The sequence below is a fragment of the Ruegeria lacuscaerulensis genome (assembly GCF_013033355.1).
Classification (GTDB): Bacteria; Pseudomonadota; Alphaproteobacteria; order Rhodobacterales; family Rhodobacteraceae; genus Ruegeria; species Ruegeria lacuscaerulensis_A.
Genome location: NZ_WQDY01000007.1, coordinates 1 through 57,261, shown reverse-complemented (window position 1 = coordinate 57,261; position 57,261 = coordinate 1). Strand labels below are relative to the sequence as shown.

Below are 57,261 nucleotides of genomic sequence, written 5' to 3'. Positions count from 1 at the left end.
CAGAAGCGCGGATCTTCGTCTTCTTCCTCGTCGCCGCCACCTTTGGGCAGGTTGAAGAAGCTATCGGCGTCGATGATCGGTTCATCGTCTTTTTCCTCGACCGGATCATCGGACAGCGAGAAGGTTTCGAGCCCCTCGATGGCCGTCGGGATTTTCGGTGCGGCGTCCATTTCCAGCGACTGCTCGGTCGAGACCAGCTTGCGGCGCTCATCATCGCTCATGACGCCACCTTCGGCGGCCTTCTTCGCGGCGGCTTTTTGGACAATCGCGTCCAGCTCGGACTGTTTGCACAGGCCCAGCGCAACCGGGTCGATCGGCTGCATGTTGGCGATGTTCCAATGGGTACGCTCACGGATCGACTGGATGGTGGGCTTGGTGGTGCCGACCAGCTTGGCGATCTGGCCGTCGCTGAGTTCCGGGTGAAATTTGACCAGCCACAGGATCGAGTTCGGACGGTCCTGACGCTTGGACAGAGGGGTATAGCGCGGGCCACGGCGCTTTTCCTCGCCTGCCGCAGCGGCGTTGAACTTGAGCTTCAGCTTGTGCAGCGGGTTGTTCTGCGCCGCGTCGATCTCATCCTGGGTCAGCTGGTTGTTGGCGATGGGGTCAAAGCCTTTGACGCCGGCGGCCACGTCACCGTCCGCGATACCCTGCACTTCAAGCTCGTGCATTCCTACGAAATCCGCGATCTGCTTGAAGCTGATCGTGGTGTTGTCCACCAGCCAAACGGCGGTTGCTTTGGCCATAAGCGGTTTTGCCATCAGCCCGTCTCCTGTAAATACATCTGTCCCGTCGCCGGAATTCGGCGGCCCCGTGATCTTGGGGCAGGTTTCCGTTGTCGGGGAACTTCGGGCCTATATAGTCGCGCAAAGGCAAGAAGGGAAGAGGCGAATGCGTCACGGGATTCTAGCGCTGGTCATGTGGGCGTTCAGCGGGCTGGTCGCACTGGCCGATGGAGAGAAGGCGGGCGTTTTCGACTATTACGTCCTGTCGCTGAGCTGGTCGCCCAACTGGTGTGCCCGCGAAGGTGATGCGCGCGGCTCTGATCAATGCGATGCGCGGCACGATCATGGGTGGATCCTGCACGGGCTTTGGCCGCAATATCATCAAGGCTGGCCGTCTTATTGCCCGACGGTCAAGGCGCCGCCGTCGCGCGCGATGACGCGCGAGATGGCGGATATTCAAGGCACCTCTGGGCTGGCGTGGCACCAGTGGAAGAAGCACGGAACCTGTTCGGGCCTGTCTGCGGCGGACTACTACGCTTTGTCGCGCGCGGCCTATGAGGGTGTCACCCGCCCGCCTGTGTTCCGCAAGCTGGACGGGGCGGTCAAACTGCCCGCCTCAGTGGTGGAAGAGGCGTTTCTAAAGGAAAACCCTGCGCTAGAGCGCGACATGATCACCGTCACCTGCAAACAGGGCTATATCGAAGAGGTACGCCTTTGCCTGTCGCGCGACCTGAAACCGGTGCCATGTGGCCGAGATGTGATCCGCGACTGCACGGCCAAGGATGCTCTGTTCGATCCGATTCGTTAAAGCTCGCGGTTCTGGCACTCCCGCGCATAGCCCAGCGCCTTGGCGGTGCCTTTCAGATCAATGGCCATCACGGTTTCACCTTGCGGGTTGTAGATGGTCAAGGTCTTGTTCTGTGCAATCGCATCAACGAATTTGGGGTCAGTGAAAAACACCGTTGCACCGGGCACATCGCGTTCGTTGAATCCGATTGCGGTGCCATCGTAGCTTTTGCCATCCAGTTCAAAACGGATCGGATAGCTCTCGCCCTGTTCGATCTCGCCCCAGGCCTTGTTGTAGACGGCGAAATAACCGCGTTTGTCCAACGCGTCATACCCGATACGCACGACCGAGAGATCCTGATAAATCGTCTGGATCAGGCACCCATTCCCAAGCGCAGGGTCCATCATGATGTTCCAACCCTCGACGAAACCCTTGTCGATGAGGTCTTGTGCAAACGCTGTTGTTGTTGTGACTACCGTTAACAAAAGAGCAAGAAGACGTGGCATTGGTTAAGCTCCTGAAATATGTCGAATAACGGACGCTCGCATTCGGAATCGAGTTGATACCAAAGTCCGGCGCATCTAAAGCGCCAAATGTGCCGAACGTTTCTATCAAATCTTGAGAAGCAGGCGCAATTGTTCCATTTTGTGCGCGATCGGGTAATGCCGGTGGTGGCCGTTGTTCGAGATTAGATGTTTTCACTATTCAGGATCACATGATGAACCGTCAACAGATACGTTTTCTTCGACGTACCTGCACCTCGGTGCAAATGCGGCTATCCGAGGAAAGCCCTCTTCGTGGAACGTTTGAGCGGGGGGACGAGATCTCGCTTCTGACCGATGGCTCGATCTTTCCTCATGTCGCGCAGCAGTACGAGTGGAATTTCAACGAAACACGCTTCATTGGTCAGGTTTGCGATGCAGCCTCTTACCATCTTATTGATGTCGGGGCGAATGTCGGGCTCTATACGCGGCAGGTGCTGCTCAATTACCAGAACGTGCATTCCGCTTCCTGTTTCGAACCCAGCCCGGACAATGTCGAGCATCTTGAGCGAAATATCGGCGGGATGCCAACTGCGACGGTCCATAACTTCGGTCTGGGAACGACAGATGGTGAGTTGACCTTTTTTACTGACGATGTGAACGGAGGAAATTTTTCGTTCAATGAGAATGCAGTAGCGGGCAGAAACCATCACGTGATCAAAGCCCCGATCCGCAAGATATCGGAGCAGTTGCTTGACGATTGCATGGGGGATGAGGCCCGAAAGCGACGGTTGATTTGGAAATCTGATACCCAAGGTTTGGATGAGGTGCTGATGAGCGAACTTCCACTCGGATTCTGGCAGCGCGTTGATTTGGCGGTGTTCGAAGGGTGGCGGATACCAAAGCCTGAATTCGACGCCCAGGCCTTTGCCGCGGTCCTGAAGGCGTTTGACTTTGTTTATATCATGGGTAGCAGGAACAAAAGACTGCAGCGGACAGACGCGGAACAATGCATGCATTATCTATCCGGTACAGACCGCAGATGGGCCGATGTTTTCCTGTCGAGGCGCGAGCTGTCCTGACCTCTTAACCTGCTATTTAGGTCTGGTATGGTTCGCTAGATCTCCTTGCGCGCCCGCAGCGCTGCCGTGATCGTTCCGTCATCCAGATAATCCAACTCGCCACCAATCGGCACACCCTGAGCGAGTGAGGTCAGGCGCACCTGACCCTCTAGCTGGTCGGCGATGTAATGGGCCGTAGTCTGGCCATCGACGGTGGCGTTCAGGGCGAGGATGACCTCGGTGATCCCTTCTGCAGTGACGCGATCTTTGAGGCGCGGGATGCGCAGTTCGTCCGGGCCGACGCCGTCCAGTGCCGAGAGTGTCCCACCCAGCACGTGATAGCGGCCTTTGAACACGCCTGCGCGTTCCATCGCCCAGAGGTCGGCGACGTCTTCTACTACGCACAGCTCTCCGGTGGCGCGGGCCTCGGCGTTGCAGATGTCACAGATGTCCGTGGTGCCCACGTTGCCGCAGTTCAAGCATTCGCGGGCGGTGATGGCGACCTGCTGCATGGCGTCCGACAGGGGTGTCAGCAGCAGCGCACGTTTGCGGATCAGGTGCAGCACCGCGCGACGGGCCGAGCGGGGCCCAAGCCCCGGCAGTTTGGCCATCAGGTCGATCAGATTGTCGATGTCGCTGTTCGAACTCAACGCGCGTACCCCTGCACAGGGGCCGGGCAGGGTGCCCGGCCTTTGGACCGTCAGGAGTGTCTATCAGAACGGCAGCTTGATGTCTGCGGGCAAACCCATGCTTTCGGTCAGCTTGGCCATCTCGGCCTGCGCGCGTTCGGCGGCTTTGGTCTGCGCGTCCTTGATAGCGGCGAGGATCAGGTCTTCGACGACCTCTTTGTCGTCGCCGTTGAAGATCGAGGGGTCGATGTCCAGACCTTTGAGTTCGCCCTTGGCGGTGGCAGTGGCTTTGACCAGTCCAGCTCCGGATTCGCCGACAACCATCAGATTGTTCAGTTCTTCCTGCATGCCGGTCATCTTGGTCTGCAGATCCTGCGCGGATTTCATCATCTTGGCCATATCGCCCAGACCGCCGAGTCCTTTAAGCATTACGTTTTCTCCTGCTAATCGGTTTGTCGCCTAGATACGGACAGCGCCCGTGCGGCACAAGGGGGCAGTGCCCTCCCGCCCGTCGTCGCGGTCTTTTGCAAGACCTCTCCTCCCGTTGGGCCCGGCAGAGCGCGGGCAACGCCCGCGCTCTGCCGGGCCCAAGGTCGCTCAGGGGTATCGGCGTCAGCCGATGGCCCGTGGCGGGCGCGGGAGGGTTAGTCCTCCTCGAACGGGTCCCATTCGTCTTCGACCTCGGGCAGGGCTTCGGTTTCGACCTTGGCGGCGCGTTCTTCGGGAGTTTCGATGCGTTTGATCTTGGCTTTGGGGAATTGAGCCAGCACCGCCTGTACCAGAGGGTGCTGTTCGGCCTCGGCCTTTAACGCCAGATCGGCGGCATCTCGGATTTCGGCGATGGTTGCCGCCTCGCCGTTGGCCACAATGGTCACCGCCCAGCGGTTGCCGGTCCAGCGTTGTAGTGCGGTACCCATGCGGGCGGCCAGATCGGTTGGGGCTGAGTCTGTTGGCGTGAACTCGATCCGACCGGGTTGGTAAGACACCAACCGGACGCCGTTTTCGACCTCAACCAGCAGTTTCACATCCCGGTTGGTGCGGATCAGTTCGACCACATGTTCAAAACTCGGGTAGCGGGCCAATGCCGTTTGCACATCCTGCGCCAGTGCGGCCGTGGGCGCTCCGGCCCCGCCGCGAATGGGCGGCGCATAAGTGGAGGCCACCGGGGCCTGCGCGGCGTGTGATTGTGCGGTCATTCCGCCGCCGGGCCCGCCGTTTGGCGGTGGGGGAGGCGCGTCTTGCAACCGTTTGATCAGTTCTTCTGGGCTGGGCAGGTCAGACACATGGGTCAGGCGGATCACGGCCATCTCGGCGGCCATCATGGCGTTGGGCGCGGCTGAGACTTCCTCGAGCGCTTTCAACAACATCTGCCACATGCGGGTCAGGACCCGCATCGGCAGGGCCTCGGCCATTTGCTGACCCCGCGCGCGTTCATCAGGGGAAACGGTCGGGTCTTCGGCGGCATCCGGCGTGATCTTTACCACCGACACCCAATGAGTGATCTCGGCCAGATCGCGCAGCACGGCCAGCGGGTCGGCGCCTTCGGCATATTGTGCGCCAAGTTCGGTCAGCGCCCCGGCGGCATCGCCACGCAGGATCATGTCCATCAGGTCCAGCACCCGGCCCCGGTCGGCCAGACCCAGCATCGCACGCACCTGATCGGCGCTGGTTTCCCCGGCGCCGTGTGAAATCGCCTGATCCAGTAGCGAGGTCGCATCCCGCGCCGAACCTTCGGCCGCGCGGGTGATTAGTGCCATCGCGTCTTCGGCGATCTGTGCGCCTTCGGCATCGGCGATCTTGCGCAGCAGGCCGATCATGTCCTCGGGCTCGATCCGTCGCAGGTCAAAGCGCTGACATCGGGACAGGACCGTCACCGGCACTTTGCGAATCTCGGTGGTGGCAAAGATAAACTTCACATGCTCGGGCGGTTCCTCAAGCGTCTTGAGCAGCGCGTTGAAGGCGCTGGTCGAGAGCATGTGGACCTCGTCGATGATGTAAATCTTGTAGCGGGCCGAGGCCGCGCGATAACGCACGCTGTCGATAATCTCGCGAATATCATTGACGCCTGTGCGACTGGCGGCGTCCATCTCCATCACGTCCACATGGCGGCCCTCCATAATGGCAACGCAATGTTCGCATTGGCCGCAGGGCTCGGTCGTGGGTTTGCCCTCGCCATCGGGGCCGATGCAGTTCATGCCCTTGGCGATGATCCTGGCCGTGGTGGTTTTGCCGGTGCCGCGAATGCCGGTCATGATAAAGGCTTGCGCGATCCGATCCGCCTCGAATGCGTTTTTCAGCGTGCGTACCATGGCGTCCTGACCGACCAGATCGGCGAAGGTTTCCGGGCGGTATTTGCGGGCAAGAACCTGATAGGCGGGGCTGGGCGTGTCGGTCATATCTGCTCTGTCGGATTCGGGTTCCTATGCAGCGTAGAGACCCCCGCCGCCCGCGTCCACCGCCGCCTTGGGGGAAATTCGGTTTGCAGGTCAGTTTGCACAGCATAGAAGCTATGTGAGAAGGAGGCCGGGGATGGAGCCATTTGCAATTCACGTGGTCGAGGTCGGGGCCGGTCACGTCGCGCTGTCGCCGTTGCCGGGGCGCGCGGGGGAGTATGCGCGGGATTTGGATGTTATCCGCCGCTGGCGGCCCGATCTTGTGATTTCGATGACCACAAGCTCCGAGATGGAGCAGGCCGGGGCGGGAAAACTGGGAGATGACCTGCACGCCGAGGGCATAACCTGGACGCACCTGCCGATTGAAGATTTTGGCGCGCCGTCGCCGGACACCGAGGCCGCGTGGCCGCAGATCAGCCAGTCCGCCGGGCATATTCTGGCGCGTGGAGGGCGGGTGCTGGTGCATTGCCGGGGCGGGTGCGGGCGGTCGGGGATGATCGTCCTGCGGCTGATGGTAGAACAAGGTATGGCACCCGACGCGGCGTTGCGTCGCTTGCGCGCCGTGCGGCCCTGTGCGGTTGAAACCGACGGGCAGATGCGCTGGGCCACCTGCGCTCCGGGCTGAGCTACAGGGCCAGATGCTGCTCGGGCTGCGCGGGGTGCGCCGGGGCCAGTTCTGACACTTCAAGCATGGCACAGGGCGGCGCTGGCAAAAGGCTGGCCGGACGGGCCGCAGCATCGAGGCCGAACACCATATCCGCATAACCATCCAACGCGTCGAGCGAGGCGTCCGTGCTGGTGCCGCAGAAGATGCGAATTTGATCTTTCTGGGCGCGGAATCGGGCGATGCAGCCCTGTGGGCAATGGCCCAGCTCTCCGCTGCCGTCCAACGCGAAGTCATCCGACGTGGCAGGCACTGCGGATTCCATCGCCTGCACAATAGCCCGTGCCATCTGCGCCAGAGCCGGGCAGGTCTTGCCGGTTTTCTGACATAGGGTTGCACTGAATTGGTGCGTTTTTGTCTTCCAGATCATAATGCGCCCTCCGCGCGGGGAACGGGGCATGGATCAGGTGTGACAGCGCGCTGACAATCCCGCCCGGACACCCCGCCCGAGTTACAGTTTTGCTTTGATGGCAGGTCTCCTGACTTGCGGGTCATCGCGTTGCCGACCTTCCCAGCCTTGCGGGCCAGTGGTATTTCGGCATTGCTCACCGCTTACAGTTGCGGGGGCAGTCGCGGCATTGGATCGTTCCGGCATGACCGGGCAGAACCGCACCGTGTTCCCTTTTCATCTTGTCCCGACACGGGACAAGAACCATCACGCCATCGCTAGCGGTTGAGCGGGCTTTGAGTCAAGCGGGCGCGCGCGCAAAGTGGACGTTTGGTCATCTTGATGCGCCCTTGACTCAGCCCGGCCAAAGAAGTGGGGATAAGGGGTGAACCGAACAGTTCAGATCAGGTGAGCAACGCTATGCTGGATGATACACCCCCCGTCCTGACCGAGGATTTTCGGTTTTCTGCCGGTTCGGCAATGCTGTCGGCGCGCCTGTACCGGCCCGTGACCGATCCCAAAGTCGCTGTGGTTGTACATGGTGCGACCGGTGTCCCGAGGGATTACTATCAGCATTTCGCGCATTGGCTGGCAGCGGATCAGGGGATCGCTTGCCTGACCTACGACTATCGTGACTTTGGCCACTCACTGACCGGACTACTGCAGGAATCGCGGGTAAAGATGGCGGATTGGGCGCTGACCGACATGCCTGCCGCCAGAGCCGAAATGCGCCAACGTTACCCACACGCAGAACACTGGAGCATAGGGCACTCGGTCGGAGGGATGTTGGGGCCAATACAACCTGATATCGACCATTTAGATCGCATGATCTGTGTGTGTTCGGGGCTGGTGACAATCAGTGATCACCCATGGCCTTATCGCGCGCTGGCGTCCTTGTTCTGGTATGGACATGTTCCGCTGGCGGTAAAAACTGTTGGATACCTGCCAGGAAAGGCAGTGGGATTTGGGGCCGACCTGCCTGCACTGGTTTACTGGCAGTGGCGCAAGTGGTGCACGGCGCCCCAAAACTATCTGCCTGAAATCGGAAAAACGCTACCAGCCGCAACCTGGGCAGAGAAAGGCAAACCGGTCGATCTGTTCACTTTCGAGGACGACCAGATGGTTCCGCCCGAAGCCGTTTGGCGGTTGGCAGATCTGTACGGCTCCAGCGCTCGGCGTCATGTACTGTCACCGCAGGAATTCGGACTGAAGGACATTGGCCATATCGGCGCGTTCGCGCGTCGCAACGCGTCCCTATGGCCGCGCTTGATCGCATAAGTGCTGCGTGTCTAAACCGGTCAAAACTGTCGGGGATGAAGTGAGAGGTTGGACATCGACCCAAGCGGGGCTCGTTGTGGCTGCTTCCTTCCGGACCTGACCAGGTTGGCGAGGCGCTCGCCCGCGCCAACCTCTCAACGGTGGATATAGGCATTTGGTTCATGCTTGGCAACCCGTCAGAGGGAGAGCTGAATACTCAGAAAACCTTTCGCATCCGGACCGATGACTTTGGCGCGGTAGCGTGCCAGTTCTTCCAGGTGTTGGTCAGCGGCCGCTCCGGTTTTCACAAGCGCATGGGCACCGGGTATGGGTGACAACCGAAAAGGCTGGAGTGCCTCTTCCAAAGGGTCCATCGGTAAGACGCCCGACAGGTAATCCCGTACAATATGTTGAATCGGAAGGACCGGCAGAGGAATTCGGGTCGCGTTTTCGGCAAACGGGAAATTCCCGCCTCCGTTGGCGCGATAGTTGTTCAACGCGACAACAAAGCGCTGATCTGCGTCGATAGGGCGGCCGTTGAATCGCAATTCGTGAACCCGATGGCTGTTGGGATGAAGTATTGCGCCAGCTGCGTCGAACCGCGCCGGAGATGCTAGATCTAGTGCGTAAGTTAGCCCGTGCAGCACGTCAAAATTATGTCCGGCGCGATTCGTATCCACAAGGTCCGATTGTTCACCCGGGCGCATCTGGTTCAGCACGCCAGCGGACATTTCCAGCCAATCCTTGATTTCAGTGCCTGAGACAATGACGGCCTGCATCTCGTTCGGAAACACGTTCAGGTCGGCAACATGGCGCGTACATATCTGCCCGGGTGGGATATCGGTGAAAAACCGAGGTCCTGCACGACCGCCGAATTTTGACGGTGCAACTGCCGACAAGACGGGTAGCCCTGCATAGGCAGTTCCCTGCATATGCTGCCGCAATGCTGCAGCTTGCGCGGCAGCCACAAGCGCCAGACCGCGATCCCAGGCGCAAAAGCTGAAATAGCTGTGCAGATGATGCGACGTGTGTCCAACGGGCGTGTTGCACTGCGCGCGAGTTTCGCGGTGCGCCTTGGCAAAAATCCGCGACAGTTCGGGGTCTTCCGGAACCTCAGCGCCAACAAAGCCGGGTGCGATTGCCTTCAGGTGTGAACGGTGCGTTTCTACCTGCCATTTTCCGTCGTCACCAAGTTTCATTGTCAGGTCAATCACACCAAGATGCGACCCAGCGCTGCCCGGCATGACAGCCGGCTTTCCGTGCACTTGACCTTTGGCACTGTCCACGAACGCAAACCCTTCATGCGACGCGCCCGGCAAAGTCAGATGTGAATGTCCCGCTATGATCGCATCGATCGGTCCGATGGCCGCAAGGGGAATCACGGCGTTTTCCAGATTCGGCTCCGGTTGCGCGGTGCCGATCCCGGAATGCGCAAGCGCGATCACAAGATCGCAGCCAGCGGCCTTCAGCTCTTGCGACACGTGTCGTGCCGTGGACAGGATATCGTCGATGCGGACCTTTTGCTCTAGCCGGTGCGCCTCCCAGTTCGCAGTTTGCGGCGGCAGGGCTGAAAAAACGCCGATTTTGATCGGATATTCGCGGCCTCCGGCTTTCATGGTTCGGCTTAGCACTGCCTGCCTGCTCCAAGCACCGGGGCGGTCCAACCGGTGCGCGTTGCTGCATAAGACAGGGCAGGGGGATTGGCGCAGGATACGGTCCAGAACCTGCAAGCCGAAGCCGAAATCATGGTTTCCCAGTCCGATGGCATCGTAATCCAGCGCTTCGAAAGCCTCCATCAGAGGATGACGGGTCTGGGTTTGTGTTACGGCCCATTCCCCAATAGGCGTTCCCTGCAGTGAATCCCCGTTATCCAGCAAGATGGTCAGGGCATCTTTGACCTCGGTTCGAGCTTGGCGGATCAGTGTGGCTGTGCGGGTAAACCCAATCATGGGTTCCGGCGCATCCCGATAATAGTCAAACCCGGTCACATTCATATGCAGATCCGAGGTTCCCAAAATCCTGATCGTTGCGCTTAGAGAGGAAGGGGGATGTTGCAATACTCTGCTTTTAGACGTTTTTGGTTAACCTATTTCAACAAAAAGAGTATTTGACGCAAGTTTCAAGGCAGAGTTTGAGTTGATCACATTATCTCCTCAATTTCCCACCAGGCAGAAATGTCGTTGCAACGATCCGGCGCTCGTGGCAGCCCTGTGCCGACAACCTGAAGGGATTGCAATGAAATACGCGGAAACCGTGACGTTTGGCGGGTCGGGACTGGATCGCGCAGCACATCTGCGCAACGATCCCGGGGGGCTTGCGCAAGTCGCAAACGACCCGGAGGCAAGATGCCTTATGTTGTGGCGCGGTAAGGTGCTGGTCGAGGGCGAAGCTCTGGATCGGCTGGCGTTGCTGCCGCTGACGCACGATCTGTTGCGCAATGGACCGGGCGGAATTGTTGAAGAACCAGTCTTTCTAGGTATTTCGGATCACGTTCCGCTGTTCGCTTTGGACATCTCGGGGTGGGACGCCGAGGGGCTGGACCTGTCCGAGGTTGGGGCATTCTTCGACCGTTCCGAGCAACAGCACCCCGCGTTGTCCACCGGGCATGTTTTTGTCGAATTGCGCCGGATCATGACCCGTCTGAACCCTCGGGATGCGGAGCTGGCGGCAACAGCCAAGGCGGTGATCGGCTGGCACGAGACGCACCGTTTCTGCGCCCGCTGCGGTGCCGCCAGTGATTTGGCGCAGGCGGGATGGCAGCGCAGCTGTCCGTCTTGCGGGGGTCAGCATTTCCCGCGCACGGACCCGGTTGTCATCATGTTGATCACGCATGGAGATTCGGTGCTGATGGGGCGGTCTCCGGGTTGGCCGGACGGGATGTATTCCCTGCTTGCGGGCTTTGTCGAACCCGGTGAAACGCTCGAAGCCGCCGTGCGCCGCGAAGTGATGGAAGAGGCCGGAGTACCCGTCGGAGCAGTCACTTATCTGTCCAGCCAACCCTGGCCCTTTCCCGCGTCGTTGATGTTTGGGTGTGCAGGTCTGGCGCTGTCACGCGATATTACAATCGACCCGATTGAAATCGAAGACGCCATCTGGGTCAGCAAGTCGGAAATGATGCAGGCCTTTGCTGGTGAACATCCGACATTGATGCCTGCGCGGAAGGGTGCCATCGCGCATTTTCTTTTGCAGCACTGGCTGGCGGATACGCTGGATTGACAGAATATTGGGGAATCAAAGGTAAGAGCCTCGGACACCATGCAATTCACAGCACATGAAGATATCGACGCACCCATCAACGCAGTGTTTGAAATGGTCGCTGATTTTGAACGTTTCGAGCGTATGGCAATGCGTCGCGGGATCGAAGTCAGACGCCTTTCGGGCCACATGGGTGTTGTGCCGGGTACCACATGGCAGGCGGATTTCAAGCTTCGGGGCAAGCCGCGTCGCGTCTCTATCGAGATGGCCGAGTGTGATCCGCCAGCAAGTATGCAGTTCAACGCGGCAGGAAAGGGCGTAAGTGGTACGACGACTGTTGATTTCCTGGCCTTATCGCAACGCCGAACCCGGTTGAGTGTGGACCTGAGCCTGGCTGCAAAATCATTGCCTGCACGCCTGTTCCTGCAGTCTATCAGACTGGGAAAGTCACGCTTCAAGCGTCGTTTCCAATCACGGCTCAGCGAGTTCTCGAGAGAGATAGAAGAACGATATCATCACGGCTGAAATACCGGCAACAAACGTTCATCTGCCTGACTAACCGCGCGGTTGCGCTGCCGGGTAAACGCCCAGAACTTCGACATTGGTGGTAAAGTGCTGCAGCTCGTCCATCGCCAGTTGCACGTTGCGGTCATCTGGGTGGCCAACGATATCAGCGTAGAACTGGGTCGCCGTAAAGGATCCGTCGACCATATAGCTTTCCAGTTTGGTCATGTTGATACCGTTGGTCGCAAATCCGCCCATCGCCTTGTAAAGCGCCGCCGGAATATTCCGGACCTGAAAGACGAAGCTGGTGATCATCCCATTTTCGCCGCGCCGAGCGTCGTCCGCTTCGCGTGACATCACCAGAAAACGAGTGGTGTTGTCGTCGTTATCCTCGATATGGCGGGCCAGAACGTCCAAGCCGTAGATCTCTCCGGCCAATTCGCTGGCCAACGCCGCCGAGTGAACCTCGCCCTGTTCGGACACTTCGCGCGCGGCGCGGGCATTGTCTGGGCTGACGCGGCCACGGATGCCGTGTTGTTTCAGGAAGCCCGCGCATTGTGGCAGCAAGACTAGATGGGAATGCGCCTCGGTAACATCCTCCAGCGTCGCACCCGGAACGGCCAACAAGTTGATATGCACCCGCACGAAGGCCTCGTCGATAATGTGCAGCCCGCTATGGGGCAGCAAGCGGTGAATATCGGCCACTCGGCCGTAGGTCGTATTCTCAACCGGCAACATCGCAAGTTCGGCTTCACCTGACCGAACCGATTCGATCACATCCTCGAAGGTACGGCAGGGCAGGGCCTCCATATCGGGGCGCGCGTTGCGGCAAGCCTCGTGGCTATAGGCGCCGGGTTCCCCCTGAAATGCGATACGTTTGGTCATTTGGTCGATTCCGTGCAACAAGTTCCAAGATTGGGCGTTTAGTCGCGGTGTCTATACCTTGCCTCTTGTCAGGGGAAGCCTTAGACACCCCCAAGACAGCTAAATGGACTCGCGATCAATGTTCGACACGATGACAGTTACCAAGGCCGCCGCAGGCCTGTTTGGCACCTTCCTGGTGCTGCTTCTGGCCAAATGGGCCGCCGAAGGCCTGTACCATGCCGATGGTCATGGCGAGACGGCCTCTTACATCATTGAAACCGAAAGCTCTGGTGAAAGCGCCAACGCCGAAGAAGTGGTGTTCGAAGACCTGCTGGCCGCCGCCGATCCGGAAAAAGGCGCACGCGTTTTCCGCAAATGCACCGCTTGCCACAAACTGGAAGACGGAGCCAACGGAACCGGACCCTACCTTTACGCCGTTGTTGACCGCCCTGTTGCATCGGCCAAGGGTTTCACCGGCTATTCGGCTTCGATGCAAGCGCATGGTGGCAACTGGACACCAGAAGCACTGGATGCATTCCTCGAGCGCCCAAGTGCTTACATCTCGGGCACTTCGATGAGCTTTGCTGGTTTGAAAAAACCGCAAGAGCGCGCTGACCTGATTGCCTATCTGCAGACAATCGGCAACTGATCCAGTCCTTGGATATTCCAAAAATTGAAAGCCGCTGCTTTGTGCAGCGGCTTTTTTTGTCTAAACAGAACTTCACAAAGCGCTCACGCATTCTAAACTTGAATCTGTCAGCGCTGGTCTTTTAGCCTTCGCGTACGAAAATAAAGACGACAACGATCCAGAGGATGAGCCACATGACACCCCTCCTGCCTGCACTGCGCGTTTCGAATATGCGACCTTGGGCGGCAGCATTGGGAATAGCGCTTGTTATGGGGGCAAGCAGCGCCGTCAGCGCCGCAGAAGAAAATGTGATGCGCAGCCATGGGTACTCTTATTTTGGTAATCTGGACTACCCGGCGGATTATCCGCATCTGGGTTATGTGAATCCCGAAGCCCCAAAGGGTGGCGAGCTGTCGCTGGCTGGATCAGGCACTTTCGACTCTCTGAACCCGTATTCGCGCAAAGGGCGTGCCGGTGCATTGACGACCCTGCAGTACGACTCGTTGATCGACAGCACCTCGGATAGTGTGGGTCAATACTATGGCCTGCTTGCGGAAAGCATGGAATATGACGAAGGCCGCAACTACGTGATCTTTCACATCCGGCCCGAAGCAACATTCTGGGACGGATCGCCAGTAACTGCCGAAGATGTGGTCTATAGCCACCGACTGTTTATCGAACAGGGTCTTCCATCTTATGCGCAGGCCGTTGGCCGGATGGTCACCGGTGCCGAAGCATTGGATGATCATACGGTCAAGTTTACGTTTAGTCCCGAAGTGACACGGCGTGGGTTGATCGAAACGGTTGGCTCGACACCGGTGTTTTCAAAAGCGTGGTTCGAGGCCGATGAGAGCCGCCGCCTGGACGAACCGCGGCTTGAAGTTGCAGTTGGGTCGGGGCCGTACAAGCTGGATAGCTATGACATTAACCGCCGCATCGTTTACAAGCGGCGCGACGATTATTGGGGGCAGGATTTGCCGATCAATGTCGGGCGCAACAACTATGATACCATTCGGGTCGAGTATTTCGCCGACCAGACCGCCGCGTTCGAAGGGTTCAAGGCCGGGGAATACACAATGCGCATTGAAAGCGACCCCAAGCTTTGGGCTTCGGGGTATGACTTTCCGAAGTTGACCCAAGGGTCGGTCGTTCGTGATGAGATTACGGATGGCAGCCCGCCGACGCCATCGGGTTTCGTGTTCAATCTGGGAAAGCCGCAGTTCGAGGATAAGAATGTCCGCAAAGCCATAGCGCTGGCCTTCAATTTCGAATGGGCCAATGAATCGCTGATGTTCGGTCTCAATTCACCGCGCAGCTCGTTTGTGCAGGGTACTCATCTCGAAGCGACAGGCGCACCAGAAGGGGCTGAGCTTGCCTTCCTCGAGGCGCTGGGCGATGTTGTGCCGGCCGAAGTCCTGAGCGAACCTGCCTTGGTGACTCATGAATCCAATTCGGCGCGCCTGAATGATCGTCGAAATCTGCGCAAGGCGTCGAAATTATTGGACGAGGCCGGTTGGCCGGTTGGTGACGGCAATCTGCGGCGCAACGCTGAAGGGCAGACGCTGAAGGTTAACATCCCTTACGCCTCAAGCATTCCCACATCAACGGCCACGATGATCGAGACTTTCGTTCAGAACCTGCAGGCGATTGGCGTGGATGCCTCGGCCGAGAAGGTTGATCCGTCACAGTTCACACTGCGCCGCCGTGAACGCGACTACGACATGGTTTATTCGAACCGGTATGGATCGTTTTTGTCGACGGGCGGCGGTCTTAGTCAGATGTACGGTTCGGAAGAAGCCGCCTTTAGCCTGTTCAACCCTGCGGGTTTGGCCAGCCCTTTGGTTGACGCGGTCATCGAATCCTCATTCGATACGACAAATCAGGAAGAACAAGACGCAGCGCTTATGGCATTGGACCGTGTCCTGAGGTATGAGTTCTTTATCATCCCTGACGGTTATGTCGCGGACTACTGGACGGCTTACTACGACATGTACGAATACCCTGAAAACCTGCCGCCTTTCACACTCGGTTATCTGGATCTTTGGTGGGTAAACCCTGAAAAAGAGGCTGGCCTGAAGGCAAAAGGCGCACTGCGTTAACATGGGCGCCTATATTCTAAGACGCCTGTTGCTGGTTATTCCGACCCTTCTGGGCATCATGATTGTCAATTTCACGCTGGTTCAGTTCGTGCCCGGTGGACCGATCGAACAGATCATTGCTCAAATCGAAGGGCAGGGTGACGTCTTTGCCGGTTTTGCAGGCAGTGGTGACGCCGGAGCGGCCGCTGAACCCGCCGGAGGGGCCTTTGACGACAAATACGTCGGCGCCCGCGGCCTTCCGCCTGAATTCATCGCCGAGCTTGAGAAAGAGTTTGGGTTCGACAAACCGCCGGTCGAGCGGTTTCTATCCATGATGGGCAACTACCTGACATTGGATTTTGGCGAGAGCTATTTCCGGTCGATCAGTGTGATCGATCTGGTGTTGGAAAAGATGCCCGTGTCGATCTCGCTGGGTCTTTGGTCGACCCTGATTGCCTATCTGGTCTCGATCCCGCTGGGCATTCGCAAGGCCGTCAAGGACGGATCGCGGTTTGATACCGTGACCAGCGGGGCGATTATTGTTGCCTATGCCATACCCGGTTTCCTGTTCGCGATCCTGTTGCTGGTGCTTTTTGCAGGTGGGTCCTACTGGCAGATATTCCCACTGCGGGGGCTGACCTCGGACAATTGGGACAGCCTTAGCCTGTTCGGCAAGATTACGGACTATTTCTGGCACATCGCTTTGCCGATCATAGCGCTTACGATTTCGGCTTTTGCGACGCTGACGCTGCTGACCAAGAACTCGTTTCTGGACGAGATCAAAAAGCAATACGTCATGACCGCCCGCGCCAAGGGACTGAGCGAGCGGAAGGTGCTGTATGGCCATGTGTTCCGCAACGCGATGCTGATCGTGATCGCCGGTTTTCCAGCCGTGTTCATCGGTGTGTTCTTTGGTGGCTCGATCATTATCGAGACGATCTTCTCGCTGGATGGTCTGGGCAGACTTGGCTTTGAGGCCGCCGTGGCGCGCGACTATCCGGTGATCTTTGGCACCCTGTTTATCTTTGGCCTGATGGGTCTGGTTGTGGGCATCATCAGTGACCTGATGTATGTGCTGGTCGACCCGCGCATCGACTTTGAAAAGCGCGAGGGGTAAATGGCTCTTTCTCCGCTCAATCAGCGCCGCTGGCGCAACTTCCGCCGCAATGGCCGGGCCTTCTGGTCACTGATCATCTTTTCGATCCTGTTCGGCCTGTCGCTGTTCGCCGAGTTCATCGCCAATGACAAACCGATCCTTTTGAAGTACCGAGGCGAATTCTACACGCCGATCTTCAATTTCTACGCCGAAACGGAGTTCGGAGGAGATTTCCAGACCGAGGCGATCTATCGCGACCCCGAGGTCATGTGCCTGATCGACAGCGGCGGGATTGAAGACTGTTTCGACGACCCCGAAGGCATCATCGAACAGATCGAGGCCGGCACCTATGAAGCTGACGGATTCGAACGCGGCTGGGCAATCTGGCCGCTGATCCCGTATTCCTTCAACACCAGCGTGGATCGCGCAGGTGCCGCGCCGCTGCCGCCCAATGGGCAGAACCTGCTGGGTACCGATGATACCAAGCGCGATGTGCTGGCGCGGGTGATCTATGGTTTCCGTTTGTCCATTCTGTTCACGCTGATGGTAACTGGCGCTGCCAGCATTGTTGGTATCTTTGCAGGGGCCATTCAGGGCTTCTTTGGCGGTTGGCTGGACCTGATATTTCAGCGTGTGATTGAGATCTGGTCAGCGACGCCCTCGCTCTATGTCATCATCATCATGTTTGCGGTGTTGGGGCGAAGTTTCTGGCTGCTGGTGATCCTGATGATCCTGTTCAGTTGGACGGGCTTGGTCGGTGTCGTCCGGGCTGAATTCCTGCGGGCGCGAAACCTTGAATACGTGCGCGCCGCACGGGCGTTGGGCGTGGGCAACATGACGATCATGTTCCGCCACATGCTGCCCAATGCCATGGTGGCGACGCTGACCTTCATGCCGTTCATCGTGACGGGTACAATTGGCGGTCTGGCCTCGCTGGATTTCCTTGGCTTCGGCCTGCCGTCCTCGGCCCCATCACTTGGTGAGCTGACCTTGCAGGCGAAACAGAACCTGCAGGCCCCGTGGTTGGCCTTTACCGCGTTTTTCACCTTTGCCATCATGCTGTCGCTTCTGGTCTTCATTTTCGAAGGCGTCCGCGATGCGTTTGATCCCAGAAAGACCTTCTCATGAGCCTTTTGGATGTGAACAACCTGAAGGTCTCGTTCAAGCAGGACGGTCAGGTCTCGGCGGCGGTCAAGGGCGTGTCCTTTACCGTTGATCGTGGGGAAACCGTGGCTTTGGTGGGCGAATCCGGGTCGGGCAAATCGGTGACGGCGCTGTCCACGGTGTCGTTGCTGGGCGACAGTGCGATCGTTGAAGGTTCGGTCAAGTATGACGGCGATGAAATGATCGGAGCGTCAGAGGACAAGTTGATGGATGTGCGTGGAAACGACATCAGCTTTATCTTCCAGGAACCGATGACCTCGCTGAACCCGCTGCATACGATTCAGAAACAGATGGCGGAATCGCTGGCGCTGCATCAGGGCGTTACTGGGGATGCTGCACGAGACCGGATTGTGGAACTGCTGACCAAGGTAGGCATCCGTGATCCGCGTGACCGGCTGGACAGCTATCCGCATCAGTTGTCAGGCGGACAGCGGCAACGTGTGATGATCGCCATGGCGCTGGCCAACAAGCCCGATATTCTGATCGCGGATGAACCCACAACGGCTCTGGACGTGACCATTCAGGCGCAAATCCTTGAACTGCTGGCCGAGCTGCAGAAATCCGAAGACATGGGGATGCTGTTCATCACCCATGACCTTGGCATCGTGCGCCGCATAGCGGACCGGGTTTGCGTGATGAAAGACGGTGAGATTGTCGAGACCGGCGTCACGACCGAGATTTTTGACAACCCCCAACACCCCTATACGCGCAAACTGCTGGGCGCCGAGCCCTCAGGCCAGCCTGATCCGGTGGCGTCGGATGCCGAAGAGGTTGCACGGACAGATCACCTGAAGGTCTGGTTCCCGATCCAGCGCGGATTTCTGAAACGCACCGTTGGGCATGTGAAGGCGGTTAATGACGCCACGCTCAGCGTACGCGCGGGTGAGACGCTGGGGATCGTCGGCGAAAGCGGCTCGGGTAAGACGACGCTGGCGCTGGCGATCATGCGGCTGATCGCGTCCGAGGGAGGGATCACCTTCCGCGATCAGGATGTGCGCCGCTGGTCCACGCGGGAATTGCGACGGCTGCGCAAGGATATGCAGATCGTGTTTCAAGACCCGTTCGGCAGCCTCAGCCCTCGGATGACCTGTATGCAGATCATTGCCGAGGGGCTGGCCATTCACAAGGTCGACCCGCACCGCGCCCCGCGCGATCTGGTGGCCGAGGTGATGACCGAAGTGGGCCTCGACCCCGCCGCAATGGACCGATATCCCCACGAATTCTCGGGCGGGCAGCGTCAACGGATCGCCATCGCGCGCGCTATGGTGCTGCGGCCCAAGCTGTTGGTTCTAGACGAACCGACCAGCGCGCTGGACATGACGGTTCAAGTTCAGATCGTTGATCTGTTGCGCGATCTGCAGCGGAAATACGGGCTGGCCTATCTTTTCATCAGCCACGACCTGAAGGTCGTACGCGCCATGTCCCACAACGTGATCGTCATGCGCAACGGCGATGTGGTCGAGATGGGCACGGCTAAGGATTTGTTCGAGAACGCGCAGACAGACTATACCCGCGAGCTGATTGCGGCGGCGGGCTGATCCCAGCCCGCTCCTTGTTTAAGCGCTGGCTTTCTCCTTGGCGGCTGGTTTTGGCACCGGGCCGCGCAGTTCCTCGTAGTGATCAAAGCTCAGCTTGACCCAGCCGGTGCCGCGCGTGGCGCTGGCCAGGGTGCGGTGCAGCTCATCCTGCGCTACGGCGGGAAGCTGGGCATTGAATATTTCCCAACCCGAGGCGTTTGGATTGCCCTCAAACCCAAGAACTTGCCCCTGTAGTGAACTGATTGTGGGCACCAGATCTCCCACGAAATCCGAGGGCAGGTGAATCTCCGCACTCAGGATCGGTTGCAGCACCACGGGCTTGGCTTGGGGCAGCGCCTCGCGCACTGCGTTCTTGCCTGCCGTGCGGAAGGCATAGTCGGAACTGTCGACGTTGTGGTGCTTGCCGTCGCTCAGCGTGACTTTGACATCAACCACGGGAAAGCCTTCGGGCCCCTGTTCCAGCGCGTCTTTGGCCCCATGTTCGACCGAGGGGATATAGTTACGCGGCACCGCGCCGCCTTTGACCACCTCTTCGAACTGGAACCCCGCCCCGCGTGGCATTGGCGCGACTGAGATCACCACGTCGGCAAACTGCCCCGCGCCGCCTGATTGCTTGCGGTGACGGTGGCGATGTTCGACGGGTGCGCGGATCGTCTCGCGATAGGCTGTTTCGACGGTGTCGGTGGCGATCTCGATCCCGAAATCCTCAGCCAGCTTCGCCGTCACGCGGCGCATATGCTGCGGACCTTGCGAGCCTAGAACGGCGTGGCCGCTCAGGTCGTCTTGTCCCAGATGCAGGCCGGGGTCGATCTCGACCAGACGCGACAGGGCGTTGGACAGGCGCACGTCGTCGCGCTCATGCGCGGGTGAGACGACCTGACGGTGCCCCGCCGGGTGTGACGAGGCCCATTCGGGCAGCGGTGTCGCGCCTTTGCTGTCATAGATGTTGCCGGGGTTCAGGTGATCGGATTTCACCGCCAGCCCGATTTGCCCGGCGGGCAAGTCAGTGATCTGGGTCTTGGCGTCCAGCGTGGTCAGATTGCCGACGGTCTCACCGCCCAATGCTTCATGCGCTTTGACGCCGTCACCCAGGCCCCGCAGGACTACAATCTTGCCGATATGCTTTTTCACATCCGCAAAGCCTGCGATGGCGCGTGCATTCTCGGCGGCCTCGTCCCGGTCGGCAGCGATGTCGAATTCGGGTGCTTCGTGCCGCAGGGCTTTCATCAGGCGGGTCAGCCCGTTGCCATGGCTGGCCGCGCCCAGACAGGCCGGGATCAGCTGGTGGTTCTGCAGGACCTGCGCGGCCAGATCGTAAATCTCACCGCTGGGGGGCTGTTTGTCTTCGATCAATTGTTCCAGCAGGTGATCGTCGAAATCCGACAGCGTTTCCAGCAGTTCAGTGCGGGCCTCTTGCTCGCGATCCTCAACCGATTGCGGCAGTTCGATCAGGGCCGAGGGCTGGCCCTCTTGGTATTTCCACGCCCGTTCCGAAATCAGATCGACCGCACCAACAATCGTGTCACCTTCGCGGATTGGCACCTGTCGCAAGGCGATGTGCTGGGTGCAATAGGTTTGCAGCGCCGAGATGATGTCGCGGATGCGGCCATTGGGGCTGTCCATGCGGTTGATGAACAGGAAACAGGGGATACCGGCCTCTTCCACCAAACGCAAATAGGGCGCACACAGGACGGCCGCGTTGGGATCAGGTGGAACGACCACGACCGCCGCGTCCGAGATCGCCATGGCTGGCCCAACATAGGCCAGGTTATCGCCGCCCCCGTCGACGTCGATGGCGCACCAGGGTTCATCCAGGTAAGAAAAACCGTGCAAATGCACGGTCCCGGACACGTCGAATGTGGTGGGCCGCCCGTCGAGGCGGCTGATGGCCTCGACCAGAGTGGTTTTGCCCGATTGGCTGGGGCCGAGGACGGTGAAAACGCGCATGGGTGCTGTCCCTCTTTCAGGTTGCAGATATACCTGCACGAAAAGGGCTGTCCGGCGCGGTTGCGTCGGTAAAAGCTGTCTGCGAATTCGCCTGCCTCGGGGTGCGATTGCACCCCTGAGTGTGGAGAAAACCAGAGGCCTGCGTCAAGCCCCTGTGCGGGTTGGGGGTCGGCAGACCGTGAACCCGGCCCGCCGGAAAGAGGTCAGATCGCCGAACTGTGGCCTGCCTTGCTCAGGTCATAGGCGTCAAAGCTGCGCGCGATCATGCGGGTCAGGGCGCGGGCCTCGTGCGGGATGAAAAGACCATCCTCGGTGATGCGCAGCAGCCCGTCAAAGGCGGTATTGGCATCCGCATACATGCCCTGCAATTCGGCGACAGTGATACCATGGTCACGCAGAATCTCGGCCGTGTTGACCTGAAAATCGCACATCAGCGCCTCGATCAAGCGCGCGCGCAGTACGTCCTGACCTTTGAACAGGTGTCCGCGCGAGGTTGAGAATCGCCCCTCTCGGACGGCCTTAGTATGAGCCGACGTGGCGGGCGCGTTCTGCGCATAGCCCTGCGGAAAGCGCGAGATCGAGCTGGCCCCGACACCAATCAGAACCTCGGCCTGATCGTCGGTATAGCCCTGGAAATTGCGCTTGAGCTTACCGGCGTTCAACGCGCGGGTCAGGCCGTCTTCCTGCGTGGCGAAGTGGTCGATGCCGATCTCGGCGTAATTGTCCCACATGAACAGACGGCGGGCGGTGTCGAACAGATCCAGACGCTGTTCCGGAGTAGGCAGCGCGTCCGAGGGGATCATCTGCTGCCGTTTGGCCATCCACGGCACATGCGCATAGCCGTACAGCGCCACGCGATCGGGGTTGAGCGACAGCAGTTTTTGCACGCTTTCCGTCATCCGGGTCTTGGTCTGATGCGGCAGACCATAGAGGATATCGGCGTTCAAGCTGGTGATGCCGCGTTCGCGGATCATGTCCACGGCCTTGCGCGTGGTGTCATAGCTTTGGATGCGGCCGATGGTCTTCTGTATCTCGTCGTCGAAATCCTGCACCCCGATTGAGGCGCGGTTCATCCCGGCCTCGGCCAAGGCATCCAAACGTGCCTCGTCAATCTCGTTGGGGTCGATCTCGACCGAGAATTCGGCGTTCGGCCCCAAAGGCACCACGTCCAGAATTCGCGCCGCCAGTTCGCGCATCAGATCCGCGTTCAGCAAGGTCGGCGTACCGCCGCCCCAATGCAGGCGAGACAGGGTCACGCCCTGGGGCAAGCGCGCAGCCAGCAGGTCCAGCTCGGCTTTGAGGACATCCACATAGGCGATGACCGGATTGTCCGTTTGGGTGCCTTGCGTCCGGCAGGCGCAGAACCAGCATAGCCTGCGGCAGAAAGGAACGTGGATATACAACGAGATCTCGCTGCCAGGTGTGATGCCGGAAATCCAGTCTCCAAAAAGCTCTGACCCTACGTCATTGCTGAAGTGGGGGGCGGTGGGATAGCTTGTGTAACGCGGGACTTTCGCGTCAAATAGTCCAAGCCGTGCCAGTTGTGGTTTTACTATCATAACGGTACGGTTAGAGGACGCCACGAACAGATGCTTTGATAGAGATCAAGTGGAAGCGCGCATGACACCCACATTCAAGATCGACCATACGAACTGTGCAGACTGCCCGATCCGACATCGGGCCGTTTGTGCCCATTGCGATGCTGATGAGCTGGAAGAGCTTGAAAGCATTAAGTATTATCGCAGTTTCGAGGCCGGTCAGACTGTCATATGGTCCGGCGATCAGATGAATTTTGTTGGCTCGGTCGTGTCGGGGATTGCGTCTTTGACGCAGACGATGGAAGACGGGCGCACTCAGATGGTCGGACTGTTGCTGCCAAGCGATTTCGTCGGGCGCCCGGGGCGCGAATCGGCGCCTTACGATGTGCAGGCGACCACAGATGTTGTCATGTGTTGCTTCCGGAAAAAGCCTTTCGAAGAACTGATGAACACCACGCCGCACATCGCGCATCGGTTGCTGCAGATGACGCTTGACGAACTGGACGCGGCCCGCGAATGGATGCTGGTGCTGGGGCGCAAGACCGCGCGCGAGAAGATCGCGAGCCTGCTGTCGATCATCGCGCGCCGCGATGCCTCAATCAACCAAAAAGGGGGGGCCATCGTCTTCGACCTGCCGCTGACCCGCGAGGCGATGGCCGATTACCTTGGCCTGACGCTGGAAACGGTCAGCCGTCAGATCTCGGCGCTCAAAAAAGATGAGGTCATCCTGTTGGAAGGCAAGCGCCACGTGACGATCCCCGATATGGGCCGCCTTATGGAAGAGGCGGGTGACGACTCGGATGGTGGCTTTCTGGTCTGAGGCCTTTCAGTGCGCCAGAAAGACCGGAACCGAGGATTGTTCCAACATGTTGCGAGTTGCGCCGCCAAGAATGGCTTCGCGGAAGCGCGAGTGGCCGTAAGCCCCCATGACGATCATGTCAGCCTGAGTATCCACAGCGTGACGGTTCAGGATATCTGATACCCGTGGCATGGTTTTGCTGAGAACATCGATTTCACACTTGACCCCATGGCGCGATAGCATCTGTGACAGCATCCCGCCGGGGTCCGAACGATCCGGGCCATGCCGAGGCGGGTCAATTACAACGATACGCACTTGGGTTGCCGCAATAAGGAAAGGCAAAGCCCGGCGAATGGCGCGCATGGCCTCGACACTTTCATTCCAGCCGATCAAAATGGTGCCGGGCTTGCTGAAGATTTTAGCCGAGTCCGGAACAATTAACACAGGGGTGTGCCCTTCGAACATCGCGGCTTCGACAATGGGTTCCGCTTCGACGCCGCGGTTTTCACCGTAGGGCTGCGGCAAAACGACAAGGTCGGAAAACCGGGCGCGATGCGCAACATGTCGCCCCAAATCGGCGATTTGCGCAACACCGGATTCGGCAGACCATCGCACTCCTGACTTGGTAAAGAAGTCTTTTGCGAATGCCAGAATCTCTTCGGCTTCAGCATTGGCTCGGTTTAGGGTTTCTTGAAGAATCAAAGCGTTAGCGCCCGCATAATAATACCCTGTCTGGCTGCGGTCGACGCCAAGACACAGTGCTTCAGCATGCGCGTCCTGAGCCCCCGCCAGCGCCACGACCTGTGCAAGTGCCGAGTCAGATTGCGTGGTTTCTGTCATAACAGTGAGGAGAGATTTGTAAGCCATGTTGACCTCGTGCTTACGGGCCGGTTCCCTGCGACGTTCCAGCCCATTCGTTTCCTCAGCATTGTCATAGTATGCGGAGCTCTGTCTTGACACAGATCAAAGCAATTTGAGCAGCTGTCGTAGAAAACAGCTGCCAGTCAAATGGGTCTCGCGACACCAAAGAATCGCGCGGGGCATGGCAAAGGGACGCAATATGTCAAATTATATCAAGCTGATCGTGCTTGGTGTGATTGCGGTATTCGCCGCGATCGCAACCAATTATGCACGCGATTTGGCGTATCAGGTGCATGCAATTCTGGTGATGTTGATCGCCGGTGGTTTGTTCATCTGGACGCTGAGAAACACGGATGAGCCAGAGACTTTCGTGGATCATTCCGGTGAGTACATGGATGGGGTCATCCGCTATGGCGTGATCGCAACCGCCTTTTGGGGGGTGATCGGTTTCGTCGCAGGAACCTTTATCGCGTTCCAGTTGGCCTTTCCGGCGCTGAACTTTGAATGGGCGCAGGGTTATCTGAACTTTGGCCGTTTGCGTCCGCTGCACACCTCGGCTGTGATTTTTGCATTTGGTGGTAACGCACTGATTGCGACCTCATTCTACGTGGTGCAACGCACCAGCGCCGCGCGCTTGTGGGGGGGCAATCTGGCGTGGTTCGTGTTCTGGGGCTATCAGCTGTTCATCGTTCTGGCTGCAACCGGCTATGTTCTGGGTGGCACGCAATCCAAAGAATATGCCGAACCCGAATGGTATGTTGACCTGTGGCTGACCATCGTCTGGGTCGCCTATCTGGCCGTGTATCTGGGCACCGTGATCAAGCGGAAAGAGCGGCATATCTACGTGGCCAACTGGTTCTACCTGGCCTTTATCGTGACCGTTGCAATGCTGCACGTGGTGAACAACATCACCATCCCGGTCAGCATCTGGGGTTCGAAATCGGTCATCGTCTGGTCGGGCGTGCAAGACGCCATGATCCAGTGGTGGTACGGTCACAACGCTGTGGGCTTCTTCCTGACTGCAGGTTTCCTGGGCATGATGTATTACTTCATCCCGAAACAGGCTGAGCGTCCGGTTTTCAGCTACAAGCTGTCGATCATCCACTTCTGGGCACTGATCTTCCTGTATATCTGGGCCGGTCCGCACCACCTGCACTATACCGCGCTGCCGGATTGGGCTTCGACGCTGGGCATGGTGTTCTCGGTCGTGCTGTGGATGCCGTCCTGGGGTGGTATGATCAACGGTCTGATGACCCTGTCGGGCGCATGGGACAAGCTGCGCACCGATCCAGTGATCCGTATGATGGTAATCTCGGTCGGCTTCTACGGCATGTCCACATTTGAGGGTCCGATGATGTCGATCCGCGCTGTGAACTCGCTGTCTCACTACACGGACTGGACCATTGGTCACGTGCACTCGGGCGCGCTGGGCTGGAACGGCATGATCACCTTTGGTGCGCTGTACTTCCTGGTTCCCGTCCTGTGGAAGCGCGAGCGTCTGTATTCACTGCAGATGGTCAGCTGGCACTTCTGGCTCGCCACGATCGGCATCGTTCTGTACGCCGCGTCGATGTGGGTCACTGGTATCATGGAAGGTCTGATGTGGCGCGAAGTGGATGCCAACGGCTTCCTGGTGAACTCGTTCGCTGACACCGTGGCCGCTAAGTTCCCGATGTATGTGGTGCGTGCTCTGGGTGGCGTGATGTTCGTCGCTGGTGCCGTGATCATGTGCTACAACCTGTGGATGACTGTGCGGAAAGCGCCGGCCAAAGAGGCCAGCCTGTCCGTCGCGGTCCCGGCTGAATAAGGAGGGCCGGAGCAATGGCAATTCTCGACAAACATAAGATCCTCGAGACCAACGCGACCCTCCTGCTGGTATTCAGCTTTTTGGTCGTGACCATCGGTGGCATCGTGCAGATCACCCCGCTGTTCTATCTTGAGAACACCATCGAGAAGGTGGAGGGCATGCGCCCTTACACCCCTCTCGAAATGGCAGGGCGTGAAATCTACATTCGCGAAGGCTGCTATGTCTGCCACAGCCAGATGATCCGCCCCATGCGGGACGAGGTCGAACGCTATGGCCACTACTCATTGGCGGCTGAATCGATGTATGATCACCCGTTCCAGTGGGGTTCCAAGCGGACCGGTCCTGATCTGGCCCGTGTGGGAGGCCGCTATTCGGACCAGTGGCATGTGGACCACCTGCGTGATCCGCAGTCGGTTGTGCCAGAATCGGTGATGCCGAAATACGGCTTCCTCGAAAACCGCAAGCTGGACGGCAAGTATATCGGTGACATCATGCAGGCGAACGCGGTTGTCGGCACGCCTTACACCGAAGACATGCTGGCCAATGCCGAGGCTGACTTCCGCGCGCAGGCCGATCCCGACAGCGACTATGACGGGCTGCTTGAGCGCTATGGCGACAAGGTCAGCGTGCGCAACTTCGACGGTCAGCCAGAACTGACCGAAGCGGATGCGTTGGTGGCTTATCTTCAGATGCTGGGCACGCTGGTCGATTTCTCGACCTTCACCCCGGACGCAAGCCGCTAAGGAGGGCGTTATGGAAGAATACACACTCCTCAGACAGTTCGCGGATAGCTGGATGCTGCTGCTGTTGTTCACTTTCTTCATTGGCATCGTGGTGTGGGTTTTCCGCCCCGGTTCCAGCAAGGAATACAACGACACCGCCAACATCCCCTTCCGGCATCAAGACAAACCCGCCGAATCCAAGGAGGCGCGGCCATGAGCAAGACACCTGATAAACAGCCGGGAGATCCGAATACCACGGGTCACAGCTGGGACGGTATCGAAGAATTCGACAATCCGATGCCTCGCTGGTGGCTGTGGACTTTTTACGCCTGTATCTTCTGGGGCGTGATCTACACCATCATGTATCCGGCATGGCCGCTGGTTCAATCGGCAACCGCTGGTGTTGTTGGCTGGTCCTCGCGCGGGGAAGTGCAGCAGGATATCGTGTCCTTCGAAGAAGCCAACGCGCCTTGGAATGCGCGGCTGGTGGAAACGCCGCTTGAGGAAATCTCGGCGGACGCCGAATTGCAGCAATACGCTGTGAACTCGGGTGGTGCCGTATTCCGCACCTGGTGTGCGCAGTGCCACGGCTCGGGCGCGCAGGGGGCCACCGGCTTCCCGAACCTTCTGGATGACGCCTGGCTTTGGGGCGGTTCGCTTGAGGATATCGAATATACCGTTGCCTATGGTATCCGGAATGAAGAAAGCGACGATGCGCGCTATTCCGAGATGCCGGCCTTTGGCGAGCTTCTTGAAAAGGATGAGATCACTCAGGTCGTTCAGTACGTGATGTCCCTGACCAACGCCCAGTCGGATGACGCAGCGGCTGAAGCCGGTAAGGTTGTCTTCGAAGACAATTGCGCAGCCTGCCACGGCGAAGACGGCAAAGGCGATGTCTTCCAGGGCGCGCCGAACCTGACCGACGCGATCTGGTTGTACGGTGGCAGTGAAGAGGCTTTGACCGAGACGGTCACCTACAGCCGCTTCGGCGTTATGCCTCCGTGGGAAAACCGCCTGACTCAGGCGCAGATCCGCGCCGTGACCGCTTATGTCCACCAGCTGGGTGGCGGTCAGTAAGGCGAAAAGAATACCTCCGGACGGTTCGCCGTCCGAAGGTTGAAGCACCGGCTGTTCCATCTGTTCGCGCGTTTCCAGAACAGCCGGTGCTGACTTTTTAGACTACAGACGAAAAAAGGTGTGGTCCAGACTCACCTTTTCGCGCGCATCGCTTTTTTGTTTCCACCAATGCGCGTCCGGCAGCCAATTCTGACGGTGTTGCTTTTCTTGCTGATTGCGGTCCACGCTTTGGGTCGCGGTCATGAAACTGCGCGCTAGGATCGAAAGCATTTTTGCACTCCTTTGCTGTTTGTAGCTTATTTGAGGATTGCCCTGTGGGCCCTAAAATGCGAATCAATTACCTTGTCAGTGTGTAAGTAAGGCTTACAGATGGATTGGATGAAGATGCCGCCCCTTGCGGCGCTCAGGGCTTTTTCTGCCTTTGCGGAAACGGGCAATGTCGTGCAGGCGGGTTCGATGTTGAATGTCAGCCACGCTGCAATCAGCCAGCAGCTGCGGGCGTTGGAAAAGCACTTAGGTACCAGCCTTCTGGACCGGTCGGGCAAGTCAATGGTTCTAACTCCCGAGGGTGAGCACCTGGCCCAAGCTTTACACCTTGGGTTTCGTGCAATTGGCGCGGCAGTGACCGATCTGGTGCAATCGGGCCTTGATCGACCGGTTCATGTTTCTCTAACCCCGTCTTTCGCTGCATCGTGGCTGATGCCAAGGCTGCCGGCTTTTCAGGCGGAACATCCGGATATTGATTTAGCGTTGGACCCTACCCCAAAGCTTGTGACTCTCGGGCCCGGCGGGGTGGATGTGGCTCTTCGTTATGGAGCGGGAGGTTGGCCCGGAGTGACATCCGAGCTTTTACTGCCAAGCCCGATTACCATAGTGGCCGCACCCTCATTGCTGGGGGACAAGACGGACTGGACTGCTGCCGAGTTAAGTCAGCTGCCTTGGCTGGAAGAGTTCGGGACCACTGAAGCAACGACATGGCTTGCTGGACAAGGAGTAGAGCACGGCCCCCGTGCCGGGCGAATTGCATTGCCCGGAAACCTGCTGCTTGACGGGCTCCGCGCGGGTCAGGGCGTCACGGTGACGGCGCGGCATTTTGTCGAATCCGATATCGCCGACGGACGGCTGGTCGAACTGTTCTGCCAGCCGGGCAACAGCGGATATCATATTGTAACCACTGAAAACTCTATGCGTCCGGCCGTCAGAACCTTCGTGTCCTGGCTGCGGCGGCAATCCGGTCGCATGTGACAAAAGGTGTCTGCACGATGCGCTTTTGACCCATGTCAAAGAGCTTATCTGTGTGATCTGGGACAAGACACAAAAAATAAAGCCAAATCTGGAGCCAGCTCGTGAGCGATTCCGACCCCGCCCCCAGCCTATATGCTGCAAGGGAGCCTATTTTCCCCCGTCGTGTATCCGGCCCGTTCAGAAATCTGAAATGGATCATCCTCGCGGTTACTCTGGGGATCTACTACGTCACTCCGTGGATCAGATGGGACCGTGGCCCCAGCCTGCCGGATCAGGCGGTGCTGCTGGATCTGGCAAACCGCCGGTTCTATTTCTTCTGGATTGAGATCTGGCCGCACGAGTTCTATTTCGTGGCCGGTCTGTTGATCATGGCCGGTTTGGGCCTTTTCCTTTTCACCTCGGCTTTAGGGCGCGTGTGGTGCGGTTATGCCTGTCCACAGACGGTGTGGACCGACCTCTACATTCTGGTCGAACGCTGGATCGAAGGCGACCGCAACGCGCGTCTGCGTCTGCACCGGCAGGAAAAGATGGATTTGCGCAAGGCGCGTCTGCGAGTCACGAAGTGGGCGGTTTGGCTCCTGATTGGTCTCGCGACCGGCGGGGCATGGGTGTTTTACTTTGCCGATGCGCCCACATTGCTGCGCGATCTGGTGACTGGGAATGCGCATCCCGTGGCCTATACGACCGTGTTGATTCTGACCGGCACCACCTTTTTGTTTGGCGGCTTCGCGCGCGAACAGATTTGTATCTATGCCTGCCCGTGGCCGCGCATTCAGGCCGCAATGATGGACGAGGATACTCTGGTCGTGGGCTACCGCGAATGGCGGGGCGAGCCGCGCGGCAAAGGCAAGCGCACGGCGGATTCCGAGCTTGGCGATTGCATCGACTGTATGGCCTGCGTCAATGTCTGCCCGGTGGGGATCGACATCCGTGATGGCCAGCAGTTGGAATGCATCACCTGCGCGCTTTGCATTGACGCCTGTGACGACATGATGGCCAAGATCGGCAAACCGCGCGGTCTGATCGATTATATGGCGCTGAGCGACGAGACCCGCGAACGCGCTGGTCAGCCGCCCAAGAACATCTGGAAGCACATTCTGCGCCCGCGAACCATCATGTATACGGCCATGTGGTCGGCGGTGGGCTTTGCGCTGCTGTTCGCGTTGTTCATCCGCTCGGAAATCGACCTGACCGTCGCGCCTGTGCGGAACCCGACCTTTGTGACCCTGTCCGACGGGACGATCCGCAACACCTACGACGTGCGGCTGCGCAATAAGCATGGCGAGGATCGCTTGTTCAAATTGTCGCTGACCGGCGATCCGGCCATGCGGATCGTGATTGAGGGTACGAATCTTGATACAGTGAATGTCACAGCCGATACTGCCCAGCTTGAGCGCGTCTATATCGTTGCGCGTAAAGAGACTGGTCCAGCGGCAGAGGATGTGACGCCTGTGCGCATATGGGTCGAAGACCTGCAAAGCGGCGAGCGCGCTTATAAAGACACGACCTTCAACGGACGAGGGCAGTAAGATGGCAGAACGTCAATTCACCGGAAAACACGCGCTGGCCGTGTTTGTTGGGGCCTTCAGCGTGATCATCGCCGTCAATCTGGTGCTGGCCTACAGTGCTGTGAAGACCTTTCCGGGGCTTGAGGTTAAAAACTCCTACGTGGCCAGTCAGGAGTTCAACGAACGCCTGCAGGAACAGCAGGCTCTGGGTTGGGAGATCCGGGCAGAGGTTTCCGGCGGATTGCTGATCCTGCATATCATCGACAAGACCGGTGCGCCGGTTCAGGTGGCCGAGCTGCAGGCCGTCGTGGGTCGGGCCACGCATGTCAAAGAGGATTTCGCTCCCGATTTCACCTTTGACGGCATCGCCTATGCAACGCCCGCGTCGCTGGGCAAGGGCAACTGGAACATCCGTCTGGTTGCCAAAGACCATAGCGGAGCGGAATTCGCGCAGCGCGTACCGCTCTATGTGAAGGGGTAGGGGACTGTGGCGCAGATGAGTTCCGGTACGGCGGCTTGTCCGGGTTGTGTCGCAGCCCCAGCAGAACCCGCACGGCCGATCCCTCAGGACGTACAGATTGCGCTGTCGTTGCCAGGTATCCATTGCTCGGCTTGTATCTCGACGGTCGAGCGCGCGCTGAACGCCACGCCCGGCGTCGAGGATGCGCGCGTCAACCTGACCCTGAAACGCGCCATGATCAAAGCCGCGCCCGATCTGCGTGCTGCCGATCTGATCCCGGTGCTGGAAAACGCGGGTTTTGAGGCGCATGAGCTGGACCCCGGCGCCCTGTCCGCCACGCAGGCTGACAAGGCGGGGCGTAATCTGCTTATGCGGCTGGCGGTGGCCGGGTTTGCCTCGATGAACGTGATGCTGCTGTCGGTCTCGGTCTGGTCCGGGGCAGCGGATGCAACGCGGGACATGTTCCACTGGATTTCGGCGGCGATTGCGCTGCCTGCGATTGCTTTCTCTGCGCAGCCCTTCTTTGCGAATGCGTGGTCGGCCTTGCGCGTGCGTCGTCTGAATATGGATGTGCCAATCGTACTGGCGATCCTGTTGGCGCTGGTCACATCGCTGTGGGAAACTGCGCTGAGCGGTGAACATGCCTATTTCGACGCCGCCCTGACGCTGACCTTCTTTTTGCTGGCCGGTCGCTATCTGGATTATCGCACTCGCGCTGCTGCTCGATCTGCGGCCGAGGAGCTGACCGCGCTGGAAGTCCCCCGCGCCATTCGGGTCGTGGATGGCATCGAGGAAGAGGTCGCCGTTGCCACGCTGAGCGTAGGCGACCTGATCTTGATCCGCCCCGGCGGGCGGATGCCCGTGGATGGCGAGATTGTCTCGGGTCAATCGGAGCTCGACCGGTCGCTGCTGACCGGAGAAACCCTGCCGGTCTTTGCCGAGGCAGGTACGACTGTCAGCGCCGGTGAGGTCAACCTGACCGGCCCTCTGACCATCCGCGCGACGGCGGTGGGTGAGGACACTTCTCTGCACCGTATGGCCGATCTGGTGGCCATCGCTGAATCGGGGCGCTCGCGCTATACTTCGCTGGCCGACAAGGCCGCCAAGCTTTATGCGCCGGGGGTTCATATCCTGTCGGCGCTCAGCTTTGTAGGGTGGTATATCTATTCCGGCGATATCCGCACCGCGCTGAACATCGCCGCCGCCGTGCTGATCATCACCTGCCCATGTGCGCTGGGGCTGGCGGTTCCTGCGGTGACCACGGCGGCCTCGGGGCGGTTGTTCCGCAAAGGGATGCTGATCAAACACTCCACCGCGCTGGAACGTCTGGCCGAGGTTGATACGGTTGTTTTCGACAAGACCGGCACGCTGACCTCTGGCACTCCGGAACTGACCAATCTGGGCGATCATTCGAGATCCGACCTTGAGGTCGCGCTGGCACTGGCCGAAGCGTCCTCGCACCCGTTGTCGGTTGCTTTGACCAAGGCCGCTCGCGAGGCAGGGATCAAGCCTGCCACGCTGAAAGAGGTCACAGAGGTTCCGGGCTACGGTACTGAGGGTACCTATCGTGGCCAACGCGTGCGTTTGGGCCGGGCGGCATGGACCGGCGCAGAAGAAGGCGATCAAACCGCCGCATGGCTGGCCATCGCCGGGCAAGCGCCGTCGGCATTCCTGTTCTCGGACGCTCTGCGCCCCGGCGCGGTGGAGGCGGTGCAGGCGCTGCGTGATGCGGGTAAAGAGGTCATCCTGATCTCGGGCGATACGCAAGGCGCGGTTCAGGCGCTGGCGGGCAAGCTGGGGATTCAGAACTGGATTGCGCAGGCCCTGCCGCAGGACAAGGCCACGCATGTTGAGGCTCTGCGCGATCAGGGCCATCACGTGCTGATGGTGGGCGACGGGCTGAACGACACGGCGGCGCTGGCGGCGGCGCATGTGTCGATCTCACCGGCCTCGGCGCTGGATGCGGCGCGGGTGGCCTCGGACATTGTGCTTCTGGGGAATGATCTGTCACCCATCGCCGACGCCTGCGACACCGCAGTCAAAGCAACCAAACGGATTCGCGAAAACTTTCGCATCGCCACCGTCTATAATATCATCGCAGTGCCGTTGGCTGTGGTTGGTCTGGCTACGCCGCTGATTGCGGCACTGGCGATGTCGACATCGTCTATCACCGTGTCTTTGAACGCATTGCGGGTAAGGTAAAGCGATGGAAGTTCTGGCCTATCTGATACCGATTTCCCTGTTTCTGGGAGGGGTTGGGCTGGTGGCGTTTGTCTATACTGTCCGCTCGAACCAGTATGACGATCCCGAGGGCGACGCGCGGCGCATCCTTAGCGATGAATGGGACGACAAGCCCAAGCCCTGACAGCCCTTGAAATTGCCGCAATGCCCGGTTATGTCCGGCCCATCCGCTAGCAGAGAGAACACCGCCAAATGGCTACCATGAATCCGATCCAGTTCATTCAGCAAGTCCGCGCCGAAGTTGCAAAGGTCGTCTGGCCGACGCGTCGCGAGGTTCTGCTGACCACGGTCATGGTGTTCATCATGGCGGCCCTTACCGCTGTGTTCTTTGCGCTGGTCGATCTGGGCATTCGTGGCGGTCTGCAACTGATCCTGGGCATGTTCGGCTAAACCCGCGCGGGCAGGGTGGAAACACCGCTTCCCCCTTGCACAGCACGCGATGTCCTTGTAGGTCACGCGGAACTATTCGGAATGGGCGTGCGGCGATTCGGACCGCGCGCCGCTTTTTATTCCGGGTAACGTAATGGAATTTCAATCACGGGCACGCGTTGCCGCTGCCTTAGAAAAACAAGGACGACAGGTTCATGGCGAAACGGTGGTACTCGGTCAGCGTTCTTTCGAATTTCGAAAAGAAGATCGCAGAACAGATCCGCACGTCGGTGGCAGAGCACGGCCTTGAGGACGATATCGACGAAGTGCTGGTGCCCACCGAAGAGGTGATCGAAGTGCGCCGGGGCAAAAAGGTCACCACCGAACGCCGTTTCATGCCCGGCTATGTGCTGGTGCATATGGAGATGTCGGATCAGGGCTACCACCTTGTGAACTCGATCAACCGCGTCACCGGCTTCCTGGGCCCGCAAGGCCGTCCGATGCCGATGCGTGATGCCGAGGTGAACCAGATCCTCAACCGCGTTCAGGAAGGCGAAGAAGCGCCCAAGCTGATGATCTCCTTCGAGGTCGGCGAGAAGGTCAAGGTCAACGACGGCCCGTTCGAGGATTTCGACGGCATGGTCGAAGGCGTGGACGACGAGAATCAGAAGCTGAAGGTTTCGGTTTCGATCTTCGGTCGCGAAACCCCGGTCGAGCTGGACTTTACGCAGGTGACCAAGCAGAGCTGACTTAACCTGCTGCGAGATTCGAAGTGCCGCGATGCCTTGAGCAACGCGGCGTTTTTTTGTTTCAAACCAGTTCTAGCAGCCGGAGGCAAGGGGCAGGCTACTTCGGTGGCAGGGAAAGAACTGTGTAGCTATGGCGGTCCGGGGATCAGTTCATTTTGTTGAAGGGCTGTCAGAATGTCGAGGATTGTCGACGGGCTGAAATCCACCGATCCGTCAAGAAAGACACCCAGCCCGCCTTCTCCGATTTCTTTCGGGCCGCCATTGTCGTAAACCGGATCGAGTGAAGCGAGTTCTGCTGGTAATTCCGGACACAATGGGGTTTCGTTCAAAACAAGGTCCACAGCGGCCAGCATCAATTCCTTAACAGAGTCCAGAGTGTCGTCCTTCAGAAGTTGCTCGCGCTGTTCTTCAGGGGCCGTAAGTGTAAGATCAATGAGTTTGAAATAAGCACAATTGTCGCGCAGCTCGACGGTCGCCGCGGTGGACATATTCGCCAGGATGGCTCTTTTTTGTTCGCCCCGCTGAAAGTCGCGCTCGCTGGTTCGACTGCATTCGAAGATTGTGATGGTTACATCTCCATTCAAGTCAATCGCGTCGTCTTGGGCTTTGAGGCTTAAGTCATCCAGCCGGGCCTGCAGGCCGCAATTGTCGATGATCGCGTTGTCAGCCAACTGCTCTGGCACTGTTTTTTGTATCTCTCGGAGATCGAGAAGGGCGTTTACCCCGATCCGTGTAGGGGCAGCGGCAGTGATTTTCATGTCCAGCGTGTAGGGGAGCTTTGTTTCGCGCACCGGTAAGGTAGCGTCGATCAGAAAGTTCACCTGCTGAGCGCTAGGAGCGCGAACGCCGGGAACTGCTGCCGCCAAGACCAAGATCATGAACCAATGTCTCATTCAGCAAACTCCAAAACACCAAGCGCTTTTAGGCCCGCAAGGACTTTGACGATTGTCTCGGCGCTGACATCAGCCGATCCGACAACTGCGGCTCCCATCCCGCCCGGAGCAATTTCGCGTGTGCCGCCGGATTCGTAGATTGGGTCGAGAACTGCGAATTCTTCGGGCAGTGGCGGGCAGACCGGGTTTGCGGCCAAAAACTCTCCACCCTTTTCTAGCACGGCTTCGTTGATGCGGTTGGTCAAACCAAAAAGATTGCTGACGGCGCCGATAAAGCCACGCGGGTTGAGGTCAACATTTTCGATACTGAATGTCAGGCACTGGCCTTTAACTTCCGCCTTGGCGACAGCAACGGCATCGACTGTAGCGCCAAAATAACGAATGCCAGCTTCTTCACGCCGGTTGCACCTGGTAAATTGAGCGCGGGCCGAACCCTCGACCTTTACAGTATCGCCTATGGCAGTGACATCGCGGACCTCAAGATAGATCTGACGTTTGCAGCTTTCTTCCAGAGGGCCAGTCAGAATCTGCGGCGCCTTTTCCTGTAATCCGCGCAAGTCCATGAACGCCCTTATTTGCAACCTTGTGGGGCTGGCTTCTTCAAGGCCACTGTAAACCGTGAAAGGAACGGGAATGTCGCGCAGGGGAACTTCCTTGGTCAGTTTTATCTGAAACCGACCGGCATAGTTGGCAGGATCAATCCCCGTCGTGACGGTTGACGCGGGACTGTTGGACCCGTTGGATTGGCCGGTAGTCTCGGACGCGGCGTCCTGATCCTGAGCCTTGCTGCCACATCCCGGCAGCATCGCTAGGAAAACGCAGATCAGTAGCCCCTTGTTCAGCCGAGATGATGCCATCCCCGATCACCTCTTTTGCAATCAAGCAGTTCCAAGATACCCGTCTTGTTCTCTGGCGCAACTTATGTATTCAAGTAAATTATTCTGTTTGGCTTTTCTAACTGACACTGAGGTCGGACCAAGACAAAAAGGGTCAATTGGGAATAAGGTGACATCTACTTGCCAACCCCATCGTTCCCCTGTAAATGCCGCCTCTATCGTCTTCGGGCGAGATTCTCTCGTGGGAGGTTGCTGGGATCGCGATCCCGGATCGGACCACGCAACATAAACCGGGTGGAACGCGTTTCACCTACGTTGAAAGGAAAACCAAATGGCCAAGAAGCTTGCTGGTACAATGAAACTGCAGGTTCCTGCAGGTCAGGCGAACCCGTCGCCGCCAGTTGGTCCGGCGCTGGGTCAGCGCGGCATCAACATCATGGAATTCTGCAAGGCGTTCAATGCCAAGACTGCAGACATGGAGCCCGGCGCCCCATGCCCCACCGTGATCACTTATTATCAGGACAAGTCCTTCACCATGGACATCAAGACGCCGCCCGCGTCTTATTACCTGAAAAAAGCAGCTGGTCTGAAGCCGGTTGGCAAGCGTAACCGCCCCCGTGGCGCGGAAAACCCAGGTCGTGAGACCGTGGCAACCGTGACCTCGAAGCAGGTTCGTGAAATCGCCGAAGCCAAAATGAAAGATCTGAACGCCAACGACGTCGAAGGCGCAATGCAGATCATCCTGGGCTCGGCCCGCTCTATGGGCATCGAGGTGAAGTAAGATGGCAAAACTTGGTAAACGCACCCGCGCTGCGCGCGAAGCTGTCGCCGGCAAGGAAAATCTGTCGATCGAAGACGCAGTTGCCCTGGTCAAAGCCAACGCAACCTCGAAATTCGACGAGACCATCGAAATCGCGATGAACCTGGGCGTTGACACCCGTCACGCTGACCAGATGGTTCGCGGCGTTGTTGGCCTGCCCAACGGCACCGGTAAAGCGATGCGCGTTGCGGTATTCGCTCGTGGCCCCAAGGCTGACGAAGCGAAAGAAGCAGGCGCGGATATCGTTGGCGCAGAGGACCTGATGGAAACCATTCAGGGCGGCACCATCGAATTCGATCGCTGCATTGCCACCCCGGACATGATGCCCATCGTTGGCCGTCTGGGTAAGGTTCTGGGCCCCCGCAACCTGATGCCGAACCCCAAGGTTGGCACCGTGACCATGGACGTCAAAGCAGCCGTGGAAGCCGCCAAGGGCGGTGAAGTTCAGTTCAAGGCGGAAAAAGGCGGCGTTGTGCACGCTGGCGTTGGCAAAGCGTCGTTCGACGAAGCTAAGCTGGCCGAAAACGTGCGCGCATTCGTTTCGGCTGTGGCCAAAGCCAAGCCGTCGGGCGCAAAAGGCACCTACATGAAGAAAATCGCGCTGAGCTCGACCATGGGCCCAGGCGTGACTCTGGATGTGGCGGCTGCGGCGGGCGAATAAGCCCTGACGCACGACTACAAAGAATTGATCCCGGGTGGTGAGAACTGCCCGGGATTTTTTGTGTCAATTGGTAAAGTGATCCGGCTGAAAAGCCCTTTTCGCAAAGGGTCGTAGCCGCCGCAGAGTTCTTTGCTTAGCCGCAGTGCGCAGCGCCTTTTTCTGTGGCACGCGGGCCAAAGTCGACAAGACGCGTGGATAAAGAAGAAAAGCCAGGCTGGGATCATTTGGACCGACCAGTTTATACCCTTCGAAAAAAGCTGACGTGACATCGTCGGGGACGACTCGGCCGGGCGCCACCTCGTTTGCAGAACGGGTCAGGGTGGTAAAATCCAGCAAGACTTTTGAAATGTCATGTCCGACCGGCGCCATTTGATCGCTGGAAAAGTCAAGCCCGAGTGTCCGCTGGTCGTCTCGTATCAGATTGGATAGGTGAAAGTCGCCGTGCTGAATTGCCGAAATCGTTTGCTGGCCCTCGAACTGTGGCGCCAGCTCAATGATCCGTCGGATACCGGCGAGAAACAGTTGCCGTGCGGGTACGGCTGCAGTGCCTGCGGTGATCTGTTTTTCCAGCTCCTGATAGTAACAGACCGTGTATTTGGGCTGAAAGATGCGGCGCTCTTCGATCTGTGTGCGGTGATAGGCATCCAGCCAGACCCCGGCTTGTTTTAAAAGGTCCAATTGTTGGACAGGCCGACCCTCAGCCTTGCGGACGAGTTCAGCGAAGGTGTGACCCCTTATGTATTCAAAGAGGCTTGTTTGAGCGTCCTGTGACACCTGGATAGGTTTGGGCGCGGTCAGGGTGGCGTCTTCCCCCAGAGCATGAAACGCTCGTTCCTGGAGCATGTGGTGGGCGACAAACCCCTGTTGCGACTCGGGTTTAAGCTGGAACTTGTAGGCGTAAGACAAACCCGACCTGTGTTTTGCGCGAAGAACAATCCGAGAGTTTTCCGGATCGTCTCGGCGGGACAGTTTGGTCAGCGTCCAGCCATGGCGCGACAACCCCGCCTGGGCGGCGAAACCTGGCCAAAGTTTCAAGGCTGTTTTGTCGAGGGTCGAGTCCTGAAAGTTCCACCACATGCCAAGGTTTTTCTCTTCGCATTAATCGTCCGCATTCGTATTTGCAGACAATGCAGCGTTCGGGTGCGTTGCGCAAATGCCGGGATTGGCGGCATCCCGCATCCTGTCAGGTCACATATACGCGCTTAGAACTGCTGCTTCACGGGCGTTGATCGTCGCGGCTGCGGTGTGACGGAAGGCGTCCCTTGCGTGGTCAAGCGAGGGGAACAGGGCCAAAATCTCGGCTCGCTGCGCCGAGGACAAGGCATGTTTCGCGCTTTCGCCAAAGAAATAGCTTTCTGTCAACGCTCCGTTCGACCGAACGATGTGATGCTGGTCGAACATGAAATGCGTGTAGGTGATCCTGTCCATCTCGCGGATTTCAACACCCGGCAGGCTGCAAAGATGCTTGGCCGCAACGAAAACCTCAGAAGACCCGAACAGCATGCTTATCGCGGGCGAAGCGACCAGAACCCGATGTTGCTGTGACAGAATAAGTTTTTTGGTGTTTCCGATGGCCCCCTGTTCAATCACAACAGGTGCAAAGGCGCCGCGCCCGGGGACTGTGGTCGTGTCGATCCACATGATTGGCTGAAAACCGGCATCGCGGGTCCAGATGTTCTGACCACGGCTGAGTTGCGCGATATCGACATCCCCTTCGGATGTTGCGATCAGAGTGCCTGGGCCAAAACAGGGGATGTAGTCGTCATAAGCCGAACTGCCTGCGTTGGATCCTGAAACCTTGATATAGGATGTTCCGGGGTCCAGTGGTGCAGACGTTGCAAATCCCCAAACGTCCGAGGTGACGCCGTTTTGCGAAAAAACGTAGACCTCGATTTCGGGTCCGACCGGGTTGCCATCACCGTCCAGGGCGCGCAGGACGATAATGGATTCTGACTCGACCGGCGTACCGTCGGCGACAATCCCACCGCCATCCGTAATGATATGTCCGCCCGCCTGGTCGTCGTTGAAAATATCCGGGCTGCCGCTGGTGTCATCCAGCGTGACGGTCGTCCCGCCGCCGCCAGAAAAGGAAAAGATGGTCCCGTCCGGCGTATCCGAGTTGTTGATAATCGAGTTGCCTACGATGCCGCCAGAAGAACTGGAGGTCACAATCAGGCTGGAGCTGTCCTGAGCGAAAAAACTGCGAAGTACCATGTGCTCGACTTAACCTTACAGAAACTTGTTAACCAGGCGGAGGCTTTAGGTTGGAAACCGGCAAAACCTATATCCAGTGCGCAATTTAATTTGCTTGAGTCTGATTTTGCTAGCCATTTCTTCAGCTCCGATCACACAATTTTGTTAGCAGCGCGAAAGTTGCGTTAATCAAAACGGTCCTGAAATGCGATGCGCAGTCGGTTGCCCAGCCTGTGCCGTTTGTCTTCCTCGTACGGGCTGCAGCGATGGTTTAAGTGCCACAGTGCCAACCAGTCCAAAATCAACCGTCCTCGGATGCAGGTGTCCAGAATGCCCATATGGATGGGGTGTGCGTAACGCCGGAAAAACATCTCTTTGTTTGTTTTCAAAATGCCACTGCGATCCACTTCCTGAGGGGGAGCGTCGCGAAACACATCGGACTTCAGGAAGTCCACGATGTCATAGGGGGCCAGTTTCACCCTGACCTCGGTGAAATCCAAACCGATCATATGCCCTCGGCCGACGATCAGGTTCTGTGCATGGAAATCACCATGTGAAAACACCTGCGTTTCCAGAGTGCCCCTGAGGCTCCATGCTTCGTTTGTCAGCACATCCAGCATTGCCGCGCTTTCGCGTTGAATCTCTTGTGGGACATGCGCCGCTGCGGCCTGAATGTTGTCGAGCATCCATTTCGGTCGAAATCCGTATTGCTGTAGCGGGCGGTACGCGTGCAAATGGTGCAGCCATTCTCCGGCGCGTCGATAAATCTGGGCGACCTGATCCGCATCAGGACTTTTGTGAATAAGATCCGCTGCGGTTGGACGGTCGATATACTCTGTCACGAAGAACGTCTGCGAGGGTGAGATGTAGACAGGGCGAACAACTTGCAAAGTCTGCGTGTCTTCGAAATAAGCCGACAGGGTCGTCAGAAGGTCATATTCCTTCTGCAACCGACCCGTTTCCGGAGAGGTTGTATCAATCTTTAGGGCGTACTCCCCTGAACCGGTTCTCAGGCGCAATAGGTACCGGGTGTCAGCAAAATCATGCGATCGGTAGACGCATTCAAACCCGGATAAGCTTAGGTTCCTGCCATGTGCCGAGAATTCTTCGACGCAACCTGTCGCAAATCGGTGTTCTTGCGGGGAGAGTTTCGGCATTTGCAGCGTGTTATCCGGGGTTTGGGTGCGCGAGACAGGACCTTAGCGTGAATGACATGTCAATGCCGCACAATACAGTTTGGACAGGGTGCCTCGCTGGGAAGGGATTGCAGCGATTTGATGTGATTTACCTCTTGGAAACCCCGCCTATCTGCCCTAAAGAGACTTGCGGAGTAAAGCGTGCGATTCGTCGTGCGCTTTATTTCGTTTCGTCCAAGACGGTGGGTGACCTTGCGAAAGGTCTTAATTCCCTGCCTGAGACGGGTAAGACCAAAGAATTCTGAGGGTCGCATTCCTCGGGCGCATTTTGGCCAATCCCGTAACAACGGACCTGAACGCTGGGGTTTCGGCCTCGGCAAATATGAGCCGGGATGTCCAACATCCCAAACTTGGAGAGAACTGTGGATAGAGCCCAGAAAGAGAAAGTGGTCGAGGAACTCGGCCAAATCTTCGAAAGCTCTGGCGTCGTAGTGGTTGCCCATTACGCCGGTCTGACAGTTGCCGAGATGCAGGACCTTCGCGCACGTGCTCGTGACGCGGGTGGTGCCGTGCGTGTTGCCAAGAACAGGCTCGCCAAAATCGCCCTCGACGGAAAGCCATGTGAAAGCATTGGTGACCTGCTGACGGGTATGACCGTTCTGACCTATTCCGAGGATCCCGTGGCAGCAGCCAAGGTGGCCGAGGACTTCGCCAAAGAGAACCAAAAGTTCGAAATCCTTGGCGGTGCAATGGGCGAGAACGCTCTGGACCGGGCTGGTGTTACAGCCGTGTCGAAAATGCCGTCGCGTGAAGAGCTTATTGCTACGATCGCGGGTATGCTTGGCGCGCCTGCTTCGAACATCGCCGGTGCAATTGGCGCACCTGCAAGCAACATCGCAAGCATCCTTTCCACCATCGAAGAGAAGGCGGAAGCTGCGTAAGCGGTTGGCACTGAATGATCTGCGTAGGGTGAACACCCTGACGTTGGAACACACACTGTAAACGGAAAGAGCTGATAAAATGGCTGATCTGAAAGCACTCGCAGAAAGCATCGTGGGTCTGACCCTGCTGGAAGCACAAGAACTGAAAACCATCCTCAAAGACGAATACGGCATCGAGCCCGCAGCAGGCGGCGCAGTTGTCATGGCAGCTGGTGGCGACGCCGGCGGCGCAGCTGAGGAAGAAAAAACCGAATTCGACGTCGTTCTGAAGAACGCCGGCGCTTCGAAAATCAACGTGATCAAAGAAGTTCGCGGCATCACCGGTCTGGGCCTGAAAGAAGCCAAAGAGCTGGTTGAAGCTGGCGGCAAGATCAAAGAAGGCGTTGACAAGGCAGAAGCCGAAGAAGTCAAAGCCAAGCTGGAAGCAGCTGGCGCCGAAGTCGAGCTGGCCTAAGCCAACCGACAGGTGCATCGCTGATGTGCCGAAAATTCAGGCTGGGCCCGGAGAAATCCGGGTCCAGCCGAACCTGTCTTAGAAAGGGCCTCATATGTTGGGGCGTTTTCTAAGACGCGGTTCGTGGATCGGGAGGCTGCCTTCGGGACGGTGGCCACGAATTGATCCGGACGTGTCGTCTCGAATGTGCAGGATGCCGGGGCCCGACGGTGTCTTTGCCCGCTGAGAACTTGAAAGGTGACATCTGACATGGCTCAAACGTTCCTTGGCCAGAAACGTCTTCGTAAATACTACGGCAAAATCCGCGAAGTGTTGGAAATGCCGAACCTCATTGAGGTACAGAAATCTTCTTATGATCTTTTCCTGCGCTCCGGCGATGCAGAACAGCCCACTGACGGCGAAGGCATCAAAGGCGTGTTCCAGTCGGTTTTCCCGATCAAGGATTTCAACGAGACCTCCGTTCTGGAGTTCGTGAAATACGATCTGGAAAAACCCAAATACGACGTCGAAGAGTGCATGCAGCGCGACATGACCTACAGCGCACCGCTGAAGGTCACTCTGCGTCTGATCGTGTTTGATGTCGATGAAGATACCGGCGCGAAGTCGGTCAAAGACATCAAAGAACAGGACGTGTTCATGGGCGACATGCCCCTGATGACGCCGAACGGTACGTTCATCGTGAACGGCACCGAGCGTGTGATCGTCAGCCAGATGCACCGCTCGCCCGGTGTGTTCTTTGACCACGACAAGGGCAAGACCCACTCGTCCGGTAAACTGCTGTTCGCCTGCCGCATCATCCCGTATCGCGGCAGCTGGCTGGACTTTGAGTTCGACGCCAAAGACATCGTTTTTGCCCGTATCGACCGTCGCCGCAAACTGCCTGTGACGACCCTGCTTTATGCGCTGGGTCTGGATCAGGAAGCGATCATGGACGCGTATTACAACACCGTGTCCTACAAACTGGATGGAAAGAAAGGCTGGGTCACGCCGTTTTTCCCCGAGCGTGTCCGCGGCACTCGTCCGACATACGACCTGATCGACGCGAAATCGGGTGAAGTGATTGCCGAAGCGGGCAAGAAAGTCACTCCGCGCGCGGTCAAAAAGCTGATAGACGAAGGCAGCGTTACCGAATTGCTGGTTCCCTTCGACAACATCGTTGGGAAGTACGTCGCCAAGGACATCATCAACGAAGAAAACGGCGCGATCTATGTCGAAGCCGGTGATGAACTGACCCTGGAATACGACAAGGACGGCGACCTGATTGGTGGCACTGTCAAGGATCTGATGGATGCGGGCATCACCGACATCCCGGTTCTGGACATCGATAACGTCAATGTCGGCCCCTACATGCGCAACACCATGGCTCAGGACAAGAACATGAGCCGCGACACCGCGCTGATGGACATCTACCGCGTCATGCGTCCGGGTGAGCCGCCCACCGTTGAGGCTGCGTCGGCCCTGTTCGACACGCTGTTTTTCGACAGCGAGCGCTATGATCTGTCCGCTGTTGGCCGCGTGAAGATGAACATGCGTCTGGCTCTGGACGCGCCGGACACCCTGCGTACCCTGCGTCGCGAAGACATCGTGGCCTGCATCAAAGCGCTGGTGGAACTGCGTGACGGCAAGGGCGACATCGACGATATCGACCACCTGGGCAACCGTCGTGTGCGCTCGGTCGGCGAACTGATGGAAAACCAGTACCGCGTCGGCCTGCTGCGCATGGAGCGCGCGATCAAAGAGCGTATGTCGTCGGTCGAGATCGACACTGTCATGCCTCAGGATCTGATCAACGCGAAACCGGCTGCGGCTGCTGTTCGCGAATTCTTTGGCTCGTCGCAGCTGTCGCAGTTCATGGACCAGACCAACCCTCTGTCGGAAGTCACCCACAAACGCCGCCTGTCGGCGCTTGGGCCGGGTGGTCTGACACGTGAGCGTGCGGGCTTTGAGGTGCGCGACGTGCACCCGACCCACTACGGCCGGATGTGCCCGATTGAAACGCCGGAAGGTCCGAACATTGGTCTGATCAACTCGCTGGCCACCTTTGCCCGCGTGAACAAGTATGGCTTCATCGAAACACCGTACCGCGTCGTCAAAGACGCTGAGGTGACCGATGAGGTTCACTACATGTCCGCGACCGAAGAAATGCGTCACACCGTGGCGCAGGCGAACGCGACGCTGGATGCGGATGGCAAGTTCATCAACGATCTGGTTTCGACCCGTCAGGCTGGTGACTACACGCTTGCCCCGCGTGAGAATGTTGACCTGATCGACGTGTCGCCGAAACAGCTGGTTTCGGTCGCGGCATCGCTGATCCCGTTCCTTGAAAATGACGACGCCAACCGCGCTCTGATGGGCTCGAACATGCAACGTCAGGCGGTTCCGCTGCTGCGCGCCGAAGCGCCGCTGGTTGGCACCGGGATCGAGGAAAAGGTTGCGATCGACTCAGGCGCTGCGATTCAGGCGAAACGCGCTGGTATCATCGACCAGGTCGATGCCCAGCGTATCGTTATCCGCGCGACTGAGGATCTGGAACTGGGCGATGCGGGCGTTGACATCTATCGTCTGCGCAAATTCCAGCGGTCGAACCAGAACACCTGCATCAACCAGCGTCCGCTGATCAAGGTGGGTGACACTGTCCAGAAGGGCGAGGTCATTGCCGATGGTCCGTCGACCGATATGGGTGAGCTGGCCCTGGGTAAGAACGTGGTCGTCGCGTTCATGCCGTGGAACGGTTACAACTACGAAGACTCGATCCTTATCTCGGAACGTATCGCGCGTGACGACGTCTTTACCTCGGTCCATATCGAGGAGTTTGAAGTCGCCGCTCGTGACACCAAGCTGGGTCCGGAAGAGATCACCCGCGACATCCCGAACGTCGGTGAAGAAGCGCTGCGCAACCTCGACGAGGCGGGCATCGTTTACATCGGCGCGGATGTTGAGCCGGGCGATATTCTGGTCGGCAAGATCACTCCGAAGGGCGAAAGCCCGATGACCCCGGAAGAAAAGCTGCTGCGCGCCATCTTTGGTGAGAAAGCATCCGACGTGCGCGATACCTCGCTGCGCGTGAAGCCGGGCGATTACGGTACGGTCGTTGAGGTCCGCGTCTTCAACCGTCACGGCGTTGAGAAAGACGAACGTGCGCTGCAGATCGAGCGTGAGGAAGTCGAACGTCTGGCCCGTGACCGGGACGACGAGCTGGCGATCCTGGACCGCAACATCTATGCGCGTCTGCAAGGTCTGATCCTGGGTAAAACCGCTGTGAAAGGCCCGAAAGGCGTCAAGCCGGGCTCGGTGATCACCGAGGAACTGCTGGAAACCCTGACCCGTGGTCAGTGGTGGCAACTCGCGCTGGAAGGCGAGCAGGACGCACAGATCGTCGAGGCTCTGAACGAGCAGTACGAAGTGCAGAAACGCGCTCTGGACGCCCGTTTCGAGGACAAGGTCGAGAAAGTTCGCCGTGGCGACGACCTGCCGCCGGGCGTGATGAAGATGGTCAAAGTCTTCATCGCCGTGAAGCGTAAGCTGCAGCCGGGCGACAAGATGGCCGGTCGTCACGGGAACAAAGGTGTGATCTCCAAGGTTGTTCCGATGGAAGACATGCCGTTCCTGGCCGATGGTACGCCGGTCGACTTCTGTCTGAACCCGTTGGGTGTGCCTTCGCGTATGAACGTTGGTCAGATTCTTGAAACCCACATGGGTTGGGCCGCACGCGGTCTGGGTCTGAACATCGACGACGCTCTGGGTGAATACCGCCGGTCCGGCGATCTGACCCCGGTGCGCGAAGCGATGAAGCTGGCTTATGGCGAGAATGTCTACGAAGAAGGCATCACCGGTCTGGACGAGGATGGCCTGATCGAGGCTGCGGGCAACGTGACCCGCGGTGTTCCGATCGCAACCCCGGTCTTTGACGGTGCCAAAGAGGCGGACGTCAACGACGCGCTGGTGCGTGCGGGCTTCTCGGAAAGCGGTCAGTCGGTTCTGTTCGACGGTCGCACCGGTGAGCAATTCGCACGTCCGGTCACCGTGGGCATCAAGTACCTGCTGAAACTGCACCACCTTGTGGACGACAAAATCCACGCGCGTTCGACCGGGCCGTACAGCCTGGTTACCCAGCAGCCGCTGGGTGGTAAGGCGCAGTTCGGTGGTCAGCGCTTTGGTGAGATGGAAGTCTGGGCTCTGGAAGCTTACGGCGCCGCCTACACCCTGCAGGAGATGCTCACCGTGAAATCGGATGACGTCGCCGGCCGGACCAAGGTCTATGAGTCGATCGTCAAGGGCGAGGATAACTTTGAAGCGGGCGTACCGGAATCGTTCAACGTTCTGGTTAAAGAAGTCCGTGGCCTCGGCCTGAATATGGAACTCCTGGATGCGGAGGTTGAGGAGTAAGGGCGCTGCCCTTTCTCCCGTCCCCCCTTCCGCAAGATTTGAGGTAACAAATGAACCAGGAAATCACCAACAACCCGTTCAACCCGCTGACGCCCCCGAAGGTCTTTGACGAGATCAAGGTCTCGTTGGCGTCGCCCGAGCGGATTCTGTCTTGGTCCTATGGCGAGATCAAGAAACCCGAAACCATCAACTACCGGACGTTCAAGCCTGAACGTGACGGCCTGTTCTGCGCGCGTATTTTTGGCCCGATCAAAGATTACGAATGTCTGTGCGGCAAATATAAGCGGATGAAATATCGCGGCGTTGTCTGCGAGAAATGCGGTGTGGAAGTCACCCTGCAAAAAGTCCGCCGTGAGCGTATGGGCCACATCGAACTGGCCGCGCCCGTCGCACATATTTGGTTCCTGAAATCGCTGCCGTCCCGCATCGGTCTGATGCTGGATATGACGCTGCGCGATCTGGAACGTGTTCTGTACTTTGAAAACTATGTCGTCATCGAGCCCGGTCTGACTGACCTGACTTACGGCCAAATGCTGACCGAAGAAGAGTACATGGATGCGCAGGATGCCTATGGCATGGACGCGTTCACCGCCAATATCGGTGCCGAAGCCATCCGTGAGATGCTGGCCCAAATCGATCTGGAAGCCGAAGCCGAGCAACTGCGCGCTGATCTGGCCGAAGCGACCGGCGAGTTGAAGCCCAAGAAGATCATCAAGCGTCTGAAAGTTGTTGAATCCTTCCTCGAGTCGGGCAACCGTCCCGAGTGGATGGTGATGACCGTGATCCCGGTCATTCCGCCGGAACTGCGTCCGCTGGTTCCGCTGGATGGTGGCCGTTTCGCGACCTCGGATCTGAACGATCTGTATCGCCGCGTCATTAACCGGAACAACCGTCTGAAGCGTCTGATCGAACTGCGCGCGCCTGACATCATCGTCCGCAACGAAAAGCGGATGTTGCAGGAATCCGTGGACGCTCTGTTCGACAACGGCCGTCGTGGCCGCGTGATCACCGGCGCCAACAAGCGTCCGCTGAAATCGCTGTCGGACATGCTGAAAGGGAAACAGGGTCGCTTCCGTCAGAACCTTCTGGGTAAACGCGTCGACTTCTCGGGCCGTTCGGTCATTGTGACAGGTCCGGAACTCAAGCTGCACCAGTGTGGTCTGCCCAAGAAGATGGCGCTGGAGCTGTTCAAGCCGTTCATCTACTCGCGCCTTGAAGCCAAAGGTCTGTCTTCGACCGTGAAACAGGCGAAGAAACTGGTCGAAAAAGAACGTCCCGAAGTGTGGGATATCCTCGACGAGGTGATCCGCGAACACCCTGTCATGCTGAACCGTGCGCCGACGCTGCACCGTCTTGGCATTCAGGCGTTCGAGCCCGTTCTGATCGAAGGTAAAGCCATCCAGCTGCACCCGCTGGTCTGTTCGGCCTTTAACGCCGACTTCGACGGGGACCAGATGGCCGTTCACGTCCCGCTGAGCCTTGAGGCCCAGTTGGAAGCGCGAGTGCTGATGATGTCGACGAACAACGTTCTGTCGCCTGCTAACGGCGCGCCTATCATCGTTCCGTCGCAGGATATGATCCTGGGTCTTTACTACGTGACCCTGGAACGCGAAGGCATGCCGGGTGAAGGCAAAGTCTTTGGTTCGATCGAAGAAGTTCAGCACGCGCTGGACGCGGGTGAGGTGCATCTGCACTCTAAAATCACCGCGCGGATCACGCAGATCGACGACGAAGGCAACGAAGTTCAGAAGCGTTATGAAACCACTCCGGGCCGTCTGCGTCTGGGTGCGTTGCTGCCGATGAACAACAAAGCGCCGTTCGAACTGGTCAACCGCCTGCTGCGGAAGAAAGAAGTGCAGCAGGTGATCGACACCGTCTACCGTTACTGCGGTCAGAAAGAGTCGGTTATCTTCTGTGACCAGATCATGTCGATGGGCTTCAAAGAAGCGTTCAAGGCGGGCATCTCGTTCGGTAAGGACGACATGGTCATTCCGGACGACAAGTGGGGCATTGTTGATGACACCCGCGGTCAGGTGAAGGACTTTGAACAGCAGTACATGGACGGCCTGATTACTCAGGGCGAAAAGTACAACAAAGTTGTCGATGCCTGGTCGAAGTGTAACGACCGCGTAACCGAGGCCATGATGTCGACGATTTCGTCGTCGGATCGGGCAGCGGACGGCTCTGAGCAGGAACCGAACTCGGTCTACATGATGGCCCACTCGGGCGCGCGTGGCTCGGTCACTCAGATGAAACAGCTGGGCGGTATGCGCGGCCTGATGGCCAAGCCGAACGGTGACATCATCGAGACGCCGATCATCTCGAACTTTAAAGAAGGTCTGACCGTTCTCGAGTACTTCAACTCGACCCACGGTGCCCGTAAGGGTCTTTCGGATACCGCTCTGAAGACGGCGAACTCGGGTTACCTGACCCGTCGTCTGGTGGATGTGGCGCAAGACTGTATCGTTCGTGAGATCGACTGTGGCACCGAACGTGCGATCACTGCCGAAGCCGCCGTGAATGACGGTGAGGTTGTTGCCTCGCTGGCCGAGCGCGTGCTGGGCCGTGTATCTGCCGACGACGTTCTGCGTCCGGGCACCGATGAGGTTCTGGTTGCAGCCGGTCAGTTGATCGACGAACGCATGGCCGACACCATTGACGAAGCTGGCGTTGCCTCGATGCGCATCCGCTCGCCTCTGACCTGTGAGTCCGAGGAAGGCGTTTGTGCCACCTGCTACGGCCGTGACCTTGCACGCGGTACCATGGTGAACACGGGTGAGGCTGTCGGCATCATCGCCGCGCAGTCGATCGGTGAACCCGGTACACAGCTGACCATGCGGACCTTCCACATCGGTGGCGTTGCGCAAGGTGGTCAGCAGTCGTTCCAGGAAGCGAACCAAGAAGGTGTTGTCGCGTTCGAGAACCCGCAGATTCTGATCAATGCCGCAGGCGAAAGCCTGGTCATGGGCCGGAACATGAAGCTGGTGATCAACGACGAACACGGCGAAGAGCGTGCCAGCTTCAAGCTGGGCTACGGCTCCAAGCTGTTCGTCAAGGATGGCGCCAAGGTTGCTCGCGGCGACAAGCTGTATGAATGGGATCCCTACACTCTGCCGATCATCGCCGAGAAAGCCGGTACCGCGAAATATGTCGACCTTGTTTCGGGCATCGCTGTCCGGGATGAGACCGACGATGCAACCGGTATGACCCAGAAGATCGTGATCGACTGGCGCGCCGCCCCCAAAGGCAGCGACCTCAAGCCCGAGATCATTCTGGTCGGTGAAGATGGCGAACCAGTCCGCAACGATGCGGGCAACCCGGTTCACTATCCGATGTCGGTGGATGCGATCCTGTCGGTCGAAGATGGTCAAACTGTCGAAGCTGGTGACGTTGTCGCGCGTATCCCGCGTGAAGGCGCCAAGACCAAGGACATCACCGGTGGTCTGCCGCGTGTGGCCGAACTGTTCGAAGCCCGTCGTCCGAAAGATCACGCGATCATCGCAGAAGCCGATGGTTACGTGCGCTTTGGCCGCGACTACAAGAACAAGCGCCGCATCAGCATCGAGCCGGCTGACGAGTCCATGGAGACCATTGAATACATGGTGCCCAAGGGCAAGCACATCCCGGTCGCCGAAGGGGACTTCATCCAGAAGGGTGAGTACCTGATGGACGGTAACCCTGCTCCGCATGACATCCTGTCCATCATGGGTGTCGAAGCGCTGGCGGATTACATGATCGACGAGGTGCAGGACGTGTATCGTCTGCAGGGCGTGAAGATCAACGATAAGCACATCGAGGTTATCGTGCGCCAGATGCTGCAGAAGTGGGAGATTTTGGATTCAGGCGACACCACCCTGCTGAAAGGCGAGCATGTCGACAAGCAAGAGTTCGACGCGGCCAACGAGAAGACCATCGCCCGCGGTGGTCGTCCGGCACAGGGCGAGCCGATCCTTCTGGGGATCACCAAAGCCTCGCTGCAAACGCGTTCGTTCATCTCGGCGGCGTCGTTCCAGGAAACCACTCGCGTGCTGACCGAAGCCTCGGTTCAGGGCAAGAAAGACAAGCTGGTTGGCCTGAAAGAGAACGTCATCGTTGGTCGTCTGATCCCCGCTGGTACCGGTGGCGCGACTCAGGCCGTGCGTCAGGTGGCCCAAGGTCGCGACAACGTCGTCATCGAGGCGCGCCGGGAAGAGGCCGAAGCAGCCGCTGCTCTGGCTGCTCCGGTTATTGACGACGACATGGTCGGTGATGAGCTGGACATCGTGGTCGACGCCCCCGAAAGCCGCGAATAAACGCGGTTTCAGAGCAAAGAACAGGCCCTGCGGAAACGCGGGGCCTTTTTTTGTTGTTGTGGTCTTGCCGAACAGAGCGCCGATCGTATCAAAAAAGGCGCACGGTGGGCTCAGGCAATGCGACAGATGTGCGTTCAAGTGCTCAGATTCAGGAACAGAACGCCAAGCGCAACCTCCACAAACGCGCCCGTCGCAAACCAATTAAGAAGTAGTTTTCCGCTTAGCGCACTTCGATAGACGCCGCGAACAAACAAGACTGGAATGGCGGCGATCCAAACAATGGTCAATATGGCAACAGGCACTCCAAACGCGCCCGGCGTGTCACCGTTTTTCACGGATTCCGGTGCCAGATCAGAAATTGCTTGAAGGTTGAAAAATAGGAAAAACACAACAACGAGCTGAGAGCGCCCCAAAACACTAAGTCAAATCTGATAGGGGTCGGGCCAGGCTGAGGTCTGCGGGTTTTCGACTGTGTCACGCGCGCCTTTGGTTGCGGCTGATCACCACGGGTTTGGTAGCGATGTGGTCGCTGACCAAAACCTTGAGAATTCTTCTCAAACACAATGTCTCCAGAAAATTAGCTTTAGAATGGTCAAACCGTTCAACACATTGGTGCGATCTGCAATTCACTTTTCCAGCCACGTCTATTGACTTGCAGCGCGTCATCCCCGCGAATGAGCACGAAAATATCTGAGTTCGGTTTCCATGTCTCCAAACATAAAAGGCGCCCTGCTGATGATGGGCAGCATGGCGGGCTTTACCATCAATGATACGCTGATCAAGCTGGCAGGGGAGCAGGTGCCTTTGTTCCAGATGGTGGCGATGCGCGGGGCTTTGGCGACGGTTCTGGTCTATCTCTTGGCGCGGCATTTGGGGGCTTTGCATCTGAACTTTCCACGCCACGACAAATGGCTGATCGCCGCGCGTTGTTTGGCCGAGTTGTCGGCCACGTTCTTCTTTTTGACTGCGTTGTTGCACATGCCATTGGCCAATGTGACCGCCGTGTTGCAGGCGCTACCACTGACAGTGACTTTAGGCGCGGTGCTGTTCTTTCGGGAGCAAATCGGCTGGCGCCGGATCGTGGCTATCGGGTTGGGCTTTACTGGCATGCTACTGATTGTCCGGCCGGGTCCCGAAGGTTTCAGTATCTATGCCATCTACGCTCTGATTGCGGTATTGTCCGTCACTGTGAGGGATCTGATCACGCGGCGCATGTCCGTTCATGTGCCTTCGCTGACGGTGACGCTGGCGACATCGGTTACTATTACGGTGTCGGCCGGGATCGCCTCTGCGACCACGGGCTGGCAACCTGTCCCATTCGACGCGGGGGTGATGATCGCCTGCGCTGCGGTGTTTGTGCTGATCGGGTATCTGTGCAGCGTTATGGTCATGCGCGAGGGCGATGTGGGTTTCATCGCGCCATTCCGTTATTCCAGTCTACTGTGGGCGCTGGCATTGGGCTGGGTCGTGTTCGGAGATTGGCCTGATGCCGTCACCATGGCTGGCGCTGTTTTGGTCGTCGGCGCCGGCCTGTTTACTCTATTCCGCGAACGTGCGGCTCATGCAGCCGAGTGAACTCGACGCACGGCGTCCTGATCGATGGCAAAGCGGGCGATGAACTCGCCCTCTTGTTCGGGGGTCAGGGGTGCAAGCTGGGTGTTGCTTTTGCGGGCATGGGGTGAATCGTTGAACGAATTCAGCGTGCGCACCCACATCGGCGCGTCTGGATAGCTGATCACTGGCATGTAGTTACCGATCCGGTGATGCCCAAAATTCATGATTGTCAGGTCACTTCCACCCCGCACGTACATGGCAAACCCGATCCCCAGCAGCGGTTGAAACACCTGCGCGGCGTGAATGCCCTCGGGCCCGAACCGCGCCAGGAACCCTTGGTTATAGTCGATGGCGACCGTTTTGTGGTTGCGCATCAGCGCACCGCCTTCGTCAGCGGCGATACGTAGCCGTTCGACGAAATCCACCGACACGGCGTCGTCGTCGTCATGGCGAAACTGGATACAGGGCGCGTTGGGGTCGTGACGCGCAGCGTTCAGGATCTCTTTCATCACCCGGCGGTGGCGCATGGGGCGACGGGCGATGATCTGCACCTGTTTCATGCCTGCGGTCAGGTCGTGCAGCCGATCAAATGCGGGTTTCGGCAGGCAATCCCCGATCACGATGAGCAATTGGAAATCTCCATCCGTCTGTTCGCGCAGACAGGGCAGGGTGGTGGTTTCAAACAGGCGAAACCTCTCTTCCAGCCGGGTAGGGTGGTAGAGATAGGCGCGCCGTTCCTCGATCGTGTCATGTTCGACCTGAAAGCCGCCATGGGCGGGGTAGGAAAAGCGGCACAGGCCGATGATTTGCATGGGTCATCCGTGGTGCGTGGCGTTGTCCCCGACTATGCCCCTGCGCCCCCGAACCCGCAATGGCAAGCAGCACTGGCGGCCGACGATCGGACCGTATAAGTCAACGGAATGCAGGCTGATATGCGACGGGTCCGGTGTACTGTTGACACTTGCGCCGACTCCCCTTAATACGCGCCCATCTCGGTACCGGGGGCCGCCTCAAAACCGATCTCAGTAATGGACTGGTCAAGACCCGAACAATTTTGCAGTTCGCGTCCTCTGATAACCAACCGCGACGTTCACCTCGGAATGGGAACGCTCGCGGGTTTTGCGCTTGTGGACGCATGAGTGCAGCAAAGTTTAACCGCACGCAATGCGCGTGCATGTCATGTGTGTTGCAAAACGGGGAAGAAACCGGAATGCCAACTATTCAACAGCTGATCCGCAAGCCGCGGCAGCCCAAAGTAAAACGCTCGAAGTCCATGCACCTGGAGCAGTGCCCGCAGAAACGCGGCGTCTGCACCCGTGTGTACACCACCACACCGAAAAAGCCGAACTCGGCTATGCGTAAGGTTGCCAAAGTGCGCCTGACCAACGGGTTCGAGGTCATCTCGTACATCCCCGGTGAAAGCCACAACTTGCAGGAACACTCGGTTGTTCTGATCCGTGGCGGCCGTGTAAAAGACCTTCCCGGTGTGCGTTACCACATCCTGCGCGGTGTTCTGGATACTCAGGGCGTCAAAGATCGTAAGCAACGTCGTTCGAAATACGGCGCGAAGCGTCCCAAGTAAGAAGGAGAGGCTGATATGTCACGTCGTCACGCCGCCGAAAAACGCGAAGTCCTGCCTGACGCCAAATTTGGCGACAAGGTTCTGACCAAATTCATGAACAACCTGATGATCGACGGCAAGAAGTCGGTCGCAGAGCGCATCGTTTACAACGCCTTTGACCGCGTTGAAAACAAGATCAAGCGCGCACCTGTCGAAGTGTTCCACGAAGCGCTCGACAACATCAAACCGTCGGTCGAGGTTCGCTCGCGCCGGGTTGGCGGTGCAACCTATCAGGTTCCCGTCGAAGTACGCCCCGAGCGCCGCGAAGCACTGGCCATCCGCTGGCTGATCACCGCCGCCCGTGGCCGCAACGAAAACACCATGGAAGAACGCCTCGCCGGTGAACTGCTGGACGCTGTACAGTCCCGCGGTACTGCCGTGAAGAAGCGCGAAGACACCCACAAGATGGCCGAGGCGAACAAAGCCTTCAGCCACTACCGTTGGTAATCCAGAGGCTTATCCAAAATGGCACGCGAATATCCGCTCGAACTATACCGTAACTTCGGTATCATGGCGCACATCGACGCAGGTAAGACCACCTGCTCGGAGCGTATCCTGTATTACACTGGTAAATCCCACAACATCGGTGAGGTGCACGATGGTGCAGCCACCATGGACTGGATGGAGCAGGAGCAGGAGCGCGGCATCACCATCACTTCGGCTGCGACCACCACTTTCTGGGAGCGCACCGAGGACGGTCAGACCGCCGATACCCCCAAGCACCGCCTGAACATCATCGACACCCCCGGCCACGTTGACTTTACCATCGAAGTTGAGCGTTCGCTGGCGGTTCTCGACGGTGCCGTCTGCGTTCTGGACGCAAACGCCGGTGTTGAACCCCAGACCGAAACCGTGTGGCGTCAGGCTGACCGCTACAAGGTTCCGCGTATGGTTTTCGTCAACAAGATGGACAAGATCGGCGCAGACTTCTTCAACTGCGTTCGCATGATCGAAGACCGCACCGGCGCACGCGCCGTTCCGGTTGGTATTCCGATCGGCGCCGAGTCTGAGCTGGAAGGTCTGATCGACCTGGTTACCATGGAAGAGTGGCTGTGGCAGGGCGAAGATCTGGGCGCAAGCTGGATCAAAGCACCGATTCGCGACAGCCTGAAAGACATGGCTGACGAATGGCGCGGCAAGATGATCGAAGCGGCCGTCGAAATGGACGACGACGCGATGATGGAATACCTGGAAGGCAATGAGCCCGACGTTCCGACCCTGCGCGCCCTGCTGCGCAAAGGTACTCTGGACATCGCGTTTGTTCCGGTTCTGGGTGGTTCGGCGTTCAAGAACAAAGGCGTTCAGCCTCTGCTCAACGCTGTGATCGACTATCTGCCCAGCCCGCTGGACGTCGTTGATTACATGGGCTTCAAACCCGGCGACGAGGAAGAAGTTCGTGACATCGCCCGTCGTGCAGACGACGATATGGCTTTCTCGGGTCTGGCGTTCAAAATCATGAACGACCCCTTCGTTGGCTCGCTGACCTTTACCCGGATCTACTCGGGCACCATGAACAAGGGTGACTCGATCCTGAACTCGACCAAAGGTAAGAAAGAGCGCATCGGTCGTATGATGATGATGCACTCGAACAACCGGGAAGAGATCGAAGAAGCGTTTGCAGGCGACATCATCGCGCTGGCAGGTCTGAAAGACACCACCACCGGTGACACCCTGTGTGACGCGAAAGAGCCGGTCGTTCTGGAAACCATGACTTTCCCCGATCCGGTCATCGAGATCGCGGTTGAGCCCAAAACCAAGGGCGACCAAGAGAAGATGTCCCAGGGTCTGGCCCGTCTGGCCGCCGAAGACCCGTCCTTCCGTGTGGAAACTGACCTGGAATCCGGTCAGACCATCATGAAGGGCATGGGCGAACTTCACCTGGACATCCTGGTTGACCGTCTGAAGCGCGAGTTCAAGGTTGAAGCGAACATTGGTGCACCGCAGGTGGCCTATCGTGAAACCATCTCGATGCCGGTCGAGCACACCTACACCCACAAGAAACAGTCGGGTGGTTCGGGTCAGTTCGGTGAAGTTAAGCTGGAAATCCAGCCGACCGAGCCAGGCGAAGGTTATTCGTTCGAAAGCCGCATCGTTGGTGGTGCCGTTCCGAAGGAATACATCCCGGGTGTTGAAAAAGGCATCAACTCGGTCATGGATAGCGGCCCGCTGGCTGGCTTCCCCGTGATCGACTTCAAGGTTGCCCTGCTGGACGGTAAGTTCCACGACGTTGACTCGAGCGTTCTGGCGTTCGAAATCGCGGCCCGTATGTGTATGCGTGAAGGCATGCGCAAAGCTGGCGCGAAACTGTTGGAACCGATCATGAAGGTCGAAGTGATCACTCCGGAAGAATATACCGGCGGTATCATCGGCGACCTGACCTCGCGTCGTGGCCAGGTGTCTGGTCAGGAACCGCGCGGCAACGCGATCGCGATCGATGCGTTCGTTCCGCTGGCGAACATGTTCGGCTACATCAACACTCTGCGTTCGATGTCGTCGGGCCGTGCCCAGTTCACCATGCAGTTCGATCACTACGATCCGGTTCCGCAGAACATCTCGGACGAGATCCAGGCGAAATACGCATAACCAAAGATTTGAGGGGGTCCGGTTCACGGGCTCCCTTCATTACCGAAAAAGGAGGCCATCATGGCAAAGGAAAAGTTTGAGCGTACAAAACCGCACGTCAACATCGGCACGATTG

General features: G+C 58.2%; 51 protein-coding genes, 1 other RNA gene and 1 riboswitch (1 of these 53 only partly in view). Of the genes, 33 read left to right on the top strand and 19 right to left on the bottom strand.

Annotated features, from left to right (window positions below):
* A protein-coding gene (locus GOW48_RS13335) for a DUF1013 domain-containing protein (protein WP_170754491.1) crosses the window boundary here: on the bottom strand, nt 1-761 show its 5' portion. 1 nt of this gene lie to the left of the window's left edge; the window shows 761 of its 762 coding nt (coding positions 1-761); it begins with the start codon at nt 759-761; its stop codon straddles the left edge of the window (only 2 of its three bases are visible, at nt 1-2).
* Nucleotides 762-891: 130 nt separating this feature from the next.
* Here GOW48_RS13335 and GOW48_RS13330 point away from each other — a divergent pair, with 130 nt between their 5' ends.
* Nucleotides 892-1,533, top strand: a complete 642-nt coding sequence (locus GOW48_RS13330; RefSeq protein WP_170754489.1) for a ribonuclease T2 family protein — start codon at nt 892-894, stop codon at nt 1,531-1,533.
* Here GOW48_RS13330 and GOW48_RS13325 read toward each other — a convergent pair.
* The gene (locus tag GOW48_RS13325; protein WP_170754487.1) at nt 1,530-2,018 is read right to left on the bottom strand and encodes a hypothetical protein; all 489 of its coding nucleotides are present in this window, start codon (nt 2,016-2,018) and stop codon (nt 1,530-1,532) included. The genes GOW48_RS13330 and GOW48_RS13325 overlap by 4 nt on opposite strands.
* Before the next feature lie 212 nt (nt 2,019-2,230).
* Here GOW48_RS13325 and GOW48_RS13320 point away from each other — a divergent pair, with 212 nt between their 5' ends.
* Nucleotides 2,231-3,076, top strand: coding sequence for an FkbM family methyltransferase (locus GOW48_RS13320; RefSeq protein WP_170754485.1), 846 nt, complete (start codon nt 2,231-2,233; stop codon nt 3,074-3,076).
* Nucleotides 3,077-3,111: 35 nt separating this feature from the next.
* Here the strand turns inward: GOW48_RS13320 and recR are convergent, their stop codons facing one another.
* The 3 genes from recR to GOW48_RS13305 form a co-directional block, all read right to left on the bottom strand.
* Nucleotides 3,112-3,705, bottom strand: coding sequence for a recombination mediator RecR (gene recR, locus GOW48_RS13315; protein ID WP_170754483.1), 594 nt, complete (start codon nt 3,703-3,705; stop codon nt 3,112-3,114).
* 63 nt (nt 3,706-3,768) lie between these two features.
* Entirely contained in the window at nt 3,769-4,113 is a 345-nt protein-coding gene (locus GOW48_RS13310; RefSeq protein ID WP_170754481.1) for a YbaB/EbfC family nucleoid-associated protein, read from the bottom strand.
* Nucleotides 4,114-4,328: 215 nt separating this feature from the next.
* The gene (locus GOW48_RS13305) at nt 4,329-6,080 is read right to left on the bottom strand and encodes a DNA polymerase III subunit gamma/tau (RefSeq protein WP_170754479.1); all 1,752 of its coding nucleotides are present in this window, start codon (nt 6,078-6,080) and stop codon (nt 4,329-4,331) included.
* Nucleotides 6,081-6,213: 133 nt separating this feature from the next.
* Between GOW48_RS13305 and GOW48_RS13300 the strand changes: the two genes are divergently transcribed.
* Nucleotides 6,214-6,702, top strand: a complete 489-nt coding sequence (locus GOW48_RS13300) for a protein-tyrosine phosphatase family protein (RefSeq protein ID WP_170754477.1) — start codon at nt 6,214-6,216, stop codon at nt 6,700-6,702.
* Nucleotide 6,703: 1 nt separating this feature from the next.
* Here the strand turns inward: GOW48_RS13300 and GOW48_RS13295 are convergent, their stop codons facing one another.
* Nucleotides 6,704-7,111 carry a LysR family transcriptional regulator gene (locus tag GOW48_RS13295; protein WP_170754475.1) on the bottom strand — a complete coding sequence of 136 codons (408 nt, stop codon included), beginning with the start codon at nt 7,109-7,111 and terminating at the stop codon, nt 6,704-6,706.
* A gap of 82 nt (nt 7,112-7,193) precedes the next feature.
* A riboswitch (cobalamin riboswitch) is annotated at nt 7,194-7,413 on the bottom strand.
* Nucleotides 7,414-7,549: 136 nt separating this feature from the next.
* Between GOW48_RS13295 and GOW48_RS13290 the strand changes: the two genes are divergently transcribed.
* Entirely contained in the window at nt 7,550-8,407 is an 858-nt protein-coding gene (locus GOW48_RS13290) for an alpha/beta hydrolase family protein (protein ID WP_170754473.1), read from the top strand.
* Between the two features lie 38 nt (nt 8,408-8,445).
* On the opposite strand, the gene ffs is transcribed toward GOW48_RS13290, so the two are convergent.
* Both ffs and GOW48_RS13280 read right to left on the bottom strand, forming a co-directional pair.
* Nucleotides 8,446-8,544: signal recognition particle sRNA small type (gene ffs, locus GOW48_RS13285), an RNA gene on the bottom strand.
* A gap of 39 nt (nt 8,545-8,583) precedes the next feature.
* Complete coding sequence (locus GOW48_RS13280; protein WP_269149613.1) at nt 8,584-10,443, bottom strand: bifunctional 2',3'-cyclic-nucleotide 2'-phosphodiesterase/3'-nucleotidase; 1,860 nt, start codon at nt 10,441-10,443, stop codon at nt 8,584-8,586.
* 178 nt (nt 10,444-10,621) lie between these two features.
* Here GOW48_RS13280 and nudC point away from each other — a divergent pair, with 178 nt between their 5' ends.
* Nucleotides 10,622-11,602 (top strand): NAD(+) diphosphatase, encoded by a 981-nt coding sequence (gene nudC, locus GOW48_RS13275; protein ID WP_170754469.1) that lies wholly within the window; start codon nt 10,622-10,624, stop codon nt 11,600-11,602.
* Nucleotides 11,603-11,641: 39 nt separating this feature from the next.
* Entirely contained in the window at nt 11,642-12,106 is a 465-nt protein-coding gene (locus tag GOW48_RS13270; RefSeq protein WP_170754467.1) for an SRPBCC family protein, read from the top strand.
* Between the two features lie 30 nt (nt 12,107-12,136).
* Here GOW48_RS13270 and GOW48_RS13265 read toward each other — a convergent pair whose 3' ends face one another.
* Nucleotides 12,137-12,970 carry a prephenate dehydratase gene (locus GOW48_RS13265; RefSeq protein WP_170754465.1) on the bottom strand — a complete coding sequence of 278 codons (834 nt, stop codon included), beginning with the start codon at nt 12,968-12,970 and terminating at the stop codon, nt 12,137-12,139.
* Nucleotides 12,971-13,088: 118 nt separating this feature from the next.
* On the opposite strand from GOW48_RS13265, the gene GOW48_RS13260 reads away from it, so the two are divergent.
* From GOW48_RS13260 to GOW48_RS13240, 5 genes are all read left to right on the top strand, one after another.
* Nucleotides 13,089-13,598 carry a c-type cytochrome gene (locus tag GOW48_RS13260; RefSeq protein ID WP_170355522.1) on the top strand — a complete coding sequence of 170 codons (510 nt, stop codon included), beginning with the start codon at nt 13,089-13,091 and terminating at the stop codon, nt 13,596-13,598.
* Between the two features lie 173 nt (nt 13,599-13,771).
* Nucleotides 13,772-15,676, top strand: coding sequence for an extracellular solute-binding protein (locus tag GOW48_RS13255; protein WP_170754464.1), 1,905 nt, complete (start codon nt 13,772-13,774; stop codon nt 15,674-15,676).
* Between the two features lies 1 nt (nt 15,677).
* Complete coding sequence (locus GOW48_RS13250) at nt 15,678-16,772, top strand: microcin C ABC transporter permease YejB (RefSeq protein ID WP_170754462.1); 1,095 nt, start codon at nt 15,678-15,680, stop codon at nt 16,770-16,772.
* Nucleotides 16,773-17,879: an ABC transporter permease gene (locus GOW48_RS13245; RefSeq protein ID WP_170355323.1), complete on the top strand. Its 1,107-nt coding sequence runs from the start codon at nt 16,773-16,775 to the stop codon at nt 17,877-17,879.
* Nucleotides 17,876-19,453, top strand: a complete 1,578-nt coding sequence (locus tag GOW48_RS13240) for an ABC transporter ATP-binding protein (RefSeq protein ID WP_170754460.1) — start codon at nt 17,876-17,878, stop codon at nt 19,451-19,453. Before GOW48_RS13245 ends, GOW48_RS13240 begins: the two co-directional genes overlap by 4 nt.
* Before the next feature lie 18 nt (nt 19,454-19,471).
* Here GOW48_RS13240 and GOW48_RS13235 read toward each other — a convergent pair whose 3' ends face one another.
* Together GOW48_RS13235 and hemN are read right to left on the bottom strand one after the other, a co-directional pair.
* Nucleotides 19,472-21,400 (bottom strand): elongation factor G, encoded by a 1,929-nt coding sequence (locus GOW48_RS13235; protein WP_170754458.1) that lies wholly within the window; start codon nt 21,398-21,400, stop codon nt 19,472-19,474.
* Between the two features lie 203 nt (nt 21,401-21,603).
* Nucleotides 21,604-22,959: an oxygen-independent coproporphyrinogen III oxidase gene (gene hemN, locus GOW48_RS13230; RefSeq protein WP_170754456.1), complete on the bottom strand. Its 1,356-nt coding sequence runs from the start codon at nt 22,957-22,959 to the stop codon at nt 21,604-21,606.
* A 61-nt stretch (nt 22,960-23,020) separates the two neighbouring features.
* Here hemN and fnrL point away from each other — a divergent pair, with 61 nt between their 5' ends.
* Nucleotides 23,021-23,758, top strand: a complete 738-nt coding sequence (fnrL, locus tag GOW48_RS13225; RefSeq protein ID WP_170754454.1) for a transcriptional regulator FnrL — start codon at nt 23,021-23,023, stop codon at nt 23,756-23,758.
* Between the two features lie 6 nt (nt 23,759-23,764).
* Here the strand turns inward: fnrL and GOW48_RS13220 are convergent, their stop codons facing one another.
* Nucleotides 23,765-24,604 carry a universal stress protein gene (locus GOW48_RS13220; protein ID WP_170724530.1) on the bottom strand — a complete coding sequence of 280 codons (840 nt, stop codon included), beginning with the start codon at nt 24,602-24,604 and terminating at the stop codon, nt 23,765-23,767.
* Between the two features lie 193 nt (nt 24,605-24,797).
* On the opposite strand from GOW48_RS13220, the gene ccoN reads away from it, so the two are divergent.
* The 4 genes from ccoN to ccoP are packed head-to-tail and all read left to right on the top strand — an operon-like array spanning nt 24,798 to nt 28,204.
* On the top strand, nt 24,798-26,405 hold the full coding sequence (gene ccoN / locus GOW48_RS13215) for a cytochrome-c oxidase, cbb3-type subunit I (protein ID WP_170754452.1): 1,608 nt from the start codon (nt 24,798-24,800) through the stop codon (nt 26,403-26,405).
* Between the two features lie 14 nt (nt 26,406-26,419).
* Nucleotides 26,420-27,148, top strand: a complete 729-nt coding sequence (gene ccoO, locus GOW48_RS13210; protein ID WP_170355316.1) for a cytochrome-c oxidase, cbb3-type subunit II — start codon at nt 26,420-26,422, stop codon at nt 27,146-27,148.
* A 10-nt stretch (nt 27,149-27,158) separates the two neighbouring features.
* Nucleotides 27,159-27,344 (top strand): cbb3-type cytochrome c oxidase subunit 3, encoded by a 186-nt coding sequence (locus GOW48_RS13205; protein ID WP_170355315.1) that lies wholly within the window; start codon nt 27,159-27,161, stop codon nt 27,342-27,344.
* On the top strand, nt 27,341-28,204 hold the full coding sequence (ccoP, locus tag GOW48_RS13200) for a cytochrome-c oxidase, cbb3-type subunit III (protein WP_170754450.1): 864 nt from the start codon (nt 27,341-27,343) through the stop codon (nt 28,202-28,204). The genes GOW48_RS13205 and ccoP overlap by 4 nt, the downstream gene beginning before the upstream one ends.
* Before the next feature lie 102 nt (nt 28,205-28,306).
* On the opposite strand, the gene GOW48_RS13195 is transcribed toward ccoP, so the two are convergent.
* A complete protein-coding gene (locus tag GOW48_RS13195; protein ID WP_170754447.1) occupies nt 28,307-28,474 on the bottom strand; it encodes a hypothetical protein in 168 nt (55 codons plus the stop codon).
* Nucleotides 28,475-28,573: 99 nt separating this feature from the next.
* Here GOW48_RS13195 and GOW48_RS13190 point away from each other — a divergent pair, with 99 nt between their 5' ends.
* From GOW48_RS13190 to nusG, 7 genes are all read left to right on the top strand, one after another.
* Nucleotides 28,574-29,449: a LysR family transcriptional regulator gene (locus GOW48_RS13190; RefSeq protein ID WP_170754445.1), complete on the top strand. Its 876-nt coding sequence runs from the start codon at nt 28,574-28,576 to the stop codon at nt 29,447-29,449.
* Between the two features lie 101 nt (nt 29,450-29,550).
* Nucleotides 29,551-30,978 (top strand): cytochrome c oxidase accessory protein CcoG, encoded by a 1,428-nt coding sequence (ccoG, locus tag GOW48_RS13185; RefSeq protein WP_170355312.1) that lies wholly within the window; start codon nt 29,551-29,553, stop codon nt 30,976-30,978.
* A 1-nt stretch (nt 30,979) separates the two neighbouring features.
* Complete coding sequence (locus GOW48_RS13180; protein WP_170754444.1) at nt 30,980-31,438, top strand: FixH family protein; 459 nt, start codon at nt 30,980-30,982, stop codon at nt 31,436-31,438.
* Between the two features lie 15 nt (nt 31,439-31,453).
* Nucleotides 31,454-33,619, top strand: coding sequence for a heavy metal translocating P-type ATPase (locus GOW48_RS13175; protein WP_170754442.1), 2,166 nt, complete (start codon nt 31,454-31,456; stop codon nt 33,617-33,619).
* 4 nt (nt 33,620-33,623) lie between these two features.
* Complete coding sequence (gene ccoS, locus GOW48_RS13170; RefSeq protein ID WP_170355309.1) at nt 33,624-33,782, top strand: cbb3-type cytochrome oxidase assembly protein CcoS; 159 nt, start codon at nt 33,624-33,626, stop codon at nt 33,780-33,782.
* A 68-nt stretch (nt 33,783-33,850) separates the two neighbouring features.
* Nucleotides 33,851-34,048: a preprotein translocase subunit SecE gene (gene secE, locus GOW48_RS13165; RefSeq protein ID WP_170355308.1), complete on the top strand. Its 198-nt coding sequence runs from the start codon at nt 33,851-33,853 to the stop codon at nt 34,046-34,048.
* A gap of 194 nt (nt 34,049-34,242) precedes the next feature.
* On the top strand, nt 34,243-34,776 hold the full coding sequence (gene nusG / locus GOW48_RS13160) for a transcription termination/antitermination protein NusG (RefSeq protein ID WP_170355307.1): 534 nt from the start codon (nt 34,243-34,245) through the stop codon (nt 34,774-34,776).
* A gap of 128 nt (nt 34,777-34,904) precedes the next feature.
* On the opposite strand, the gene GOW48_RS13155 is transcribed toward nusG, so the two are convergent.
* Together GOW48_RS13155 and GOW48_RS13150 are read right to left on the bottom strand one after the other, a co-directional pair.
* Entirely contained in the window at nt 34,905-35,669 is a 765-nt protein-coding gene (locus GOW48_RS13155; RefSeq protein WP_170754439.1) for a hypothetical protein, read from the bottom strand.
* Entirely contained in the window at nt 35,666-36,526 is an 861-nt protein-coding gene (locus tag GOW48_RS13150; RefSeq protein WP_170355305.1) for a hypothetical protein, read from the bottom strand. Before GOW48_RS13150 ends, GOW48_RS13155 begins: the two co-directional genes overlap by 4 nt.
* 310 nt (nt 36,527-36,836) lie before the next feature.
* On the opposite strand from GOW48_RS13150, the gene rplK reads away from it, so the two are divergent.
* Nucleotides 36,837-37,286, top strand: coding sequence for a 50S ribosomal protein L11 (rplK, locus tag GOW48_RS13145; RefSeq protein WP_010440985.1), 450 nt, complete (start codon nt 36,837-36,839; stop codon nt 37,284-37,286).
* Nucleotide 37,287: 1 nt separating this feature from the next.
* A complete protein-coding gene (gene rplA, locus GOW48_RS13140) occupies nt 37,288-37,986 on the top strand; it encodes a 50S ribosomal protein L1 (protein WP_170355304.1) in 699 nt (232 codons plus the stop codon).
* A gap of 63 nt (nt 37,987-38,049) precedes the next feature.
* On the opposite strand, the gene GOW48_RS13135 is transcribed toward rplA, so the two are convergent.
* The 3 genes from GOW48_RS13135 to GOW48_RS13125 form a co-directional block, all read right to left on the bottom strand.
* On the bottom strand, nt 38,050-39,063 hold the full coding sequence (locus GOW48_RS13135) for a phosphotransferase (RefSeq protein WP_170756517.1): 1,014 nt from the start codon (nt 39,061-39,063) through the stop codon (nt 38,050-38,052).
* A 111-nt stretch (nt 39,064-39,174) separates the two neighbouring features.
* A complete protein-coding gene (locus GOW48_RS13130; RefSeq protein ID WP_170754436.1) occupies nt 39,175-40,200 on the bottom strand; it encodes a Hint domain-containing protein in 1,026 nt (341 codons plus the stop codon).
* 164 nt (nt 40,201-40,364) lie between these two features.
* Nucleotides 40,365-41,336, bottom strand: coding sequence for a phosphotransferase family protein (locus tag GOW48_RS13125; RefSeq protein ID WP_170754434.1), 972 nt, complete (start codon nt 41,334-41,336; stop codon nt 40,365-40,367).
* A 401-nt stretch (nt 41,337-41,737) separates the two neighbouring features.
* Here GOW48_RS13125 and rplJ point away from each other — a divergent pair, with 401 nt between their 5' ends.
* The 5 genes from rplJ to GOW48_RS13095 all read left to right on the top strand — a co-directional run bounded on the left by rplJ (nt 41,738) and on the right by GOW48_RS13095 (nt 52,963).
* Nucleotides 41,738-42,256 (top strand): 50S ribosomal protein L10, encoded by a 519-nt coding sequence (rplJ, locus tag GOW48_RS13120; RefSeq protein WP_170355300.1) that lies wholly within the window; start codon nt 41,738-41,740, stop codon nt 42,254-42,256.
* 79 nt (nt 42,257-42,335) lie between these two features.
* Nucleotides 42,336-42,710, top strand: a complete 375-nt coding sequence (gene rplL / locus GOW48_RS13115) for a 50S ribosomal protein L7/L12 (RefSeq protein WP_008755409.1) — start codon at nt 42,336-42,338, stop codon at nt 42,708-42,710.
* 249 nt (nt 42,711-42,959) lie between these two features.
* A complete protein-coding gene (gene rpoB / locus GOW48_RS13110; RefSeq protein WP_170754432.1) occupies nt 42,960-47,096 on the top strand; it encodes a DNA-directed RNA polymerase subunit beta in 4,137 nt (1,378 codons plus the stop codon).
* 50 nt (nt 47,097-47,146) lie between these two features.
* Nucleotides 47,147-51,388, top strand: coding sequence for a DNA-directed RNA polymerase subunit beta' (gene rpoC, locus GOW48_RS13105; RefSeq protein WP_170754430.1), 4,242 nt, complete (start codon nt 47,147-47,149; stop codon nt 51,386-51,388).
* Nucleotides 51,389-52,093: 705 nt separating this feature from the next.
* Nucleotides 52,094-52,963 carry a DMT family transporter gene (locus tag GOW48_RS13095; RefSeq protein ID WP_170754426.1) on the top strand — a complete coding sequence of 290 codons (870 nt, stop codon included), beginning with the start codon at nt 52,094-52,096 and terminating at the stop codon, nt 52,961-52,963.
* Here GOW48_RS13095 and GOW48_RS13090 read toward each other — a convergent pair.
* Complete coding sequence (locus GOW48_RS13090; protein ID WP_170754424.1) at nt 52,948-53,754, bottom strand: putative rhamnosyl transferase; 807 nt, start codon at nt 53,752-53,754, stop codon at nt 52,948-52,950. The two genes, GOW48_RS13095 and GOW48_RS13090, sit on opposite strands and share 16 nt — an antisense overlap.
* 398 nt (nt 53,755-54,152) lie before the next feature.
* Here GOW48_RS13090 and rpsL point away from each other — a divergent pair, with 398 nt between their 5' ends.
* The 3 genes from rpsL to fusA are packed head-to-tail and all read left to right on the top strand — an operon-like array spanning nt 54,153 to nt 57,146.
* Nucleotides 54,153-54,524, top strand: a complete 372-nt coding sequence (gene rpsL, locus GOW48_RS13085; RefSeq protein ID WP_005621086.1) for a 30S ribosomal protein S12 — start codon at nt 54,153-54,155, stop codon at nt 54,522-54,524.
* A gap of 15 nt (nt 54,525-54,539) precedes the next feature.
* Nucleotides 54,540-55,010, top strand: coding sequence for a 30S ribosomal protein S7 (gene rpsG, locus GOW48_RS13080; RefSeq protein ID WP_039529242.1), 471 nt, complete (start codon nt 54,540-54,542; stop codon nt 55,008-55,010).
* An 18-nt stretch (nt 55,011-55,028) separates the two neighbouring features.
* Nucleotides 55,029-57,146: an elongation factor G gene (gene fusA / locus GOW48_RS13075; protein WP_170754422.1), complete on the top strand. Its 2,118-nt coding sequence runs from the start codon at nt 55,029-55,031 to the stop codon at nt 57,144-57,146.
* The last annotated feature ends 115 nt before the right edge of the window (nt 57,147-57,261 follow it).

Coding starts and splice junctions, on each gene's coding strand:
- rpsG (WP_039529242.1), top strand. CDS start 54,540: ATGTCACGTCGTCACGCCGCCGAAAAACGCGAAGTCCTGCCTGACGCC.
- GOW48_RS13090 (WP_170754424.1), bottom strand. CDS start 53,754: ATGCAAATCATCGGCCTGTGCCGCTTTTCCTACCCCGCCCATGGCGGC.
- rpoC (WP_170754430.1), top strand. CDS start 47,147: ATGAACCAGGAAATCACCAACAACCCGTTCAACCCGCTGACGCCCCCG.
- GOW48_RS13190 (WP_170754445.1), top strand. CDS start 28,574: ATGGATTGGATGAAGATGCCGCCCCTTGCGGCGCTCAGGGCTTTTTCT.
- hemN (WP_170754456.1), bottom strand. CDS start 22,959: ATGATAGTAAAACCACAACTGGCACGGCTTGGACTATTTGACGCGAAA.
- GOW48_RS13095 (WP_170754426.1), top strand. CDS start 52,094: ATGTCTCCAAACATAAAAGGCGCCCTGCTGATGATGGGCAGCATGGCG.
- GOW48_RS13295 (WP_170754475.1), bottom strand. CDS start 7,111: ATGATCTGGAAGACAAAAACGCACCAATTCAGTGCAACCCTATGTCAG.
- ccoO (WP_170355316.1), top strand. CDS start 26,420: ATGGCAATTCTCGACAAACATAAGATCCTCGAGACCAACGCGACCCTC.
- GOW48_RS13305 (WP_170754479.1), bottom strand. CDS start 6,080: ATGACCGACACGCCCAGCCCCGCCTATCAGGTTCTTGCCCGCAAATAC.
- GOW48_RS13180 (WP_170754444.1), top strand. CDS start 30,980: ATGGCAGAACGTCAATTCACCGGAAAACACGCGCTGGCCGTGTTTGTT.
- GOW48_RS13265 (WP_170754465.1), bottom strand. CDS start 12,970: ATGACCAAACGTATCGCATTTCAGGGGGAACCCGGCGCCTATAGCCAC.
- ccoN (WP_170754452.1), top strand. CDS start 24,798: ATGTCAAATTATATCAAGCTGATCGTGCTTGGTGTGATTGCGGTATTC.
- rpsL (WP_005621086.1), top strand. CDS start 54,153: ATGCCAACTATTCAACAGCTGATCCGCAAGCCGCGGCAGCCCAAAGTA.
- fusA (WP_170754422.1), top strand. CDS start 55,029: ATGGCACGCGAATATCCGCTCGAACTATACCGTAACTTCGGTATCATG.
- rplL (WP_008755409.1), top strand. CDS start 42,336: ATGGCTGATCTGAAAGCACTCGCAGAAAGCATCGTGGGTCTGACCCTG.
- GOW48_RS13130 (WP_170754436.1), bottom strand. CDS start 40,200: ATGGTACTTCGCAGTTTTTTCGCTCAGGACAGCTCCAGCCTGATTGTG.
- nusG (WP_170355307.1), top strand. CDS start 34,243: ATGGCGAAACGGTGGTACTCGGTCAGCGTTCTTTCGAATTTCGAAAAG.
- GOW48_RS13270 (WP_170754467.1), top strand. CDS start 11,642: ATGCAATTCACAGCACATGAAGATATCGACGCACCCATCAACGCAGTG.
- GOW48_RS13235 (WP_170754458.1), bottom strand. CDS start 21,400: ATGCGCGTTTTCACCGTCCTCGGCCCCAGCCAATCGGGCAAAACCACT.
- GOW48_RS13245 (WP_170355323.1), top strand. CDS start 16,773: ATGGCTCTTTCTCCGCTCAATCAGCGCCGCTGGCGCAACTTCCGCCGC.
- GOW48_RS13135 (WP_170756517.1), bottom strand. CDS start 39,063: ATGTGGTGGAACTTTCAGGACTCGACCCTCGACAAAACAGCCTTGAAA.
- GOW48_RS13255 (WP_170754464.1), top strand. CDS start 13,772: ATGACACCCCTCCTGCCTGCACTGCGCGTTTCGAATATGCGACCTTGG.
- GOW48_RS13125 (WP_170754434.1), bottom strand. CDS start 41,336: ATGCCGAAACTCTCCCCGCAAGAACACCGATTTGCGACAGGTTGCGTC.
- GOW48_RS13205 (WP_170355315.1), top strand. CDS start 27,159: ATGGAAGAATACACACTCCTCAGACAGTTCGCGGATAGCTGGATGCTG.
- GOW48_RS13320 (WP_170754485.1), top strand. CDS start 2,231: ATGAACCGTCAACAGATACGTTTTCTTCGACGTACCTGCACCTCGGTG.
- GOW48_RS13300 (WP_170754477.1), top strand. CDS start 6,214: ATGGAGCCATTTGCAATTCACGTGGTCGAGGTCGGGGCCGGTCACGTC.
- rplK (WP_010440985.1), top strand. CDS start 36,837: ATGGCCAAGAAGCTTGCTGGTACAATGAAACTGCAGGTTCCTGCAGGT.
- fnrL (WP_170754454.1), top strand. CDS start 23,021: ATGACACCCACATTCAAGATCGACCATACGAACTGTGCAGACTGCCCG.
- GOW48_RS13260 (WP_170355522.1), top strand. CDS start 13,089: ATGTTCGACACGATGACAGTTACCAAGGCCGCCGCAGGCCTGTTTGGC.
- GOW48_RS13240 (WP_170754460.1), top strand. CDS start 17,876: ATGAGCCTTTTGGATGTGAACAACCTGAAGGTCTCGTTCAAGCAGGAC.
- nudC (WP_170754469.1), top strand. CDS start 10,622: ATGAAATACGCGGAAACCGTGACGTTTGGCGGGTCGGGACTGGATCGC.
- GOW48_RS13310 (WP_170754481.1), bottom strand. CDS start 4,113: ATGCTTAAAGGACTCGGCGGTCTGGGCGATATGGCCAAGATGATGAAA.
- GOW48_RS13250 (WP_170754462.1), top strand. CDS start 15,678: ATGGGCGCCTATATTCTAAGACGCCTGTTGCTGGTTATTCCGACCCTT.
- GOW48_RS13175 (WP_170754442.1), top strand. CDS start 31,454: ATGAGTTCCGGTACGGCGGCTTGTCCGGGTTGTGTCGCAGCCCCAGCA.
- rpoB (WP_170754432.1), top strand. CDS start 42,960: ATGGCTCAAACGTTCCTTGGCCAGAAACGTCTTCGTAAATACTACGGC.
- GOW48_RS13155 (WP_170754439.1), bottom strand. CDS start 35,669: ATGAGACATTGGTTCATGATCTTGGTCTTGGCGGCAGCAGTTCCCGGC.
- ccoS (WP_170355309.1), top strand. CDS start 33,624: ATGGAAGTTCTGGCCTATCTGATACCGATTTCCCTGTTTCTGGGAGGG.
- GOW48_RS13330 (WP_170754489.1), top strand. CDS start 892: ATGCGTCACGGGATTCTAGCGCTGGTCATGTGGGCGTTCAGCGGGCTG.
- ccoP (WP_170754450.1), top strand. CDS start 27,341: ATGAGCAAGACACCTGATAAACAGCCGGGAGATCCGAATACCACGGGT.
- secE (WP_170355308.1), top strand. CDS start 33,851: ATGGCTACCATGAATCCGATCCAGTTCATTCAGCAAGTCCGCGCCGAA.
- GOW48_RS13150 (WP_170355305.1), bottom strand. CDS start 36,526: ATGGCATCATCTCGGCTGAACAAGGGGCTACTGATCTGCGTTTTCCTA.
- GOW48_RS13220 (WP_170724530.1), bottom strand. CDS start 24,604: ATGGCTTACAAATCTCTCCTCACTGTTATGACAGAAACCACGCAATCT.
- rplA (WP_170355304.1), top strand. CDS start 37,288: ATGGCAAAACTTGGTAAACGCACCCGCGCTGCGCGCGAAGCTGTCGCC.
- GOW48_RS13290 (WP_170754473.1), top strand. CDS start 7,550: ATGCTGGATGATACACCCCCCGTCCTGACCGAGGATTTTCGGTTTTCT.
- GOW48_RS13195 (WP_170754447.1), bottom strand. CDS start 28,474: ATGCTTTCGATCCTAGCGCGCAGTTTCATGACCGCGACCCAAAGCGTG.
- GOW48_RS13325 (WP_170754487.1), bottom strand. CDS start 2,018: ATGCCACGTCTTCTTGCTCTTTTGTTAACGGTAGTCACAACAACAACA.